Source organism: Limosilactobacillus walteri, from assembly GCF_014830205.1.
Lineage (GTDB): Bacteria > Bacillota > Bacilli > Lactobacillales > Lactobacillaceae > Limosilactobacillus > Limosilactobacillus walteri.
Genome location: NZ_QORN01000005.1, coordinates 1 through 57671, shown reverse-complemented (window position 1 = coordinate 57671; position 57671 = coordinate 1). Strand labels below are relative to the sequence as shown.

The window sequence follows — 57671 nt, the reverse complement described above, 5'->3', positions numbered from 1 at the left end:
GTCTGCTATACTTAAAGTGTATCTTAAAATTCGAATTAGTTAAATCCGAGGAGTTAATTAGATGGCAGATTTAGTATATCGCTCAGTAATGCGTGATATAAAACAAAAAATTTTGGATAATAAATATCCCAAGATGCGCCTCCCTGATGAACGAAGCTTAAGTGATATTTATCAGGTGAGCCGCAGTTCAATTAAACGGGCATTAGGGGTCCTCGCGCAGCAAGGGATTATCTTTAAAAAACGCGGTGCTGGAACTTTTATTAACCCGCTCTACTTAAAAAACCAATCGTTATTTCACTATGAAGGTAGTAATTTGGGGGTTACTGACAGTTTTCAACTTGATGGCAAGAAGCAAAGTATTAAACTGCTAAATTACCAGGTTGTCCCAGCAAATAAAGAGGTTCAAGAAGAATTGTTCCTCAGTGATAATGATTTTGTTTATCAGATTAAACGGTTACGACTAATTGATGACCAGCCCTTTATGATTGAAACTGGCTTTATCCCAATTAAAATTACCCCGACCTTATCACCAGAAGTAGTAAATGGCTCCATTTTTAATTATTTAGAAGATATGATGGGAAAAAGAGTGACAAAATCATTTATGACAATCGGTGTGTCTCCTTCAACTGCAGAAGACCAAGAGTTGCTAAAATTAACAGCAACTGAGCCAGTTGGAACGATTGAAGGAATCTTTTTCTTAGATGATGGAACCCCGTTTGAAGTATCGAATATGCGGATTCACTATAAGTATATGAAATATAGTACCTTTGTTAGTTTAGATCAAGAAAGCTAGTTGGCAATAAAAGTGACCATGGATTAATGGCGCTTTTATTTTTGTTTTGTTGCACCAATTAGCAGATTTGTCTGGTCTTTAATCATGGTCCACAGCAAATGAAATCCATATGCTGATAAGAAAGAAAGGATAATTGTCAATAATACAAGAGAAGGGAAAATGATTGCGAGCGAAAGGTGCAGTCTTAAATGGTTCAATAATTGCCAACACCAGTAGAGCCAAAAAACATGACTGAGGTAAGCACGATAGGCGTAGAGTGCAACCCAGTGAATAAGTGGTAACCATTGATTACGTTTTTTTTGAAAGTTAAGCATCAAGGTAGCGATAAGGCTGATGGTAGCTAGATTATAGAAAATCATTGAGGGCAGGTAATACGGGGCGTTGGTAAGCTTGACCGGTAATCCGTAACTAAAAAAGTTGATTGTAACAATATAAAAGAGGATTAGCCAAAGAATAACTTGCATTAGCCAGTGACGCATTAAAAATGGTGCTAATTGGGATCGAAATTGCCATAGTAAAGTTCCAGCGACTGCATAGATTAAGAAACTAATAAATAGACGGTCAAAATAATAAAATTGTTCTTTTAATGGACCATGAAATATTTGCAAGTCATAGCTATAAAACCAAACACCTTCTAAGAGTAATGTTCCGCAAAATATACTAATAGCCCTGTGAGGATGATGGGCAACTAACCGTGCTAGCCACCAAAAGAGGGGCATTAAAATAATGAATTGGAGCATCATGGTGTTATACCACAAGTGCGGGGCAGCATTGCCGTTAATAAACTGCCAACAGAACCCTTGCCAATTATGGTAATGATAATGCTGCTGCAGTTGCGGGAGAAATAATAGATAAATAAATGTCCACCAAATAGTGGGGATAAATAAAATATGCCAGCGATTATGGATAAAGTGAGGGTATTCTAGGATGCTTGCCTGAGGATGCGTCCGCGTGGTTGAATAAAGAATGCCGAAGATAAAAGCAGGGGCACTGAATTTGACCGTTTCATAAATTCCGCCAAAGAAAAATTGCTGACTAATTGATGGATTCGTGTTCATTACAAAACTGATAACGGATTGAATAATAACGGCAAATACTGCCATCATCTTTTCAAAATCTCCAATATCAGCCCCTGCTAAATTATTAGATTGTTGCAAAATATTCCTCTTTTCGCAAAAAAATTTTAACTTTTTTAAGTATACATCGTTATTATTAGAGGGAGATAGGAAGCAGTAAATAAGCAGGAATTTGCAGTCTTGGTAGATATGAGAAAGTTAAAGAACAGCTTAAGAAGATTAATTTTTTGTAATTGGACCGTATCAATTTGTAAAAAGGTTGACTTTTTGAAAAAACAGTTTATCATTAACATTGTAAATTTAATGATTTACGTTATGTTGTTAGAAAGCACAGGACGTATTGATTTATATAGAAGGAGTGTTTATTAGAATGGCAGTAGATTACGATTCCAAGAAGTACTTGGAAAGTGTTGATGCTTACTGGCGTGCAGCTAACTACCTTTCAGTTGGTACATTGTTCTTAATGGGTGACCCATTATTACGTCAACCATTAAAGGCTGAAGACGTTAAGCCTAAGCCAATTGGTCACTGGGGTACTATTGTTCCTCAAAACTTCATTTACGCACACTTAAACCGTGTTATTAAGAAGTACGACCTTGACATGTTCTACATCGAAGGTTCAGGTCACGGTGGCCAAGTTATGGTTAACAACTCATACTTGGATGGTTCATACACTGAAATTTATCCTGAATACACACAAGACACTAAGGGAATGGCTAAGTTATTCAAGCACTTCTCATTCCCAGGCGGTACTGCATCTCACGCCGCACCTGAAACTCCAGGTTCAATCCACGAAGGTGGGGAACTTGGTTACTCACTTTCACACGGTGTAGGTGCTATCTTAGATAACCCAGATGTTATCGCCGCTGTTGAAATTGGTGATGGTGAAGCTGAAACTGGTCCATTAATGGCATCATGGTTCTCAGACAAGTTCATCAACCCAATCAAGGATGGTGCGGTATTACCAATCATCCAAGTTAACGGATTTAAGATTTCTAACCCTACTATCCTTTCACGGATGAGCGACGAAGAACTTACTAAGTACTTCGAAGGTATGGGTTGGAAGCCATACTTTGTATCAGCTTACAAGGAAGCTGACCGTGATGGTGAATTTGATGGCTACAAGCCACACATGGAAGTTCACGAACAAATGGCTAAGACTATGGATAAGGTTGTTGAAGAAATCAAGGCTATCCAAAAGAACGCTCGTGAAAACAACGATGATTCATTACCACAATGGCCATTAATCATCTTCCGTGCACCTAAGGGTTGGACTGGTCCTACTAAGGATCTTGATGGTAACCCAATCGAAAACTCATTCCGTGCTCACCAAATTCCTATTCCGGTATCACAAGATGACATGGAACACAAGGACTTACTTGTTGATTGGATGAAGTCATACAAGCCAGAAGAATTATTCGACGAAAACGGTCACCCGGTTGCTCTTGTTGAAGAAAACACACCAGAAGGTAACCGTCGTATGGCTATGAATCCTATCACTAACGGTGGTATCGATCCTAAGCCACTTGTATTACCAAATTACCGTGACTTTGCCGTTGACATTCAAACTCCAGGTTCTGTTGTAAAGCAAGACATGCTTGAATGGGGTAAGTACCTCAGCAAGATGGCTGAATTGAACCCAACTAACTTCCGTGGATTCGGTCCTGACGAATCTAAGTCAAACCGTCTTTACGCATTCCTTGACAACCAAAAGCGTCAATGGATGGAAAGCGTTCACGAACCAAACGATGAAAATGTTGCTCCACAAGGTCGGATGATCGATTCACAACTTTCAGAACACCAAGCTGAAGGATTCCTTGAAGGTTACACATTAACTGGTCGTCACGGATTCTTTGCAACTTACGAAGCATTTGGTCGTGTTGTTGATTCAATGCTTACTCAACACATGAAGTGGTTACGTAAGGCTAAGGATCTTTACTGGCGTCACCAATACCCAGCATTGAACTTTGTTGATACTTCAACTGTATTCCAACAAGATCACAACGGTTACACTCACCAAGATCCAGGTCTATTGACTCACTTATTTGAAAAGGAACGTCCAGACCTCGTTAAGGAATACTTACCTGCTGATACTAACTCATTAATGGCTGTATCAAACAAGGCATTCCGTAACCAAGAATGTATCAACCTCTTCGTAACTTCAAAGCACCCTCGTGCACAATGGTTCTCCATTGATGAAGCTACTGAATTAGTTGACAATGGTCTTGGTTACATTGACTGGGCATCTACTGACCAAGGTAGCGAACCGGATGTTGTATTTGCATCAGCTGGTACTGAACCTACTGAAGAAGCTCTTGCTGCTATTGACATTCTTCATGACAACTTCCCTGAATTGAAGATTCGTTACATCAACATCATCGAAATTATGCGTTTGATGAAGACTGACAAGAACCCAGAAGGATTAACTGACGCAGAATTCAACCGTTATTTCACTACGGACAAGCCAGTTATCTTTGCATGGCACGGATTCCGTGACATGATCCAAGCATTGTTCTTCGACCGTGCAAACCGTAATGTTCACATCCACTCATACGAAGAAAATGGTGACATCACCACTCCATTCGATATGCGTGTATTAAACGAACTTGACCGGTTCCACTTAGCTAAGGATGCTATCCAAAACGTACCTGGTTACGAACAAAAGAGTGCTGCATTTGTAGCTAAGATGGACAACATGATTACTAAGCACAACCACTACATCCGTTCAGAAGGTAAGGACTTACCAGAAGTTACTAACTGGACTTGGAAGGGTCTTAAGTAATCAGCTACTGGTTGCTAATTAAACACTTATTAAATATTAAAGAGATCAAGGTTAACTTGGTCTCTTTTTTTATTCTTATTATTTGTAAACTCTTTCATATAAGGATAAACTTTAAATAGAAGGTATTGTTTTTGTCATAAAGGATTGAGGGTGAAGATCATCAGTAAAATACAAACAAGTCCCAAAAAGTTATCTTTTATTTCAATCTACTTTTTAGGCATTAATGGTGTTATTGGTTCCGGAGCTTTCTTGTTACCACAAGTTATTTATAAAGATATGGATTTAGCAAGTGTTCTGGTTTTGCTTTGTGCTGCTATTACAGTTAGTATGGTAGCGTTGTGTTATGCAGATCTTTCTAGTCGGTTTACGGGCTCAGGGGCTGCATGGCTATATTCGTATAATGCATTTGGTCGATTTTGGGGTTATGAACTAGGTATTTTTACATGGTTTCTCGGATGCTGTACGCTTTCGGCGGAAGTTGTTGCATTGTTAACGACTCTTAAAAGTTTTCTGCCAATTTTTAATAATCATTGGGTATATTATGCTTCGGTTTTTGGATTGATATTATTATTTTCAATTATTAATTTCTTTGGGCGTACGATTGTAAAACTTGTTGATAATTTGTCATCGGCTGCAAAGATGATTACTATTATTGTCTTTATTGCCGTGGGGGCATTTTGTATTCATTTGACTAACTTTTCGCCAGTTATTCCGCATGCGGCAATGACTGGTGCGATGCCATTAGCTAAACACTTTGGGGCTGCTTTTAGCGTTGTATTCTATATGTTTACTGGTTTCTCATTTATTCCAATTGCCGCAAAGCAGATGAATAATCCTGAGAAAAATATTCCCCGGGTTTTAATTTCAGTAATGATTAGTGTAACTATTCTTTACTCCTTAATGATGCTTGTTGCCATCGGTATTCTAGGGACAAACATGGTTAAATATAGTACACCAATTGCCAATGCCTTCTACAATGGTGTCGGTCGTTGGGGATATATTTTAGTTATTGCTGGAATGCTTATTAGTATTTTTGGGGTTGCCTTTACAGCATCTTTCAATACGCCATCTCTTATTGCGTCTTTGGCAAGTGAACATGCAATGTTGCCAAAGTGGGTTGGAAAAAAGAATTCTCATGATGCCCCATGGGTTGCGATTATCTTTACTGCTATTATTTCGTTGCTCCTCGTTACACAATCATACCTATTCTTAGTATCTTGTATTGTGCTTGCTTCATTTGTTCAATATGTCCCATCAATTTTGGCCGTAATCAAGTTTAAGCACACTGAAGAATTTCCCAACCATGGCTTTAAATTACCTGGTAAATATATTATTCCTGCTTTAGCATTATTAATTTCTTGTTACATGGTAACAAACTTTACCATTAAAACGATTGCTGTTGGTGTTGTTGTAGCAGTATTAGCTGCTGTTTCTTACTTCTTTATTAAAGAAGACGAGAAACATGAAGCTCGTCATCATGCCGAATTGGAAAAATTAAAACAAAAATAACAAATCACGAAAATATCTTTATAATAGGTACTGAGGTGATTTGATGGAAATAGTAATTAACCGTGACGGACTAAAACTTTATGGCTTGCTTGAAGGAACCGCAAAGCTCAAAAATGAAACTATTGCAATTCTTATGCATGGCTTTAAGGGCAATCTAGGATATGATGATTCTAAAATTCTTTACGCCTTATCACATTATCTAAACCAACAGGGGATTCCAACGCTACGTTTTGATTTTGCCGGGGCAGGTAATAGTGATGGTAAATTTGAGGATATGACCGTTTTTAGTGAAATCCTTGATGGAATGAAAATTATTGATTATGCTCGAAATGTCATTCAAGCAAAGAAAATTTATTTAATTGGCCATTCGCAAGGTGGTGTCGTAGCCTCAATGTTGGCCGGATACTATCGCGATGTAATTACTAAGTTAGTTTTATTGGCACCAGCTGCGACATTAAAAGATGATGCTTTGCATGGTGTTTGTCAGGGAAGCCATTATGATCCTAATCACATCCCTTCAACTGTTGATGTTAATGGCTTTACAGTTGGCGGTGACTACTTCCGAACTGCTCAGTTAATGCCGATATATGAAACGGCACAGCATTATAGTGGACCGACGCTTTTAATCCACGGTGAAAATGACCAAGTAGTTTCACCAGCCGCATCGGAAAAGTACAATGTCATTATGCCTGATAGTGAATTGCATTTAATTCCAGATGAGGGGCATATGTTTAACGGTTCCCATCGGGATGAGATTCTCCAGTTAGTTGCTAGCTTCTTAAAGAATAAGGCCTAGAAGAATTATTTAATGAAATAGCAGTCTGAGAAAAAACTTTTTTTCAGTCACTGCTATTTTGTTATCTATGGTATAATTTAGCGTCAGATTGAATGAGAAAACTTAATAAAGGAGCGAGTGATTAACGATGAACTCAATTAAAGCAGCGTGTAAAACCTACTTGGTAATTGGGTCGCTGATTTTTGGAATGTTATTTGGGGCTGGGAATTTAATCTTTCCCGTGCATTTAGGCCAATTGGCAGGAAGGCAATGGCTTTTAGCAACAGGTGGCTTCCTCTTATCTGGAGTTTTTTTGCCATTATTTGCATTATTAGCTATTAGTATCACACACGCTAATGGTCTATATGAGTTAGCATTACCAAATGGGAAAAAGTTTGCCCTGATTTTCTTAGTCTTAGTACAAATTATTATTGGACCGCTATGTGCAACGCCACGAACGGCAACCGTTCCTTATACCATTGGAATAGCGCCTTATTTAAGTCGGGGGCTGCAAGGATGGGGGTTGTTAGCGTATACGGGTGCTTTTTTTCTGATCGTATATTTTTTTGCGGTACGAGAAGGAAAAATTACTGAGATTATTGGAAAAATCTTAAATCCGATATTCTTAGTTATGCTCTTTGCAATTTTTCTATTAGCCTTTATCCATCCGATGGGAAGCACGACTACGCCGCAACCGACGAACGATTACGTTGCGCATGCCTTTAGTAATGGCTTTATTCAAGGCTATAATACGGTTGACGCCTTGGCAGCCCTTGTTTTTGGGGTAACAATTATTACAGCTGTACGGCAATTGGGTTTTAAGAGCCAGCAATCTGTCTCGCTTGCAACGACAAAGGGCGGGTTAATTGGAATCCTTGGAATTGGGGTTCTCTATATTGGATTAATTTATTTAGGAACCACTAGTCGGCATCAATTTACGATTGCAGCTAACGGGGGGACGACCCTTAACCAAATAGCGCATTATTATATGGGGGACTTTGGGAATGTACTGCTTTTAACGCTAGCAACGATTACTTGTATGACGACGGCAATGGGGTTAGTCGTAGCATTTGCCCAAGATTTTCATTACCGTTTCCCGCAAATATCTTATAAGGCCTTTTTACGAGGGAATTGTTTACTATCTTTCTTGGTTGCTAATATGGGATTAGATCGGATTGTTGCATGGTCTAAACCTATCTTGATGTTTTTATACCCATTGGCGATTGTGTTGATTTTATTGGGAATATTTTCACCCCTATTTAAAGGCGCGACTTTAATTTATCGAATCACAACGGGGATAACAATGATTCCGGCCTTTTTCGACATGGTAAATGCATTTCCGCCTGCCCTTCGTAACACAACTGTTAGTACATCATTAATTCGGTTTGCGGACCGATATTTCCCACTGTATCAACTAGGGTTTAGCTGGCTTGTCTTTACAACTGTTGGACTAATTATCAGCGTTTGTATTTGGTACCCGTTACACCGCAGTCGTGTATAATATTAGTGATGAATGAAATGAGGTGGGAATATGCAACGACAATATTTAAGTATCGATATTGGAGGGACAGAGATAAAGAGTGCGTTAATTGATCACTCTGGTAATATCTTTAAGAAAAAGCATATGCCGACCCCGCGGCAAAAAGAAGAATTTTTGGGATCATTATTTCGAGTCATAAATGAAGTAGTGAATAAAATTACTGCAGTTTGTATTAGTGTTCCAGGAATCGTTAATCCTGCAGTTGGTAATGTTGAATTTACTGGTGCACTTGGTTTTATGGGACACGTTAACCTTGCTGCTTATATAGAGAGTCGCGTTCATTGTCCTGTCTATGTAGGCAATGACGCTAATTGTGCGACCCTTGCTGAGATGTGGTTGGGTAACCTTGATGGCATCCATAATGGGGCTGTGATTACTTTAGGTACCTCCATTGGTGGGGGAATCGTAATTAACGACCACTTGATTCATGGTCCGCATTTTCAAGCGGGTGAACTCAGTGCGATGATAATTGACCATGATGCGCCTAAACTTCATTATTCCACGATGGGTGCAACAACTTCGGCGGTAAAGATGATCGAAACGATTGCTGATACGTGTGACCTAACAAAGAGGACAGATGGACGACGTGTTTTTGAAGAAATAAACCGTCATAATCCAGTCGCGTGGTCGCTTTTTGAAAGTTTTTGTCACCGCATTGCTGTTTTGATTTTAAATGTGCAAACAGTTGTTGATTTAGAACGGGTTCTTATTGGCGGAGGAATCAGTGCTCAACCGATTTTAGTTGAGGAAATCAAGCACCAGTTTAGTCTTTTGCAAGAAGGAGACTACCGCCTTCATGATGATGTCACGATGCCAGAGATTATGGCTGCCAAGTTTGGCAATGAAGCAAACTTACTTGGTGCATTATATGGACTATTACTAACAATTGAATAATAAAAAATCGCAGTTCTAATGGGAAGTTAAACCACGAGAATTGCGATTTTATTTTCTATACGGAAAATGTGCCATTGAGGGAACTTCATCCCATGGCACGGGGAAGCCTGCTCCATGAGCACAAAATACTGAATCCGGCGTATTATCTAAATCAGCTACTGGGTCGTAGTTAGCATTAGTAATAATTTCCGCAGCATTGTGACACGGTTGGTAACCATCAACAACTAGGTCGAGCTGGCCTTGACCATGACTATATGCTCGTACTTCTGCTGCATAGTCTCTCATTGAAGCAACAGGAGCCTTACCAGTAATCACTGCCATTTGGTTACCGTTAGGCTCACTAAGCTTAAATGTCCCATGCATCTGCTGAATATCATTGATTGCCCGGCCGACTTGCTCGTTTGGAATAGCAACGCGGAATGAATACCATGGCTCAAGTAATTGACAACGGCCTCGTTGCTTTAGCTCCATTAGCCCCTGACGGACAGCGCGCCAGCTAGCTTGGCGAAAGTCACCGCCTTCTGTATGTTTGATATGGCCGCGGCCGCCAATAAGAGTAATCGCTATATCAGTTAGTGGTGCTCCGATCAAGACCCCGCGATGATCTTTGGCTTGGAGGCTTGTTAAAATTTGGTGCTGCCAATTACGGTCAAGAATATCAAGACTACAGTCGCTAGTGACTGTAATTCCTGTTCCGCGTTTGCCTGGCTCTAATAATAAATGTGCTTCAGCATAATGACGAAGGGGTTCAAAGTGACCAACTCCTTCAATTGAATCAGTAATTGTTTCTTGATATAAGACGGTACCCTCATTAAAACTAACTTGTAGATTATAGTGTTCTTTAAGTATTTGCTGCAGAATTTGCAGTTGAACTTCTCCCATTATTTGAACATGGATCTCCTTGATATGCGGATGCCAGGATACTTGCAACTGGGGATCTTCGTCTTCGAGCTCTTTTAAGGCTTTAAGGCAAGCATGAAGATCAGCATCAGCAACCTTAACTGCATAATTTAAGACCGGTTTAATTAGTGGGGCAGGCAGGTCTGCGCATGAACCTAGGCCTTGCCCTGGATAGGTAGTGGTAAGGCCGGTAACAGCACCTACTTGTCCGGCAGGGAGCGCTTGACAGGTTGTGAATTTAGCTCCATTGTATATACGAATTTGGTTTACCTTTTCATCATTTAACAAGACGGTTTTCGCTGCTAGCGTACCTCCCGTTGTCCGGATCCAACTGAGCCGGTTTCCTTTATCATCATGGGAAATCTTAAATACACGGGCGGCAAATTCAGAAGAGAATTGCGAAACAGTGCACCACTTTGCAAGACCTGTGAGCAAGTTATTGATCCCGCTTAGTTTAAGAGCTGCTCCTGTAAAGCAGGGAAACACTTTTCGTTGCTTAATCAGGAGTTGAATCGTTTGCTCATCAACTTTACCGGTGTTGAGGTAATTCTCAAGGACAGAGTCGTCTTGCATTGCAATATTTTCTAGCGTTTCGGCAGATAAGTGATCAGCGAATTCAAGGCAACCAGTCGAAAACTCAGCTTGTAGTTGATTAATAACCGCAGATGGATCAGCCCCGACAACATCACTTTTATTAATGAAGATAAAGGTCGGAACAGCGTATCGTTTAAGCAGCCGCCATAGTGTTCGTGTATATCCCTGAATCCCATCAGTTGCAGAAACAACTAAAATAGCATAATCAAGGACTGGCAGGACTTGCTCTGTTTGACTAGCAAAATCAACGTGTCCCGGGGTATCTAAAAGCGTTAGTGTGAGATCGTTATAAACTAGTTTTGCTTGATGAGTAAAAATAGTAATCCCGCGTTGCTTCTCTAAGGCATTGGGGTCAAGAAAAGCATCGCCATTATCAACCCGGCCTAATTTACGAATGGCCCCTGTTTGATACATTAGCGCTTCAGTGAGGGTTGTCTTTCCAGCATCAACGTGGGCAACAATTCCAGTTACGATTTGTTTCACCACTGTCACCTATTTAACATGGTCATTTTTACGAACGACAAGTACGTCACAATGTGCCATCCGACTGACATAATGAGTAACAGAACCAAGGACAAATCGTTCGAGGCCGGAAACGCCGGTCGCACCAAGTACAATTAAGTCGGTATTATGGTCAGATGGGAATTCGTGTGCAATTACTCGTTTGGGATTGCCGAAACGAATGTGAACATTGACATCTTTAACCCCGGCATCAACTGCACGCTGCTTAAGATCGTCTAACCGTTCTTTTGTAGTTTTAACAATATTATAAGTTTCCTCATTACTTAAGGCTGCATTACTATAGCCATCGGTTAATTGGGTGACTTGTACAATCCGTAGAATATCTAAACTAGCATGATTGCGTAATGCCGAATCAATTGCACTCTCTAGAACGTTACTTGTAACTTTTGAACCGTCAACGGCAACTAGAATATGTTGGTATTGGTATTTTTCTGTCATAATACGACACCTCCGAAAGTTTATACCTTTATTATAAAATGTTTTTATCGCAAAAAGCTGTAAAAAAGAAAGTATTTTCTACTTTATCAATAAAATGTTGCAAACGCTTTCTAAAAGACGTAAACTACATTTGGATGAATAAATGACAAAATATTAATTTTAGTCTATTATTGTTGATGTTTTCACAAGAGAGGTGCTGTAATATGCGTTTTGTTTCAATGACTTCCCATAATATTGGGATGAACTTAGCAACCGAACAATATTTGATGAACAATAAAGATTTTGGCAATGAGCCGCTAGTCCTATTCTATTATGAAGAACCATGCATTATTGTTGGACGGAATCAAAATACACTCGAAGAAATCAACCATGATTACGTTAAAGAACATAATATTCGGGTAACCCGTCGTTTATCAGGTGGCGGAGCTGTTTATCAGGATTTGGGAAACTTGTGCTTTAGTTTTGTAGTGCCGAGCGATAGTGAAGAGTTTGGCGACTTCAAATCATTTACCCAGCCAATCGTGGACGTTTTACACCAAATGGGAGCCACGACTGCCGAAGTTAGTGGCCGGAACGATATTTTAGTAGACGGAAAGAAATTCTCGGGGAATGCAATGTACTCGCGGAATGGTAAGACATTCTCCCATGGAACTCTGATGCTTGATGTCGATCTCAGTGTTGTAGCAGATGCTCTTCACGTAGCTAAGGATAAGATCGCTTCTAAGGGAATTAAGTCAGTACGTTCAAGAGTTACTAACCTTCGTCCATATTTAGATGAAAAATATCAAGATATTGATGTTCCAACTTTCCGTGATGAGTTAATCAAAGGTCTTTTTCATGTTGATAATTTAGATAAAATTAAAGATAAGGAATATATCGTCACCCCAGAAGATCAAAAGGAAATCGACAAAATCTACGAACAGTACTATAACAACTGGAACTGGGTTTACGGTAAGTCCCCAGAGTTTACGATTAAGCGTCGTAAGCACTTTGAGATGGGAACAATCGATGCGCGGTTTGACGTTAAAGATGGAATTATTAAGAATGTAAAGTTTTATGGTGACTTTTTCGGCCCGCAAGATATCAATGGATTAGCCCAGCAGTTGCAAGGTGTAAAATATGACCATGATGCTATTGAAGAGGTCCTTAAAGAAGTTGGTACACAACAATATATAACCGGGATTCCGACTGCAGAAATAGCTGACTTATTAGCATAATTGAGCTTTTAAACGGAATTTAGTAGAATTAGGAGTGTGATTAATGTCACATTCCTTTTTAATTAATGAATGTGATAAGGCGCTGTTAGAGCGAATAAATAGGAAAGTTGGCACATTTAATGAAAAATAGGGAAAAAGTTGTTATTGTAACGTCAGTAGCAGCAGTAATAGCATTAATTTTAGATGCGGTTATGTTCGTTCAACATGGACAAAGTTTAACTTCACCGATGGTTTGGCCACGGTTAGTGTTCTTTATTATTTTAGCAGCAGCAGTTAGCGGATTAGCTTTCTTAAAGATGCGGTTTTGTGGCTATGCTACGGTCTTAGTAAACTTATACTATGCAATTGCTAGTTTCGCCGCGTTCCAAATGGTTAGTCCACGGATGAGTGCTTACGGATTGTTTATTCAAGCATTTAGTATTGTGGGGATTTTAGTTGGAGCAGCCGGTGTTTATTACGGGGCCAAGCAGCGAGCTGATTATACTAAAGATAAAATTGAAAAAATGAAGGAGCAATTGAAAAAATGAAAATGTCAGTAGCCGATTATTTGTCGCAATTGACGAGCGATCAGGTTGTGACGGAAGAAGTCGAGAAAACAGCTGCACAAGCACAACAAAAAACGGTTTTAACAACTGCAATAAAATTTATGATTGAACAGTTGGATACTGGTCACCTTGGTCAATATAAGATGACAATTAAAATGAAGAAAGGCGATCCGGTTAACTTTCAATTAGAAACAAACTTAATTAATGTACCAATGGCAGAAGCGGAGCGACTTGATAGTAAATTGCTAGACAGTGAACTGGAATACCCGGTAAATCTCTATCTGGTAATGGAGAGCGAGGACATTAATAAGTCTGGACTACGCATTGATGAATTGGCAAATGAAACTGATCAGGGTGGTAAAGTGACTGAATTAGTTACTAAGGCCCAAGAATGGATGGCCGAACACCTTGCAGATATTGTCGAAGCACGTGCATAATATTTGCATTAAATGGGTTGGTATGATAAATTATAATTTGCGATGAGTCGAGAGGTCTGGTAGCGACCCAAAGAGCTATCATTGACATTTTGACAGTGGAGCACATTAACTCACCGGATTGTGAGGTGCTCGGTTAGTTGCGAAGTGGACATCGTAACTAACCTGAGATAGTATCAATACACCAAAAGAGCGTTATGACATTTAGTGTGTCGTAGCGCTCTTTTTTTACTTCTTTAATTTGTAATAAATTAAAATGAGGAATGGAGAGATGGTGATAATCAAGGTTACACCGAACATGATTAAATGATTGTCGCTAAAGTGATTTATATTTGCGTAGATATAGTAACAAGGAAAGAATTTTTGAATGGTGGTAAATAATTTCGTAAAGCCGTTAGTTAGAGAGAAAGAATTCCAAGGAATTATGAAAAGCATAAGGATAAACATGATTGGTGTTCCCCCTGCATCAACAGTCGGCGTGTCAAAGATTATGCCAATGGTAAAGCCGATGATGCTTAAATAAATACCAAGAATATTAATAAGGAGGATACTGACCAAATTAACTGCCGTAAATGTAATAGCGCGAAGAATTACGGCAAGAAAGATAATAATTGCAGTAATTAAAAAATTGACAATTAGTTGGGTGATTAACTGGGTGAACATATAGCGCCAAATTGAATAGTGGCTGATATGAGTTTGTAGAAGGTAGAATTGTTTACCGCTACTAATTCTTTTGCTAAAAGTAACGATAGAATTGCCAAGGATACCCATTAGAAGAGCAAGTAATAATAAGCCAATTTGATATTTCTCATCATGTGAAACTACTGGAGCAATAACCTTAATCATAAAGAGATACCAGATACCCGGTAATAAAATCGTGAATAATATAAATCGACTGTTACGTAAAACTTGTTTTAGTTGGATTGTTGTAATACTCATATGAAAAACTCCTATTAGTTGACTTGCCGATACCATTGTTCAATGGTTTGATTATGCTGATGAATCTCTTTGACAGATATATCATGACTTATTTGGCCGTCTTTAAGCAGTAATACGCGGGAGAAAAACTTATCAATTTGATTAAAATCGTGGGTGATAACCATGATGCTTCCTGTGACTTGGTCAATGAATTGCCAAAAGTAATCAATTGATTCTAGATCCATCCCGACTGTTGGTTCGTCTAAAATTAACAGTTTTGATTGGCGAAGGGTACTGATAATTAGGGAAAGACGTCGCTTTTGTCCACCGGAGAGTTTTGCAACCAAAGTGTTTTGCTGAGCTTTGAGGTTAAAACGTTCAAGGAGGCGGTTGATTCTTTCTGGATTATGAACCTTATTGATTCGAGTTGCCAAAGCAACTTGCTCTTTGACTTTTAGCGCAGGAATTAATAAGTCATTTTGGGGCATAATATTAAGAAAATCCTTCTTATTGATTTGCCACTCAATAGTGCCGCTAGTTGGTGTAAGAGCATTTTCGATAATCCTGACTAAGGTCGTTTTACCGGCACCGTTACTACCGAGTAGTGCAATTCGTTCATTATTAAAGATACTAAGGCTGACGTCTTTAAGGACAGGAGTATTAAAATTCATTGCGACATGTTTGAGTTGTAAAATAAGGTTATTGTGGTTAGGAATTCCTAAAATTAGGTAATCTAAAGACACTTTAAAAATCCGTGCTAATAAAATAAGTTTATCGATGCTAGGATCGGCATCACCGTTTTCCCATTTGGAAACTGCTTGACGGGAAACATAAAGTCGCCTAGCTAACTCTGTCTGCGATAATTGTTTTTCAGTACGTAGTTTGAGTAATTGTTGGGGAAATGTGTCTTGCATCGTAAGGCTCCTTTGTAAAAATCTATATTTAGAATTTTATTGCTGATATTAAAAAGGTCAATAGAATGCCTAGCAAATAGTGGATGCTCAACTTGCTACTGTTAGTTGCGGTGATATTTCCCGGGAAATAGGGTGTGATATCCTGTAAAGCAAACAAAAAGGGCTCAAGTGTCCGGCCTTTTCGAACGCTAGAGCTCTTGATGTACTGTGCTATAGAGTATTCAACTATATAGGATAGGGGTCTCATATCACAGTTCCTTGATATTTTAATAGTTGCGCATACCGGTATATCGGCGGCTGAGAATAATTACAAGCACGGTGGCCAAAAGTCCGTAAAGAGCACCAACATATCCTAAATTACTCATTGCCGTAAAGGTAACAGCTTGCGAAGCAGTGAATGAACCTAAAGAAATACCAATATTGGCAAAAATGGAATTTAATGAGGAAGCAAGATCAAGTGATTGCGGATACTGCTTTTCAGCAATGTCAAGGAACATTAACTGGGTAGACGAACCATAACAAGAAAATGCCACACAAAGAACGGCGACAATGATAATTGCACCCCACTTGAATGGAAGGGCAGGGCCGAAGATAAGAAATAAAACAGTCATGGCTGCATAGATCCCGCTAAGCCGATGGACGCCACCGCGATCAGCAAGATAGCCACCGAATTTATTACCAATGATGAAGAAAATCCCCATTCCAAATAAGAGCCAGTTCAACCAAGTATTATCAAAGCCCATCTCGTTAGTAATCAATGGACGAATATAAGTGTAGACCGTATAATCAGCCGCACAGACGGCGACAATAAAGCAGACGCCAAGAATAATCCGCGAGTCCTTAAAGAGGACAAATTGTTTACTAAGGGTGCTCTTGAATTGTGGCGTATCTCGGGGAACTAGCCAAATCAAGGCAATAAAGACGATAATCGTAATAACTGAAATCATCCAAAAACTATCATGCCAAGACAGAGTGGTACTAATAACGGTGCCGATTGGAATTCCAATAACCGAAGCAATACTAAAACCAGCAAAGACCCACGAAACTAGACTAGCTCGTTTTTCGCGTGGAGCAACATAGCTGGCCATTACTAAAACCATTGAAATAATTGCTCCGGCAACACTAGCGGTTAAAATTCGTGATAATAGCATTGAAATAAAATTAGATGCCATGGCGGTCCAAGTGTTGCCAATAAAGAAAATAACCATAAGAACTAATAAGACATGATGACGACGCCAGCGACTTGCCATGGAAGTAATAAGTGGTGTGAAAATTGCATAGACTAAAGCGAACACAGTGACAAGCAGTCCTAATCGTCCTAATGAATCATGATAATCATGAGCAACGTCTGGTAAAACGCCGACAATCATATATTCATTACATCCGAGCATAAAGGCAACAAATACAAAAAGAATTGCCTGCAAACGATACTTCATAAAAGACAAAACCTCCTTAATTATGTGAAAAAATCAAACTCATCATATTGTAATCAATTTGGTTCTCGATTGCTAGTAGCAAAACAGCAGAACATTTAACTTGATTAAAACGCTTACTTTGACGAGAATGTAAATGATAATGCTTTTTAGTGAGAGGTGACAAGGAGAATGCTTAATAGTGTTAATGAAATTTTTCATACGTTTGGGGCAAGTGTCGTAGTTCCAATAATTATTTTTGTGATTGCTCTATTACTGCGGGTAAAACCGCGAACAGCAATGATGAGCGCATTTTATGCTGGAGTTGGTCTTACCGGATTTACGTGGATTATCTCTGAGTTTACGCCAGTTATTACTAAAGTTGTCCGTCAAATGGTCAATAATACTGGAATCAAATTACCAGTTGTTGATATTGGGTGGGAAGCGGGCTCATTGGCCGCTTTTGGCTCGACGGTGGGGTTAACCTTTTTTGTTTTTGGTTTGTTAGTTGAGCTGGTGCTTTTTATTTTGGGGATAACTAAAATCTTTCTCCCTTCTAACATTTGGAATAATTTTGGCTATATGATTTGGGGAACATTAGCATTTTATGCTACTCATAATTATTGGTTATCATTAGGCCTTGAATTTTTTATGTTGCTTTATTCCTTGATATTAGCTGAAATTCAGGCTGATCGTTGGTCTAACTACTACGGAATTGAGAATACAACTGTTGATGCTCTTCATAATATTGAGCAAGTTGTGCCTGCTATCTTACTTGATCCGCTCTGGAACTTACTCGGATTTAATAAGGTTAAAATGACGCCGAAAGATTTTAAGAAGAAACTCGGTGTTTTTGGCGAACCGATTACAATGGGGATGCTCTTAGGGCTGATTTTGGGAATTCTCGGTAATTTATCGTCATTAGGGACAATGCGTGCTTGGGGCCAGATTACAAAAGTAGCGGTGCAATTAGCAGCCGTTATGGCGATTTTCCCGTTGATTACCAAGGTCTTTGCACAGGCATTTACGCCGTTATCCGCAGCAATTGATGAGCAGCAAAAGAAAAAGACGCATGCTAAACAAGATAATCGTTATGATAAAAAACGGTGGTTCTTAGCAGTCGATGATGGTGTTGGTTATGGGGAATCTGCAACGTTGATTTCGGGGATTATTCTTATTCCGATTATGGTTTTAATGGCATTTATTTTGCCAGGAAATAAAACATTACCGGTTGTTGATTTGATTGCAATCCCGTATATGGTTGAATCAATCGTTGCGATTACCCGTGGAAATATTCTTAAGGTTGTTGCTACAGGTGTCGTGTGGTTTAGTCTCGGATTATATGCTGCTAGTTGGCTAGGGCCAATTTATACTGGAGCAGTGGCTCATTATGGTGTTGCTATTCCAACAGGGGTCGTAATGGTGACTAGTTTTAACTTAGTTGCCCGGCCGCTAAATGCCCTCGTATTTGCTGCTTTCATTTCCGAAAATCCGCTGTGGATTACATTAGCGATTATTATTTATCTCGTGCTATTATTTGGGTTACGCAAGTATCGTCCACAAATTTGGCAGTACCTCAATAAGATGGCGGCGAAGAATGCGTAGGAGAAGTGCTATAATATAACTTATAAAAAATAAGGAAGGCGCGATGTTATGAAAGCATTAGTTGTAGATACACCGACAGATAGTTCAATTGAGCAGTTAAAAATCAGTGATGTTCCAGTTCCGCAGCCAAACGATGATGAAGTGCTAGTTAAGGTTCATGCGGCAGGACTTAATCCGGTAGATTATAAGATCGTTGAAAGCGGTGTGGATGCGTGGACCTATCCTCATACTTTAGGATTAGATGTTGCTGGCGAAATTGTTAGCCTTGGCAAGAATGTAACTAAGTGGCAGGTGGGAGACCGGGTCTCCGGACATAGTGATTTAACAAAAAATGGCTGTTTTGCTGAGTATGTTGCGGTCCCAACATATGAGCTTGCAGAAATTCCTGCAACAGTTACATACACAACGGCCGCCAGCTTTCTTTGTGGTGCATTGACAGCATACCAAGCGGTTGAACGCAAGGCTAATTTTGCTACTGTACGAACTGTACTTATTCATGCAGGTGCTGGCGGTGTTGGAAGCATCGCAATTCAATTAGCTAAAAGACATGGCTGTAAGGTTTTTACGACCGTCTCCTCTAGTAAAAGGAAATATGTTGAACAATTAGCGCCTGATGTGATTATTGATTATCAAACAGAAAATGTTACTCAACGATTGAAGGAATTAACCAATGGCTTAGGTGTTGACTTAATTATTGATACAGTTGGTAAACGTGAGGCGGAAAAAGATTTGCAACGCTTGGCTTATAATGGCCGTTTAGTGACAATTGTAGATGTGCCATCAATTACTGACATGCCGATGTTTGCTCAAGGATTAGGAATGGATGTAGTCAATCTTGGTGGCGCGCACCTAAGCGGCAACCAATATCAACAAATGGACTTAGGACGGATGAATGCGGAAATGCTTCAGCTTGTTGCTAATGGTGAAGTCAAGGCTTTAGGGATTGATGTGTTGCCATTTGAGCAAATTATTGAAGGGTTAAAGATGGTAAAGAATCATCAAGTTATTGGTAAAGTTGTCGTAAAAATGGATTGAAATAAAACGAGGTTGGAGAACTAATCCGACCTCGTTTTATTTCGCTAAATAAATTTGTTCATCAATCAAATCAAATGAATGTAGATTGGCATTAACCTTTTTTAGGGCATCATCTTGACTAAGATGTGCTTCTTGCCAAAACTTCTTTGAATTAGTGGCGCCATCTTTTTCGCCAATTACTAATAATTGCACATTAGGGTAATTTTCACGCAATAATTGAAGTACTTCCCAATCTGTATTTCCTTTATCAGGAGCCCATGACATAATTACGTACTTCACCTTATTGCCGTATTTTTTGATGGCGGTTAAGGCATCTAATTTTTCAATCGTAGTAACAGGATGTTTGCCAGTTTCGTTTTCGTTAACCCATTCTTGACTATCAGTGGTATAAATTTCTTGAGAGGCGTTATTATTACGGAGCCCCTTTGAAATGTAACCATTACCAGCCATAATTTCAAGAATTGGTGCGCTAGCAAGATAGTCAGATAACGCTTTGGCAAAAGGAGCATTAACGTATGACCACATTCCGTACGTGTCTTCGAGATAATCACGGAAATTGCGTAATGACTGATCGAGCTTAGGTAATGCGTCATTATATTTATTCCATAATTTATCCCCGCGCGGATCGCCTGGTGGGAATTCGGCATTAACTTGTTTAAAAATAGTATCTTGGATGTTATCTGGTAGCAATAAGTGAGGAAGAGGTTGCGGCAAAAGACTGTTTTTTAATAAACGATCACTTTCCAGTACATTATTAATCAGATATTTTATTGGGGGAAAACTATCGAAGAGTTCTCGATATTGGTTTAATTCTTGAATGTAGGCGGGCTCATTTACCGCTTGATGGGCCTTTTTAACCCTTTTTTTGAGTTGTTTTAACTTTTTCGGATTCATTCTGAACTCCTTATTTCAATTTTAAATTTAATTGTTCTTGCTTCCCATAGAAAGTATCAGTATCACGACGGTTATGACGTCCTTTTAGGTAGCCATCAATTAATTGAAAAATTTCGTAGCGGTCATCGCTAGAAAGGACGGTTTGATTAAACGATAGATTTTTACTCGAGAAGAATAATTTTGCAAGGTCAAAATCATCGCGGTCCGTTTTTCCCGTCAAGTAATCGAGACTAACATCAAAGAATTCTGCTAGTTTCCGTGCTTCAACGTATGATGGGGTTCGAATGCCGCGTTCCCAGTTTCCGATTTGTGAAGCAGTATTTGGTTTTTCATTTGGGCCGAGATTTTCATTGAGGTGTGTTGCTAACTCTTTGAGGGTGATTTTTTGTCCCTTTCGAAGAGCTCGCAGACGTTCTGGAAACATTAGCTCACTTCCTCCTTAAATCGTATCACTTTCTATTTTAACATTAGCATGTGGTTTTTGAGTAAAAAGAATATGCAAAGTAACAGAAAGTGTGCTACACTATCCGCATTGACTAAAATATGACATGGGGTTAATTAATTTGAAAACTAAAAGTAAAAAGAGAAGTTGGCATCCCTGGCGGTGGCTAACTGGTATTGTCGTAGTATTAATCATTGCAATCTTTGCAGCGAGTTGTTACTTTTTTTCTGTCGCGATGGTACCGGGACATAAGGACTTCATTAATAATTCAACTAAAATTGCAAAGAGCGACCCGCTCTACAATCAAAAAATGTGGTTTAAACATGTAAAAAAACAGCAATGGACAATGGAATCAGCAACCGATAATTACCGGTTAGTGGCTGATTATATTCCAGCAGCTAAACCAACAACTAAAAACGTGGTTATTGCTCACGGCTTTATGGGTAATAAGGAAAAAATGGGTGAATATGCCGCCCTTTTCCATCAAATGGGGTATAATGTTTTAATGCCAGATGCGCGGGCACACGGTCAAAGTCAAGGGAAGTATATCGGCTATGGCTGGCCTGAACGTTATGATATTCGAAAATGGACTAATAAACTAATCCGTCACAATGGTAATAACAGTCAAATTGTCATTTTTGGAGTAAGCATGGGTGGGGCTACGACAATGATGACTAGTGGAATTAAGCTTCCTTCCCAGGTGAAAGCATTAGTTGAAGACTGCGGGTATACTAGCCTTAATGATGAGTTGAACTACGAGGCTGGTAACTTATACGGCATTCCTAAATTTTTACGGGTACCATTAATTAGTACAATGAGTTTAATTAATCGCACCCAGAATGGCTTTTTCATCCGGGATGCTAGTTCAATCGATATGCTGCATCATAACCATCGACCAACACTGTTTATTCATGGGGCAAATGATAATTTTGTACCGACAAAGATGGTTTACCGTAATTACCAGGCAACTAAAGGAAAGAAAGAATTATGGGTAGTTCCCGGAGCGGGGCATGCAAAGTCTTATGCTACTCACCCGGTTCAATATCAGCGACATTTGGCCGAATTTTTAAACCAGTATATTAAATAGTTGGAGGAGAAATGATGCTTGCAATTATTGTTACAATGTTTGTCGCAATCGAACATATTGGAATAATGGTGCTTGAGATTTTTGGTACACCGGAACAACAGGCAAAGGCATTTGACTTGCCGCTTTCATTTACTAAACAACATGAAGCCCGTGTTTCCTTTGCTAATCAAGGAATTTATAACGGTGCCTTAGGAGTGTCGCTAATTGCAGGATGGATCCTGTTTAGTGGCGCAACGTTAATCTTGGTATGGCAAATGCTGTTAGTTTTTATTATGGTGGTTGCACTGTTTGGCGCCTTGACTGCAACAAAAAAGATTATTTTTATTCAGTTTTTACCAGCACTAATTGCTTTTCTATTAACAATTTTCTAATAAGAAAGGACATCTCAATTGGGAACCATCGTAGTACCCAAGATTGAGGTGTCCTTTTTAGTCTAATGATTGAGTGTAAACTAACTCATCGGTTGATATTTGCTCGTTTAGGGCATTGGCTAACTCTTGTGAAAATTGATCATCTGCTAGTCTCATTTGAACATAGCTGTGTTCTAATTGAAAGGCTTCAATGAGTAATGATGTAACTAAATCGGTATCCATTGAGGTTTCGTGAGAAAAGATACGCTTGCGTTGGAAGTAGGTTCGCATCACCATTGCAACTTCATTAGCATTTTGTGGTGTTTCAACCGAATGCAAAAATTTATCAATATCGCGATTGATAATTGTAAGAATGTCAGCGGTATGAGCACGTTGCTCATCGGTTAGCTGGAAGTGTACTGGATGATCTTCGTGATTACGCCCTTTTTTCTTTAGGAGGCGTTGGCGCATGAACCGCCATTTAATTCGATGCCAAAGAATTACCCAAAATTCAAGAAAACTATGCTTATTAACAAGGAAAGCTGACCGTGTAACGAAACCAACTAAAATTTTTGTTTCACGATCTGAAATTTTGCCTTCTTCGTTAAGGCGATCAAGCGTTGCTAGTTCGACTTGGTGTGCCTTTCCCATCAATTGGGTATAGACATCACGATTAAATTCATGGTATTGAGTCATTTGACTGCTTAACTGGTCAATAACAATAGCTTTTTCTGGCGAGTATTTTTCAGATGAACGTAACTCGTTAATTGCATACTGGACGGTCTTAACCAATTCTTTTTGGAATTCGGCCTTAGAATAACTTTTTGACTTTGGCGGCAACAAGATCGGATAGCCAACCGCTCCGACTGCGATACTAATAAGAATAACAACTGCAGCGATTAAAATCATAGAATTACGAAAAGCAAATTGTTGGTTATTAATTAGTACGGGTAAGGAAAATGCCAAGGCAAGGGTAATCGTTCCATGGATCCCCCCGAGCGCCATTAGCAAACTATCACGATTGAGGTTAGATGAATGGATATTTACTAATTTGAAGCGCACCCATAAAAAGCGTAACGCGGTTGTTATCAGGTAAATAGTTAAGGCAAGAGCAACAATTGCGCCGAGATTTTTCCACGAGGTCCGTCCTAGTACCTGTGGGAGCATTACTCCTAATAGGACAAAGACTAATCCGTTTAACGCGTCGCTGATGATATTCCAAATAGTCGTTGTAGCCATTTGAACCTTTGTTGAGGTAAGGCGCATCCGATCATAAAGAATACTATGAATAACTCCGGCTGCTACAACAGCAAGGATTCCTGAAAAATGAAATTCTTCGGCAAGCCAGTAGATAACGATCGGCGTCATAACATTGATTGGGATAACGATTGAGCCAATATCAACGTGTTTACGCATTAAGCTAATTCTTAAACTAATTAAAAGACTTCCTAAAATCGCACCAAAGATAATGCCACCAAAAAAGACATAGACAAAAATCCAAATTCCATGACCAATTGAAAATTGTCCGGATTTATATGTTTCAAGTGCCAAGTCTAAAAGGACGATTCCTGATGCATCATTAAAAAGCGATTCATACTCTAGTGCCCCATTAACGTTTTCTGGAACCTTCATGTTGGTAGTAATCGATTTAACGGCAACTGCATCTGTCGGTGTCACAATTGCGGCTAGCATAAATGCTAGGGCAAGGGGGAAAGTTTCTGGGAGCGTTGCGTGAAGAAAACCACCTGTAATTAGGACTGTTACCAAAGCAAGTGCCACCGTCATGGATAAGATGGCTTTATAATTGCTGGATAAGTAACGGAAAGATTGATTTTGTCCATCGTTAAACATTAGTGGTGCAATAACGACCATCATAAATAATTCAGGATGCATTGTAAAGTTTGTCGCTTCCGTTGGTAGAGATGCTAAAAGGATCCCTGCAATAATTTGATAGATTGATAGTGGAATTTTAGGGTACACCAAGTGGACAACGTTAGCTGTAACCACTGCGGTTAGGAGTAGGATAATACCTAAAATCATCCCCATTAGATAATCACCTCGCTTAAAATTTTACACAAAACGGGAGTGGGACAGAGCTAGCTTGCTAGTTAGCTTTCCCATTCCCGTCGACGTGTAGCTAGCCTATTTGGAAGGATAGCTAGATTGAAATTCTAATATCAGCGCTTAACAGTCAGGCTGCACTGTGTCATATTGATATGAGAAAGAGGCTGAGTATGTTATTCTCGGCCTCTTAAAATTGTTACTGTTAAATTTATTCTCGTCCAATGAGCATTTTAACAGCCATCGCGATATTGTAAATGAACAGTAAAAGGGCTAATAAAAGAGCAAATGTTAATAGGATACCGAATAATGCACCACCATGAAAATTAGCGGGATTAAACGAAAATACGCTAAAGACTAAGATTGCAGCAATCACGTACAGGAGAGGAAAAATTTGACTCCAAAAAGCGTAACGCGCATTCTTAACAATATTTGGCCGATTACTACTCTTAGCAATAATCCAAACAATTAACGGAAAAATAACTGGCAAGAAAATGATGCTTAGGTATGATAAAGCATTAACGATACGGTCAGTTAAATTATAATCGTTCAATGTATCAGTCCTTTCTTTTCTTCTATTATCGCATGCTCTATTAGGGGAGTGCAATTACAATTATTTGAATGAGGATAATTAAAGTGCTTGTGATTACCCAGTCACGAGCAGTAATCGGAATATTAATGGTCCTAGTTCGTGCCTGTCCTTCAACAAAACCGTGAGACTCCATTGCCTGTGCTAGTTGATCTGACCATTGAAGCGCGACTAAAATTGCCTTGAAGTATAAAGTTGGCGACCACCAATGCAGGGTCACTCCGCGCATTTGGCCAGCTATATAGATTGTTGTAACTGCTTGTTTCATTTTCGGAATTAAATTAAGAGCTGCTAAGACCCCATAGGCATATTTACTAGGTAAATGACAATTTTGTTCTAATGACCGGGCTAGGGCTAGCGGATTAGTAGTAAATGTGAAAATTGTTCCCAAACTGACATACATATATAACCGACTAAATAAAACCAAACCATAAAATAAACTATGACCGGGACTAAAGAGTACGATGGTGGTAAAAATGGCAATTGCTGGAAAAAGCGGAATAAAGATTAGCCAACAAAATTGCTGCCAGCGGAAATGATAATGAATTAACAGGACCAGACATACGGTGATTACGATTATGTTTACCCATAATTTATTAGTAAAGGTTAATTCAAGTGAGAGAAATAAAATAAGAAATAATTTTAAGCTAGGATTCATGAATTACCTCCGCAATACTTAAGTTGCTGATGATTCATTTCTAAGTGGTAGTCGATGAACTCATCCAGACCGTTTAACTGGTGACTTATAATCAGCAGTGTCTGCGGATATATTTTACGACTAGCGGTGATGAGTTTTAGAACCGTTTTAAGCGAGTCTTGGTCTAATCCAGTAAATGGTTCATCAAATAATAGTACCTCTTGTCCCATCATCAGCATCAGCAATATCTGTAGTTTCTTTTTCTGTCCTCCGCTAAGGGAATAGATTACTTGCTCTTCTCGTCCTGCTAAGTCAAGCTCAGCTAAAGCTTGTTGAATTTGGCGGCTAGTAAAATATGGATTGTGACCATTTTTGCGGCTAAGGTTTAATTCTTCGCCAACGGTAACGTTCAAAAATTGATCATTAGCATGTTGAAAAATTAAGCCGAGTTGCTGATAGTATTTCCTGGGTGATATTTTTTGAATATTTTGATTGTTGTATGTTATGGTTCCTTGATATTTAACTAATTTGGCAATTGCCTTTAAGAGGGTTGACTTGCCAATTCCATTCGGCCCGGTTAAAAGAGTTGCTTTATTTTTTAAGAGGGCAAGCGAAGCGGGGGTCAATAAAGTCTTATCACCTTGTTTGAGTGATAACTTAGTAAAATTAATAATTGATAATGATGTTGCTGGTGGTAGCGATGTCTTAATAGAAGAACGATTATCTTGTAAAACCTTACATCTTTGGGAGGCTGATAATGTTGAAATTTGCCGATTCTTTAGCTGCCAGACAAGCGGATTAAGCTTTTGGTAACCGTGAAGATCGTGATCAGTAATAATGATGGTTGTATGGTTTTCTTGATTAATCTTTAGTAACTGTGCAAGGATCAATTGGCGGTTTTCTTCATCGACATTGGCAAATGGTTCATCTAACAAGAGAATAGATGGCTGCATGGCCATGACAACTGATAAAGCAACTCGTTGCTGCTGCCCGCCAGACAGGGTTGAGATTAGCTGGTTAGCTAGTGCCTCAACTTTACCGAATTGTAGGGCATTCTTAACTCGTGAATCAATTTCAGCGGAGGGAACTTGGCAATTTTCAAGGGTAAATTCTAATTCATGACGGGGCGTATCAAGGGCGAACTGCATTAGTGGATCTTGAAACAGCATGCCTATGCGGCCGTTGGTAGATATCGAAACTGTTCCTGTAGTTATTTTGCCCCCATGTTTTGGCAATAGTCCAGCAATCAATTTCAGAAGGGTTGACTTGCCGCTTCCAGAAATACCTGTTAAAAGGTGAATTTTTCCTGACTTAAATTCTGCATTGATATTTTCTAAAATGGGCTGTTTATCAAATGCAAATGAGAGGTTGTTAAATAGTATTTTTTCCATAGGTTTATTGCTTGATTAAGTGGGCGCGTTGTAACATATTGGCAATTAATTTAACGATAATACCAGAAAAGACAAACACTGAAATGAATCTAGCGATTAACATGGTTATAAGCATTTGACCACTAAAGTGACTATAGCCATTTCTAAACCAATCCCAGCCAAAAGTAACAAGGGTTAACGTAAGCGATGAAATTAGAAGGGTCAGCCAGTTATAAGTCCTGTAAAACGTAAAGGTAAAACCAAGTTCTGCCCCGAGGCCTTGAACAGTTCCAGAAATAAGATTGACGGCTCCCCATTGATCACCTAGCAGCATTTCAACGACTGCACCAAAAAATTCACCAAGGAAAGCGGCCCCTGGTATGCGAATGAGAAATCCGGCAAGCGGTCCTGCCATACACCAGATTCCCATGGTAAGGTCATTAGCCATCGGACCGTAGCCAATCGGGGTTAATAAAATTGTCAGACCATTATAAATGAATCCAGCCGCAAAATAAATAACGCCAAAGATAATTCCAATTAGCGCAAGTAGAATAATGTCGCGTAAGTGTAGTTGATGTTTAGCCATAATAAAACTCCTTAATTACTATAAGGGTAAAAAACTCCATGACAAAAACATCATGGAGTCAAAAGTTTAATTAAGTTAATATCACTGAATCTCCCTTCGCTGGTATTAACCAGAGCAGGTTCAATGGGTATTATCTCAGCCGAAAGGCACCCCAGATAGTTATTTTCATCATTATGATAGCGAATATTATTTAAAAATGCAAACATGAAAAGAAATAGTGAAAGGACGAAATAGTCCATGCTCATTTATTATTTTACAAAAAATCTAGTAAAATTTTTACACTCGATTTCAAAAGTGGTTTAAAATAAAAGTTATTAATTAAAGGGATGGTTATAGATAAATGGGTGGAATAACTTTTATTTTATTATTATTTGGGATTGGAATCCTTTCGGGAATTGTTAGTGCTGCTGCCGGATTAGCTTCGTTAGTATCTTACCCCTCGCTCTTGGCACTAGGATTGCCTCCAGTAATGGCCAACGTTACAAGTGCTTTCTCTACAGTTACGGGGAATTACAGTTCCGTTTTTGCATCATTTAAAGAGTTGAAAAATAATCGCCGCCAATTATGGCTAATATTACCATTGGTTTTTGCCGGCTCGATTATCGGTGCTTTTTTGCTCTTTGCAGTTCCCGGTAAATTGTTTGCTGAGTTAGTGCCGCTATGTATTGCCTTAGCGGGAATTATTTTACTTTTTCCCCATCATCCTAAAAAAGCGGCCCCAACAATGGGGGCTAATAGTAAACTTTTTGGTAAGTCACGGATTAGCCAATTTTTCTCAATTATTGGAATTTTTATTGTTGGAATTTACTCAGGCTTTTTTAATGCCGGAGCAGGAGTCTTAATGCTGACTTTGCTCACAGTAATAAATAGTCAAAAGAGTTTTGCCGTTAATAATGCTTTAAAAAATGTTGCAATGACAGTTACGAATACGACTTCCTGGATTGTTTTTGCTATTGAAACGACAATTTATTGGAACTATGTGATTCCGCTAATGATTGGGAATGTAGTTGGCGGCTATGTGGGACCTATTATTGTCCGCCATTTACCTGGTCGCTTAATGCAGGTAATAGTAGGAATTGGGGCGCTAATCTTAGCTGGATCACTTGTAATAAGAAATTTGATGTAGAAAATAAATGAGTCATTAGCATTCGATGAGTTTGAATGTTAATGACTCATTTTAAATTGTTTAATTCTGTAAATATTTAGTTGCATCGGCATCGGAAAGATTGAAATTGCTCATCACTTTTTGCTTAATAACGGCTTCATCAATGCCAAGGTCACGAAGGGTATGGATAAGAGCATAAATTCCTTTAGTCTCACCTTTTTCTATTCCTTCTCGGCGCGCATCCATCAGTTCCAGTTCAAACTTCATAAAGCCCCGTCTCCTCTCTGGATCTTGCTTTACTCTGACAATCTCGTTCTGAATCTTAGTAATGAATTTACTTCTATTGTCTACTTGATTGCGCATTAAAGCAAGAAAGGTTTTTATCGGTTCTTCGTCTTGCGCAAATTCTTTTGCGAGGGCGTTAAAGACTACCACCGTGCGTTGATCACCGAGCTTTAAGGTTGAATCACGGAGGCAAGTATTTTCAAAGGTGTACCGTGCCCAGCCCCGGCCGTAGTAGTCGAAATCACAAAACATAATGACATAGGTTGGGTGATCACTTAGGTCTTGGTAATTTTTCCCGGGTAATAATACGCCATGATCGATCTGTTCTTGATAATACCGTAAACGATAAGGCAGGTTCTGTTTATCTGCTACCTGCATTTCAATGACAATAATATTGCCGTGTTCATCACGGACATAAACATCATATCGAACGCGACGGGCAGCAACTACATTAATGTCCTTTTGTGTCACCAGCTGGATAATCTTCTTGGCCTTTAAGTGCGGCAATGCCCGATTGATCAGTTCCAAACAGATTTCCTTATTTTCCATCACCATCCCAAATAGTGGGTCGCTGGTAATCGTCATCGTTTCCCATTTTGCTAATGCCGTTGCGATATTCTTTGCTAAATTTGTACACATAAGTAATTTCTCCCGTACTTTATTCTTGAGGAAGACCCTCTAAAATATATATACGTAAAAAATTACCCTTTGCACTTTTTAAAATAAAAATCCCCAGAATTCTTCATTATGAACTCTGGAGATAATTTAAATCCGATTATTGAGCAGTATAACCACCGTCAGCAACAAATTCAGATCCGGTGCTAAAACTAGATTCATCGGAAGCTAAGTATAAGGCGAGGTTAGCAATTTCTTCTGGCTGACCAAGCCGGCCCATTGGGTGTAGACTAACTAGGTGGTCATTTGCTTTTGGATCATCCTTGATGAGATTATCAACTAATGGTGTTGAAACATACCCAGGGTGAATTGTGTTAACGCGGATATCATATCCCTTACGAGCACAGTCAAGGGCAGCTGATTTAGTTAAAAGTCGAACACCACCCTTAGACGCGTTATAAGCGAAGAGGTCAGGATCACCAATTAAACCTTCAATTGATGACATGTTGATAATGGAGTTTTTCTCACCATTATTCTTCATAGCTTCAATTCCCAGTTTAGTCCCCCACATTGTTCCTGTAAGGTTAACGTCGATTGTTTTATCCCAGATTTCGGCGTCAGTCTTTTCAATATCAGCGTATTCTGCAATTCCGGCATTGTTTACGACGATATTAAGCTTGCCAAAAACTTGAACGGTTTGACGGATAACACGGTCCCAATCACCCTTGCGAGCAACATCTTGCTGGATAAAAATGGCATTGTCACCTAATTGATCAGCAACTTTCTGACCTTCATCCATTTTGCGGGCAGTTAAAACAACTTTGGCGCCTTCTTCGACAAATTTTTTAGCAACGGCAGCCCCAATACCTTTTGAACCACCAGTAACAATTGCAACTTTATTATCTAAACGACCCATTGATTAGACACTTCCTTAGAAAAATCAAAGTAACCATTTACAAATTTAATTATAACAACTCCCAATAAAAAACGTGAGAATAACGACTTTCTTAAAGCAAATAAAAAGAAAGGGAGCGGGAAATAACCTTCTCGCCAATCGCCCTGTGGTTATTGGCCGTGTTATCTTGTGATGGTTCGTTAAAATAGAAAAAGCTAGGAGAAAAACTTGTTTCTCCCAGCCTCTTCTTACTTTATTAATTTTCTTTGAAAAGGTTAGTCAAATGATCCATGAAGACCTTGAGATAACGTTCTTTGTCAACATTAACAGCAACCTTAACATTAGGGTTATCGTCGTTTAACTTAGCGTTATCACCAATTGTTCGACCATAGTAAGGTCCTTCTTCGTAAACAACTTTCATGAACAGGCTGATTGTTGTAACAAATGATGGATCGATACCAACACCAACGGCTAATGGATCATGCAGAGCACAACCACGCTTATCAATGTCTAAGTTATAGTAAGCGTCAATGTAGAAGTCAGTAATATCAGCGTAAGCCTTACCTGCTTTGGTTCCTAATTCACGCCATTGCTTAGTATCGTCCTTAGTAAGTAATGTTCGTAAAGTAACATCGAGGCCAACCATAGTAAGTGGTAAGTTAGACTTCATTACTTCGTCAGCAGCCTTAGGGTCTTGGTTAATGTTAGCTTCTGCTACAGGAGTAACATTACCTTCAACAGTTAAAGCTCCGCCCATAAAGGTTACGTTACCAATAAGATCAGCAATTTCTGGATCCTTCTTAAGAGCAGCCGCAAGGTTTGTCATTGGACCAGTAGGGATAATAATTAAGTCCTTACCGTACTTGTGGGCAGCTTCAATATAAAAGTCTACACCAGATTGTTCTTCAATTGAACGACTTGGTGCAGGAAGATCAACGTCACCAATACCGTTATCTCCGTGAATGTCCTTTGATACCTGCATTACATCGAAATGGTCACTTGTACATGAATGTGGGAGGCCTTTGAATACGGGGATATCAGTGTGCCCTAATAATTCCAATAACTTAAGGCTGTTTTCCGCACAAACATCTAGTAAGTTGTTACCATATGAGCTAACAATTCCGATTAGATCAACTTCGGGATCAGCGAGCGCGTAAGCAATTGCTAAAGCGTCGTCAACACCAGTATCTAAGTCAAGAATCATTTTACGTTTTGCCATTGTAGTTCCTCCAATTTAAGTAAAATTTACTACCTTTACTTAATATGTTAATTTAATTTGCGACTAATTACAAATAAAATTTGGTACCGCTTACGAATTTTTGGAAAAACTTTGCAATTTTGAAAATGCTATAATAGTTTCACAGATAAAAGTGAAAGGAATAAAAGAAAAATGGCAGATCAAATTTATGATGTGACAATTATTGGTGGGGGACCGGCAGGAATGTTTGCTTCATTTTATTGTGGACTTCACGAATTAAATGCTCAATTAATTGAAAGTTTACCGCAATTAGGGGGCCAGGTTGGCGCGCTTTATCCAGAAAAACAAATTTGGGATATCGCTGGAATGCCGGGAGTTACTGGTCGGAAACTTATTGCTAAACTTACAGAACAGATGGCAATAGCGCCGATTGACCAGTATCTTGGTGAGACAGTTGAAGATGTAATCAAAGAAGATAATGGTACATTTACAATTAAATCTGCTAAGCGAATATCTCACTCTCAAGCAGTTATAATCGCGCTTGGTAATGGGGCTTTTACCCCACGTAAACTTGCTTTAGATGGAGCAGATGCACTTGAGGGGCAACAGCTATCTTACTTTGTTAATCGTAAGGCTGACTATACAGATAAGCGGGTTGCAGTCCTTGGCGGCGGTGATTCAGCAATTGATATTGCCCTTATGCTCGAACCGGTAGCAAAGGAGGTTCACCTTGTCCATCGTCGTGACCAATTCCGCGGCCTTGAACACACAGTAACTCAGCTCAAAAATTCAAGCGTTCAGTTAGATACTCCGTTTTTACCACGTGCATTAAAAGTAGAGGATGATCAAACAGTAACGTTGAACCTTAAGAAGATGAGAAGTGATGATGAGGCACGGTTAAATGTTGACAAACTTGTTGTAAACTATGGCTTTACTTCGAATAATGCTGCTCTGAATCAATGGTCACTGGATCTTGCGGCTGAACGAAACCTAATCAAGGTTGATTCAATGATGGAAACCAGTGTCACGGGGGTATATGCCATTGGGGATGGCGTAACTTATCCAGGTAAAGTAGCATTAATTGCTGCCGGTTTTGGTGAGGCACCAACTGCTGTTACAGCCTTAGCCAAGAAGTTATACCCAGATAAGCGGATGGCAATGCATAGTTCTTCAATGGGGATTAGTAAGTAAAGAAAAAACTCCTAAAATGAAAAGTCTTTAATGCTTTTGACATTAATAAAGCGAAATTTTTTCTCGACCCTTTATTTTTACAAGTGTAACAGAGATAAAAAAGCGAGCGCTAGTGTTCGGACAGTCCGAATATTAGCGCTCTTTTTATGCTCCTCCCCCCAATTTTAGATTTCTAAGAGGTCACTGGGCTTATTCAATGGGAAATCAGCATTTTTGATATTATCTGGATTGGCTGAGGAATATAGTGCCCCAGCAAATTTTATTCCCGCAGCATGGGCGGCTTTTAAATCGTTAATTGTATCGCCAACGTATACTGTTTTTTCGGGAATAGCATTCATGCGTTTCATTGCTGCTAAGATGGGGTCAGGACTGGGCTTATGCTTTTTAGTATCCGCAGATGTGATAGCAACCTTAAATAATTTTGCAAAGTCATACTTCTCGACAAAATATTTTTGATATTCATCTGCTAATTTTGAAGTAGCGATTGCAAGTTGAGTGTCATTGCGTTTAGCAAGTGAGTTGAGCATTTCTGGGATTCCATCGATAACTTTAACTTGGTCAAGTCGTTTGTAGGAGAGTTCAAACCAGTCTTTTTGAACAGCCGGAATCTCATCCTCGCTAATTCCAGCAAGACGAAGAGCATCTTGTCCAGTAATACCAAATAAGTCGTGTTTTGTTTGTTCTATCTTATCGGGAGCCACCGGATGCCCGTGTTTGGCTAACGTATCAATCATCGCTGGCATATACATGTCTAACGTATCAATCAAGGTTCCGTCGATATCGAAAATAAAGTTAGTAATTTTTTGTGGCATTTCTATCCAATCCTTTTATTAAAAATAAGTACAAACACATTGTATAACACTACTTATCAGTACAACATTATAAAAATAAATTATTTTAGAGATTGGTAGCTGATAATTTACCTTTTCGTTCAAAGACGACTACAATATAAATGGAATTATAATTTTATGTGGGGTGATTACTATCGCTAGTCAAAAGTCTATACCTAAAAAATTGTCATTTATGTCGATTTACTTTTTAGGAATTAATGGTGTTATCGGTTCAGGAACATTCTTGCTTCCATCCGTTATTTATCGTGACATGAACCTATCTGCTGTTGCTGTTTTGCTATGTACTGCAATTACCGTTTCGATGATTGCATTGTGTTATGCGGATCTTTCAAGTCGGTTTACGGGATCAGGAGCAGCATGGTTATATTCTTATCATGCATTTGGAAGATTTACTGGATATGAATTAGGCATTTTTACGTGGTTCTTAGGCTGTTGTACGCTTTCTGCTGAAATTGTTGCTCTATTAACAACTCTCAAAAGCTTTCTACCAATTTTTAACAAACCATTCATTTATGGTATTGGGGCATTCGGTTTAATTCTCCTATTTGCACTTATTAACTTTTTTGGCCGAAGCCTTGTAAAGCTAGTTAATAATATTTCAGCGGCTGCAAAGATTTTAACATTAATTATTTTTATTGTAGTCGGGGTTTTCTTTATCCATAAGGCAAACTTTTCACCGATTATTCCACAGGCAGCCTTAAAGGGACCGATGCCGTTTCTTCACCATTTTGGTGCAGCATTTACACCGATTTTTTACTTATTTACTGGTTTTTCTTTTCTGCCAATCGCTGCTAAGCAAATGAATAACCCAGAAAAGAATATTCCACGAGTACTAATTGCAGTAATGGTTAGTGTCACAATTTTGGATGCATTAATGATGATTGTTGCAGTTGGGCTGGCCGGAACAAAATTGGGCGGTTACTCGACGCCATTAGCTAATGCATTAGGCCTTGCAATCGGTAAATGGGGTTATGCCTTTATTATCTTTGGAATGCTTGTAAGTATCTTTGGGGTTGCCTTTTCAGCATCATTTAATACACCGTCGCTAATTGCGTCGATGGCTAACGAACACGGGATGCTCCCCAAATTTATTGGTAAGAAAAATAAGCATGATGCCCCTTGGGTCGGAATTATCCTTACTTCAATTCTTTCGGCATTATTCGCTACTCAAAGTTATCTTTTCCTGGTTAGCTGTACAGTGTTAGCCTCATTTATTCAGTATGTTCCTTCAATTTTAGCAGTTATAAAATTTGAACACAGCAATGAATATCCAACTCATGGCTTCAAATTACCCGGGAAATATTTAATTCCAGTATTGGCACTCTTAGTTTCTTGCTATATGGTAACAAACTTTACGGCGAAGACATTATTAGTGGGAACTGTAATTGCAGTGGCTGCTGCTGGCGCTTACTTCTTTATTAAAACTGATCGCAGCTATGAAGAAAAGCATTCAAAATGGTTGGCTGAATTGCGATTAGAAGATAAAAAATTAAAATAAAAATATAATAATGTCGGCTAAAAAGGGAGCGTGATAGAAGTCATTTACGACTTCATCTTCACGCTCCCTTTTGTGTATGCGCTATAGAGTTTTTACTATATAGGAGACTGATGGGACAGCCCCCCTTAATTTACTATTAACGTCTATTTAGCCGGAATCTAACCATCTTGTCTGATTCAGTACATAAGAAGATCAGACAGGAGAAAATGATAACAGCTAACCATTCCATTAGGCTAATGCTGGTAACGTGGAATGCCATCTGCATAAATGGAACATAGGTGAAGATTAACTGGAAAAGGACCATTAATCCAATTACTCCCCAGGCTTTTTTACCAATATTGCCAATCTCTTTAAGTCCATAATGTTCAGTCCGGATACTAAAGAAGTAGAAAGCTTTGCTTATAACAATCGTATTGACCATCATTGTAGTTGCATTAACTACGTCAGCTCCAGAATTAATAAACCATTCGTAACCAATAAGGGCAAAGATTGCCATCAAAGCAGAGACGTAACCCATTTGAATTAAATCATGTCGGTTCATCAATCTTTGCGTAACTGGTCGTGGTGATCGATCCATAATTCCTTCTTCAGCTTTTTCAAAGACGAATGCAAATTGAATTGTGATTGCGGCAATTAAGTTAATCCATAACAATTGTGCTGGTTGTAGCGGAACTTGTTGTCCAGTAAGAATTGAGAAGGCAACAACTAATCCTTCAGCAAATGATGTTGGTAATAAGAAGAGGATACTCTTTTTGATATTATCATAAATCCGCCGACCTTCTTTGATAACGGCAGCCATAACAGCAAAGTTATCGTTACCGAGGATCATATCGGCCGCATCTTTAGCCACATCAGTCCCTTTGATTCCCATTGAAATCCCGATATCGGCTTTTTTAAGCGCTGGAGCATCATTAACTCCGTCCCCCACCATTGCGGTAATTTTTTGACGATTTTGCAACGCTTCCACAATTTCAAGTTTGTTTTGTGGGGTTGTTCGGGCAAAAACTTGGTTTGATAAAGCAGCTTCTTCCCGTTCAGCGGTAGAAAGTTTATCCCATTGTGCACCAGTAATTGCATGGATTGGGCCATTAGTTAAACCTAATTGTTTTCCGATTGCCCGAGCTGTTTGCGGGTCGTCCCCTGTAATCATTTTGACAGATACGCCCGCACGATTCATTTGCTTTAAGGCAACGATTACTTCTTCACGAGGAGCATCTTGGAGGGCGGCTAACCCAAGCAGGTGAATTCCGTTATAAAGGTGATCGTGTTCAACTTCCATTAAGTTTTCACCATTAACTGGTTGATACCCGACAGCGATTACCCGTTTACCAGCCTTTGACCAATCGTCAACACGTTTTTGCCATTTGGCAGTGTCAAACTGTGGATCTTCTTTAGCTGCCATCTCAAAGAGCTTATCAGGAGAACCTTTAACAAAAATAACTTGTTTATCATTCTCTGGATCGCGCGTTAATTCTGCAATATAACGATAATCAGAGTCAAACGGTAAAAGGTCAATTGCCTTGTACGGAGATTCATACTTTGCACCAAAGGCTTTGTGGTAAAGAGTTAAAAAGGCACCGTCGGTAGGTTCGCCATTGATATGCCAATTACCATCCTCATCAGTCAAAACAGTATCATTAGCTTGATAACCAGCTTCTAAGAATAATTTTAGTTCGTGATTAATGGGAGCCGGTTTTTGGTTTAATAGAATTTGTCCATTAGGCGCATATCCAGTTCCCGTTACCGTATAATGCTGATTACCAACCCAGAGTTCGATTGCAGTCATCTCATTTTTAGTAAGAGTACCAGTTTTATCAGTAGCAATCACATCAACCGATCCAAGAGTTTCAACGGCTGGCATTGATTTAATGATTGTTTTATGTTCTTTTGCCATTTTGCTAATACCAAACGCAAGGATAACAGAAGTAATTGCTGGTAAACCTTCTGGAATAGCCCCTACAAGCATTGCGACAACAGCAAGTGCAAGCGCTGGTAGGGAGTATATTTTGAGGAAGAAACCAACGATAAAAACAATCACAGAAGCGGTAATTGTAATATAAGAAACAATTTTACCAACATGATCGATTTCTTTTGTTAGCGGGGTCTTCTTTGGCTTGATTTGCGCAACTTCTTGCGAAATTTTCCCAATTTCTGTATGTTCCCCAGTTGCAACAACAACCCCAAGTCCGCTTCCGCTAGTTACGGAAGTAGAAGCATAGGCCATATCGACCCGATCGGCTAATGGAACATCTTCGTCAGTAATCGCTTCATCTGTTTTGATTACTGAATTAGTTTCACCAGTTAATGCTGATTCTTCAATCCGTAAGTTGTCAGCAGAGACAATTCGTAAATCTGCTGGGACATTGTCACCTGCTTCTAAGAAGACTACATCTCCACGAACCAAATCGGCAGCATTGATATCTTGACGCTTGCCATCACGGTAGACAGTAGCATGTTGTGCCATCATTTCTTTAATCTTTGCTAATGCATTAGCGGCACTAGATTCTTGGAAATAACCAATTAACGAATTAAGGATTACTACAGCACCAATAACAATCGCATCAGTATAGTGCCCAATCAAAATAGTCAACAGGGTCGCTACTAATAAAATGTAGATAACGATGTTATTAAACTGCCGAAGAAACATTTTCCATTTTGGCGTTGGCTTAACTTCGATTACATTATGCCCGTCCTCCGCTAGTCTTTTCTGGACAGTCGTTTCTTTAAGTCCTTCTGTAAATTCAGTTAATTGATATTCCTTTTTTACCTCATCGGTAGTTAATTGATATTTTTCTTTCATTTTTCCTCTTTGAATAAATATAACTTAGTAAAGTAACTATTCTTAAAGCTCCCGCACTTTAAGAGAAACAACATCAGTGAAGCCATATCAAGTTTTTGCTTTAATCATTCCTTCGCTATTTATCGTATAAATATCGTATCATATCCATTTGATTTTTTAGTGCTAATTAAGATTTTTTTAAAACATGATTCATAGATTATTAATAAATAATTTGAGAGTTTCATAAATACTGCTATTAAAGCAAAAAGTGAGTAGAAAATAACCTTCTCGACAAGGCGGTGGACTAAGCTAGGAAACCCGTCGCGAGCTGATTATCAGCCGTCCTTAGACTCAAGCCTTGGGGTTATTTGTCACGTTATCTTGCCGTGGTTCGTTAAAATGGTAGAGGCTGAGAAAAAACGTTTGTTTCTCTCAGCCTCGCTAATAGCTCATTATTTATTAAAATTATTGTTTTCAACGTCGCGAATAAAATCAGCAAGGTGTTTATAGTAAACGTCAGGGTTATCAACCATATGGTGATGACCACCATTTGGAGTTGTAACTAGTTTAGAGTTAGGAATAAGCTTATTCATCGTTTTAGCAGTATCAACAGGCATTGTCTCGTGTTCACCAAAGGTAATTAAAGTAGGAACTTTAATATTCTTTAATTGATTGCGGAAGTGCCAGTCTTTAAGTTTTCCTGTGATAACAAATTCGTTGTCGCCTTGGAAAACGTTATAGACTGCATCTCCACCGAGGTCTTTAAGATGGTAAAGCTTAGATGGCTGTTTACGATCAACATATTGTTCGTTCATTACTTGAACTAATTCTTGATACTTTGGATTACTGTAGTCGTCGTTATCCTCACATTCTTTCATAAAAGCAACGTCTTCAGTGGAAAGTGTTTGATCACGTAATGCATTAACGTGGTCAACATATTCGTCAATTTCATCAACCATCGATGAAATAATTGCTCCTTTAAGGTGTTGACCGTATTTAACAGCATACTCTTGGACGAGTAATCCTCCCCAGCTTTGTCCGATTAAGTAGAAGTTATCGAGGCCTAACTTTTCTCGTACTTCATCAACTTCATCAAGAAAATATTCATAAGTCAGGTACTTCTTTGCAATTTCAGGATCTGAATAGTCTGGTTGGTCAGAGTAGAGTGAACCAAGTTGATCATACATTGTTACCTGTACATCTAGTCCTTGCTTTTTTAACTGTTCAGCAGCATCTTCCCAATATTCATGATTGCCACCTGGACCACCATGAAGAGCTAACAAATGAATATTGCCGTCACCTTGTGTATTTGTCCAGAGATGATAACCATTATCGAGGGTGATAATTTTAGTTCCTTGTTTCATTCTCAAATCTCTCCTTTAATTGTGCATATTATTCATTCTACCGCAATTATAAGGATTCTGCTAAAACTAGCTTGGTTTCATATGAAACATTTATTGATCATTGTCCAGAGATACACCAGGAATATTAAGGTGACACCCAGCGAGGTCTAGTTGATACTCGATTCGCTCATTGCCACGAAGTGTATATTCATAATCGGTACTATAAATAATTAACCCTAATTGATGACCAGCGACCAGGCGATGGAAAATTGGCTGCAAGTTGAACTTAACCGTAACAAATTGATTAGCAGTTAGGTTATCAACTTGTGCGGGAGTATGACGATTTTGTAAGTTAATATGTCCGCTTGCGATTATCTTATCAGTGGTGGATGACTTTTGAAGCTTGAATTCACGGAGGTCGTCAGTCTTCCAGTGATAGCCAAGTTCAAGGCCGTTACGATTAAAAAGGACAGGAGAAGTTGTTAACCGTTTTCCGTTCCCAAAATCAACAAGGCGGGCACTAATCATGCCATAGTTTTTGGAAGAAGCAACTTTTAACGTTACGGTTGGTGTTCCGCGTAGAATTATGTCAGTTTCAGTTGGAACGCTGACAAAATGCCGACTAAACTGCCCATTATCCTTAATGAGTGCTTTTGCCCATTCATGAGGGTTTTGGCACCACTTTAAATACTTTTCTTCAGGCTGATAATCGCTAAAACTTTGAATACCAAGTCCTTGGATTGCCGTCAAACGTTGGTCATTAAATTGGTACTCGTGCTTTTTTCCTGCTGTCCATTGGCGATAAGTATTCCAAGTTTCGGGATTGCTGTTATCTTGGACAAGGACTTTTGGTAAAGTTGCATCAGCATAATTCTCTTGTCCCCACAGTTTATTAGCGAGCCATAGGTTAACCATGTCAGAGAAATCAAGCGACCGAAAAGCATTGATATAAATATGCTGCCCTTGATGCAAAATAATTTTACTCGTTACAGGCAACTTTTGAAGGCTGTCATATAGGGCCTTAACATTACTAGGACGAACATTGGTATCATTTAAACCGTGAACCATCATTACAGCAGCTTTAATGTTAGCAAAATCATGACGATAATTTCGATTATCCCAAAAGGCGTTATAATTGCCGCTCTTTCTATCCATAGCGGCTTGCATTTTGTTAATGTACTTAGTATTCGTTTTTTCGATTCTTCGGTAGTCAGCAGGCCGCTTAGTTCGGCTGAATGTTTCATCAGCAAGGACATCAGCGTCTTCACCTTGGAAACCGCCTGGAGCACGGACAAGACCATTTTCACGGTAATAATCATACCAACTAGAAATAGCTGCCTCGCTAATAATTGCTTCAAGTCCGGCAACGCCAGTAGTAGCAACGGCGGTAGCAAGGGTTCCCAGATATGATCGGCCAGTCATGGCGACTTTGCCGTTACACCAGTTAGCTTGAATTTCTGTCCCACTGTTACGATCAGTAAATGCATGACGGTCACCGTGAAGCCATTCAACCACCGCTTTCATTGAATTAGTTTGTTCAGGTGAGCCGCAGGTTTGGAGACCATCGGAGTCTTTAGTACCAATCCCAGCAGCATAGACAATTGCGTATCCGCGAACTGCAAGGTAATTATTTAGTGTATAGGCAGGGGTCGTACTAAAAGTCTCTGTTGCATGGTGGGCTTGACCAGTCACTTGTTGATAAGAAAAAGTGGTTGGAAATTTTTCTTCAGCAGGAGCATGATAATTAGTTGATTTGTGGGTCAGTGGAACGTTGACATTGTGGGTTGCCTTTTCTCCCCATTCGTCATTAGTTCCTTGATTATAAGGACTGGCTGTAAATACTGCGGGTACTTTTAATCCATGATTTGATTCAAGCGGCCGCATAATTTCGGCTTTAACTAAGTCTGCTTTACCATCAAAATCTGTATCCATATCTGTTTCAATGTAGACAACTTCGCGGATAAATTTAGCAGGATCAAAACAAGCAAGGGGTTTCCCGTTAAAATATAAGGGCTTTTGTTCAGGCGGTAATTGATAAGTCCATGCCATAAAACCTTTGGCAGTTAAATGATCGATGAGCGATTGCCCGTTTTTTCCATGGGTATTTAATAGGAGGTAAAAGGCGTCGATGACATTAGCAGTTGTCCATTGTTGATGGTATTCGGTTGGGAGACCCGTCTGCTTAACCATTGTTAGGGGATCTGCAATGTCAAAATCAACAGCGGCTTCAAATTCGAGTAATTGTAACGCAACGAGATAAAAGATACTGTTGGTGAGCGGCTCTTGTTTATCAAACCAGTCATCAAGTGCCAGATCGGGAGTAGCTAAAAGGTCATGCAGCCACTGTTTAGTTACAATAGGCTGGTTACTTGCCATATGAATGCGTGCCAATAATGTTTCCCACATTGCGTTGGGCGTTAGTTTGTTTTCCTCGTTTTTTCTTAGTAAGCGGATTGACATTAATTCCTGCCGACGCTGTTGTGGTGTAGTTGTAGTGATACTAAATTGATTAATTTTCATCTGGAACACCTCGCATAGAATTTGATATATTAATTATCGCACTTTTATATTAATTTGCTTAGAATTAACAGTGGTTGCGATTTAGAGCGTATAATTTATACTGATATTTAGTTTAAAAAATCATGATTGGGGAAGAGCCGATGGCAAAGAACATAATGGAATTTCAGCATGTGAGCAAGCAGTATGATGATAATATCGTGTTGCGTGATATTAGCTTTGAAATTGAAGCAGGAAAGTTTTATACCTTATTAGGACCATCAGGATCGGGAAAAACAACTATCCTAAGATTGATTGCTGGGTTTGATCATACTTCTGCTGGTGATATATATTTTGATGGTCAGCGGATCAATGATGTTCCAGCAAATCAGCGACAGGTTAATACTGTTTTTCAAGATTATGCCCTATTTCCGCATATGAATGTTGCTGAAAATGTGGCTTTTGGGCTACAGATAAAAGGCGTAAAGAAAAATGAAATCAAACAACGGGTAAAAGAAGCACTGCATCTGGTTCAACTTGATGGCTACGATAATCGTGAAATTACAGCAATGTCGGGTGGGCAACGACAACGAGTGGCTATTGCCCGGGCAATAGTAAATAAACCTAAGGTATTGCTGCTTGATGAAGCTTTGTCTGCCCTTGATCATAAATTACGGGTTCAAATGCAGACGGAATTGCGACAATTGCAACGACAACTAGGGATCACCTTTATTTTTGTTACTCATGATCAAGAAGAAGCATTGGCAATGAGTGACCAAATTTTAATTATTAATGATGGAAAAATTCAACAGAGCGGGACGCCGGTTGATATCTATGATGAGCCGCTGAACCACTTTGTTGCTGACTTTATCGGGGAAAGCAATATTGTGCCGGGAATTATGAAAAAAGATTACGTTGTTTCAATTAACGGACAAGATTTTGATTGTGTGGATGCAGGGATGAAACCCAATGAAAAAGTTGAAGTAGTAATTCGACCAGAGGACCTCGATATAACTACAGTTGAAAAAGGAAAGCTGATTGGTACAGTTGAAACGCAACTTTTCCGCGGGGTTGATTACCAAATTACAGTAATCGATCAGCGAAATCATAAATGGAAGATTAATTCAATTCATAAAACAAAGGTTGGGGCAAAGGTTGGCATTACTTTTGATCCCGAAGATATCCACGTTATGCGATACAACGAAACCGAAGAAGATTTCGATGCCCGCTTAGATAGTTATGAGGAGGCGGACTAATGCGACAAAAAGCGATGTTTATTGTTCCATATGCTTTGTGGATTATCTTATTTGTTATTGCGCCGTTAGTATTAATTTTATATCAATCATTTTTTAATATTAATGGTCAGGTGACCCTTAATAATTATGCAGAATATCTTACTTCGAGCGTATATCTAAAAATGACCATAAATTCGGTTTGGTATGCTTTTCTAATTACCCTTGTGACCTTAATTATCAGCTACCCAACAGCTTATATCTTGAATGAATTGCCTAATAAGCAGTTTTGGCTGTTGTTAGTTATCTTGCCTACTTGGATTAACCTGTTGCTAAAAACGTATGCTTTTATCGGCCTCTTTAGCCGAACAGGAACAATTAACGAATTTTTACAATTCGTGGGGCTTGGTAGCCACCAGCTATTATTTACGGATGCAAGTTTTATGTTCGTTGCGGCTTATATTGAAATTCCCTTTATGGTATTGCCGATTTTTAATAATTTAGCAGAGATCAACCCATCGTTGATTAATGCAAGTTATGATTTGGGAGCTACTCACTGGCAAACGTTTCGTCGGGTAATTTGGCCATTATCAATGCCGGGAGTAAAAGCAGGAATCCAAGCAGTGTTTATTCCATCGCTTTCACTGTTTATGATTACGCGTTTAATTGGCGGAAACCGAGTTATTACCCTTGGGACAGCGATTGAGGAGCACTTTCTTACGACCCAGAATTGGGGAATGGGTTCGACAATCGGAGTCGTTCTTATTATTGCAATGTTTATTATTATGTTTGTGACTGGCGAAGAAAAGCGGAAAGGGGGACATCGCTAATGAAAAAGCATTATTGGTCATGGGGAAACATTTATCTAGCATTAGTATTTGTGATTTTATATGCGCCAATCCTTTACCTGGTTGTTTTCTCATTTAGTAGCGGTCAGACAATGGAAAAATACCATGGCTTTTCGCTTCAACACTATGCTGATCTGCTTGCTGATAGTCGAATGATTACAATTGTGATTAATACTTTATTAGTAGCTTTTCTTGCATCATTGTTAGCTACAATTATCGGCACGCTTGGGGCGTTAGCAATTAAGGATGCCCGCCGTCCATGGAAGAATAGCCTTCTATCACTAAATAACGTTTTAATGGTTTCGCCAGATGTTATCATCGGAGCAAGTTTCTTAATCTTCTTCACCATGCTTGGTATTCGGTTAGGATTTGTCTCGGTTCTCCTGAGTCATATCGCTTTTTGTATTCCGATTGTAGTTTTAATGGTTTTGCCGAAGTTAAACGAAATGTCACCCACTTTGGTTGATGCAGCGTACGATCTTGGGGCTAGTCGCTGGCAAGTACTTTCCCGGGTAATATTGCCATCAATTGCCCCTGGGATTTTTGCTGGTTATTTTATGGCGTTTACCTATTCGCTTGATGATTTTGCGGTTACTTTTTTTGTAACTGGTAATGGCTTTTCAACGCTCTCTGTAGAAATTTATTCTCGGGCACGGCAAGGAATTAATCTTGAAATTAATGCCCTATCAACACTAATGTTCATTGTGTCGCTGCTGCTAGTAATTGGTTATTATGCTATCAGTAAACGTGGTGGTCGGCGTCCACGAATTGTTGCAATTAAGGAAGGGGATGCACAATGAAAAAATTATTCAGTGCCTTCCTTGCGATTGTTATTATTTGTATCCTATTAGCCCTTGGTGATGTTGCATTTAATCAGCAAAAGACTGGTGGTGGAAAGCAAACATTAACAATTTATAATTGGGGCGATTATATTGACCCCGCACTACTTACAAAATTTGAGCACCAGACTGGTTACCATGTTGATTATGAAACTTTTGACAGTAATGAATCGATGTTAACTAAGATTCGTCAAGGCGGGACTAACTATGATGTAGTTGTTCCAAGTGAGTATACAGTTCAACGAATGAAAAAGGAGCATTTAATTGCCCCCCTTGACCATCATAAGTTACCAAACTTACGCTATATTGATTCCCAATTTCTGAATCAATCATTTGATCCTACAAATCGTTATTCAGTCCCGTATTTCTGGGGGACATTAGGAATTATTTATAATGATCAAAAAGTTCAGGGAAAAGACGTTCAACATTGGGAGCAGCTATGGAATCCGCGTCTTAAAAATAATGTAATGTTAATTGATAGTGCTAGGGATGTTTTTGCCGTGGCATTAATTACCCAACACCAGTCTGTTAACACGACCAACTATCACCGATTGAAGCTTGCACAAGCACACTTAAAACAGCTAACACCTAATGTCAAAGCAATTATTGCTGATGAGATGAAGATGTACATGGAACAAGATGAAGCAGCAGTTGGGGTAACTTATTCTGGGGACGCGCGGGAGATGATGGATATTAATCCACACTTACATTACGTTGTGCCAAGTGAGGGAAGCAATATTTGGTTTGATAATATGGTTATCCCTAAAACGGCCCGGAATAAGGCAGCCGCTTATGAATTTATCAATTTTATGCTTGACCCGCAAAATGCTGCCCAAAATGCTAAGTATGTTGGTTACGCCACCCCGAATAAAGCAGCGAAGAAACAACTTCCTAAAAAAATTACCTCAGACAAAGCGTTTTATCCGCCAGAGGCCACAATGAAGCACTTACAAGTTTATCGTGATCTACCATTGCGTGTCTTAGGGGAGTATAATGATTTGTTTTTAGAATTTAAGATGTTTGCCAAATAAAAGAGTAGGATTTTTAACTTAATGGTTAAAGTCCTATTCTTTTATTTTTGGTTCAAGATGTGATTTACTAAAAGTAAACGGCAAAGAGCAGGAGGTAACTTATGAAAAAGTTTTTGGCAATTAATCATGAGCTTGTCGCTCGTAGTTATATTTTATTTCCCACTTTGCTATTTGCGTTTTCTATCATTGCCCATGCCAATGTAATTATGTTTGTATGGCCGTTTATTTTTGTATACACTGTTGAAAAAGTAATGCCATTTATCCTAGACGGGCGGCTTAATCTTGCGGCTTGGTCGGGAGTAACTAAGTTTTGCTCAATCGTTGCCTTTATTGGTGGTATCTTGGCCTGTATTGGTATTTATTTCCGTATAGAGTGGATTGCTAGTATCGCAGCGATTGCGATTGGCTTTGGTGTTACTGGTTTGAAATTATTGGGAGATCCGAATAAAGAAGTTGCGGGGATTAACTTTAAGCGGGTAAATATGATTGCCGGTTTTAGTGTTATTGCGGGCTTAATTGTTCTTGGCCTGTTGATGATGAAAACATCGTTAGTATATGGTTTTATTTTTTATACTATTATATTAGGGCTAGAGGTTTTATATGCTTATGTCGTTGTTAAAAGGGATAAAACTCCGCTTGACCTTAAATTTTCATTTAACTTAAAAACGGCTTTTCCAGCAATTGCAGTTCTTGTAGTTGTGTTTATCATTAGTTTTTTTAAGAAAACGGGGCGGATTTCTGACTTTAGCTGGGTACTGATTGTTTTAGCTATTCTTGGTATTATTTTAGAACTACGAAATATATTTGGTCAGCCATTTAAGCTTTTTCGGATTTGGCTAGGGGCAATAAAAAACTATGTCATTATTTACACCTTATTGTTTGCCTTTCAACAAAATAAAGTTTACTGGATTTTTGTTGTTTTTATTGAATTAATGGTTAGTGGAATGTTAATTGGTTTTTTCAATAAAAAACTGCAAGAAATTAATTTAACGGTGCGTTATAAGGCCACACTAGGGGTTTTATGCTTAGGTTTATTTTTGACTTATACAGACCGTACCTACTTAATAGGGACGGCGATTACTGTTTTAAGTTCAATGTTACTAGGTAAGTGGGTAAAAGTTCAGGTGCCTGACAAATATAGTAGTATTGATCAAAAGCTATCTGTTTTTGGATCGCTTTGTAATCAGATAGCGCTTTTTGGGATGCTTGAAGTAATTTCCTTTTTCAAACTTGATAATAAAAGCGCGCTTTTAATTCCATATATCGATCACCAGCAAGAACTGCAATATAGTCGGGAAATGTTTTATTTGCGGGTAAGTATGATTATTTTGTTTATTATCACAGGTGTTTTTGTTGTTTTTCATGATCGCAAATATTTACTAGCAAAATAAAGAAAAAGACCAAGCTAAAAGCTTAGTCAGGATTAATTATTTAACGAATCTTGGCGAGGTTTCTGGTGCCCACAAAAGACAGATGATTCCGCCAATTAGTAAGACAATAGTACAAACTAGCATTGCTAAGTTGGAACCACCGAGATGAGTCAAAATTGGCAATAAGAAGGTCCCGCTAGCAGCGCCAAAACGACTAATAGTAATACAAGTCCCGACTCCACTAGCCCGAATTTTAATATCAAATAGTTCCGTGGGGTATGGATAATCTAAAACAAGGCCAGCTGAGAGAATGATCGCGAAAATCGCGAAGATGCTGATCTGAAGAATTGGGGAAAGCCCCTTTCCTAACATTAATATGATTAACGCGCTAGCTGAAAGGAAAAATGTCCCGATCAAAAACATTCGGCGGCTAATAAGCTTAAAGATCCAACTACCGATAATCACACCAATGAAGATACAGCTATTATAGATAATTCCAGAAAGGTTGTCGTTGCCAAGGCTCATGCTCTTTAAGAGGATTGGCAAAAAGATACTAATCCCAAAGAAAGAGAATGCCTGGCAAGCATAGAATAAGCCCCCGACAATGGTTCGTCGCCGATATGGCGGGTTGAACAAGGTTTTGAGGGAAATATCCTTTGGCTTCTTACTACGAATTTGTTTTAGTGAAAGTCCCCATTTTTTACCAAGATGTTTTTGAATTAATTTCTGGGCAGTTTTGTTTTTTCCTTGACTAGCGAGCCAACTTGGGGATGCAGGAATGCGAAAGAAAGATCGATACACTGCTGCAATTAACCCCGGGACAATACTTGACGCAAGAATAACTTGCCAATTATGGGCGCCAAAGCCAGTAATTAGAATCCCGGTAATGTACGAAGCGATAAAACCGATTGTCCAATAGACAATTAGCTGACTTTGTAATCGGCCGCTTTCTTTTGCAGGCAACCATTCTACTAATAAAGCGTTTCCGACAGTATAATCGATTGCAATCATCAAACCGATTAAAATCCGTAGGGTAAAGAGAATAACGAGGTTTGTCGTTAGTAATTGTAAGAGAGAAAATACAGAAAAAAGGTACATATCAAGCATTAACATCTTTCGGCGACCAAATTGGTCAGCAATTTTACCCATTAATGCGCTACCAGCTAACCCGATTAAGCTCCCCGCGCCAATCAAGCCGACCCAAAAGTCGTTGATATCAATATAATTAGTTGCTTGAGAAAGGGCTGTGCCACTGATTCCAAGAGCAAAGCCACAGGCAATTTGCCCAAAAACGAGTGCAAAATAGATCCTAAAATGAATTGATGATAATGGTGCTTTTTTGTAATTTTTCTTTGTATATTCCATAAAAAATAGGCTTATGATAAATGAAAAGTTAGCCTATATATTTGATTCCTCCTTGTGAAAAAATAAAAAGTAAGTAATATTAGCCTAACAAAAATAAATAGTTGCCGCAAATTACTTTGTGAAATAAAAGCTGCGAAGTCCCTTTAAAGAAGAGGCTCCGCAGCTTTATGATTTAATTATTATTTTGCGCTAGCTTACTGTGCCAGTAGCCATATGTGAAGTAAATAATGATTCCGATACCGAACCAAATCGCTGCCCCAATATAAGTTTCCATTTTTAGTTGTGTCATCATTCCAAGGCAGGCCAGTCCAGAAATGATGGGGAGGACTGGATAAAGCGGTACTTTGAATCCGCCACGGTTACCAATGTCTTTTCGTTTGCGAAGTGGAATAATTCCAAATGAAACTAACATGAAAGCAAATAAGGTCCCGATATTTACTAAGCTTGTAAGTTGATCCAGAGAAACTAGTCCACCCATAATGGCAATGATAATGGCAACAATCCATAGCGCAATCTGTGGGGAGTGGCTCTTTTTATCAAGCTTGCCCAGAAATGAAGGAAGTAGACCATCACGACCGATTGCATAGATTAACCGTGAACTTGAGTAGATCATGGAAACCATCATCGTAAACATCCCGATTAGGGCCCCGATTGATAATAATTCAGCAAGCCAATCCTGATTAACCATTTGGAGGGCAAACGCAACCGGATTGGCTACGTCGAGTTTGGTGTACTTGACCATCCCGGTTAACACGACTGCGACCCCGGTATAAAGAACTGTTGCAACAGCCAAGGTACCAATAATTCCTAATGGCATATTACGTTTAGGATTTTTAACTTCAGCTGCTGAACTTGAAACACAGTCGAAACCAAGGTAGGCGAAGAAACCAATTGTAGCGCCGTGGATAACGCCTTTCATGTGGTAGGGAAGGAATGGGTGATAATTTTTAGGTTTAATGAAGAAGAAGCCAACAATAATAAAAATTAAGATAATTGCAATTTTAAGGAAAACAGCAATATTATTGATCCGAATTGAGGACTGCATCCCGTGAGCTAACATGATCGTAATTAATAGGACAATTACAACCGCAACAATATTTACATAAGTTCCATGAGCAGGATCAAACGGGCCAGATAAAGCTTTAGGCAAATGTATGCCAGCACCTTCGAGTAAGGTGTTGAAATAGGCAGCCCATCCAGTAGAAACTGATGCAACGGCTAACATATATTCAAGCACTAACGCCCAGCCAAGCAACCAGCCAAAAAATTCGCCAAACACTACATTTCCATATGAATAAGCACTTCCTGCAACGGGAAGGGCCGAGGCAAATTCAGCGTAACACATTGCAGCTAAAGCACAGACAATCGCTGAAAACAGAAATGACAACGACACTCCTGGTCCAGCTGAATTAGCGGCAATTGTTCCTGGAAGGATAAAAATCCCAGTACCGATAACGGTACCAATCCCAATTGCCATGAGATCACGAGCATTCATTGATTTAACGAAAAGCTTATCTTCACCAAGATAACGATCAAGACTTTCTTTTCGCATAATGTTTAAGCTCATCTTTAAACCACCTTTGCTATAATATAGTGTACGTGCTGCAAAAACACTGCGGCACATTTATAATTAATAATGATACCTGTAATCAATATTAAAAGTCAATTAGAAAATTAAATTACAAAAAGAGGGATAAAAATGGCAATTGAAGTAACTAGTGGTGCAGTTGTATATCGCAATGGGGATAAAGGAATTGAGTATCTTTTACTAGAAAGTCAAAATAAGGGACATTTCTGGGGGTTCCCTAAAGGGCATGTTGAAGGAGAAGAATCTCTAGCAGAAACCGCCATTAGAGAAATAAAAGAAGAAACACAACTCGAATTGCCAATTGACACCAGTTTTAATGTTTATACTGAGTACGATCTCCCTAATGGAAACCGTAAGCAGATGACATTGTATACCGCCGAATTAGATAATCATGAAGATATCCATTTGCAAGTGGCAGAGATTAAAAATTATGGGTGGTTCTCCTATCAGGATGCTCGTCAGCAGTTGACTTATGATAATTTAAGAATGTTGCTTGACCAAGTTAATGACCATTTGACTAAATAGCTATGCAAAAAAATAATTACGTATTTGTAATTACCGGAGCAGCTGGCTCGGGAAAGACTACTGTAGCTAACTATTTGCAAGAACAATATCATATGCATCGTGTAATAACTCATACGACGCGGTTGCCACGACCAGGAGAACGAGATGGTATTGATTACCATTTCGAAACTCCTGAAACGATTAAAAAACTTCACCTTCTTGAACAAGTAACATATGATCAATCGCAATATGGTTCATCGGTGGAAGGACTTGAGGAAGGATGGCATAATGGGCAAAATGATGTCATTGTGTTAGATACGGCTGGGGCGATTACTTATCATCAACAATTAGGTTCTCAAGCAGTGATAATCTTTCTAACTGTTACTCATATGAAGACTTTAGCACGGCGGATGACTCTCCGCGGTGATCAAAACGCGGCAATAAGGTCACGGCTAAAGAGCAAAGAATATCATCGTGATCTTATGCTGCCTCCAATGCTAAAAGGCATCGCGCATGTTGTTGTAAATGATCAGTGGAAAGAAACTAAAAATCAAATTGATGCAATTGTTAAGCAAATAGTATCCGTTTGAATGAAAATTATGGTAAAATATTTGTTCTAATCTGGAGGTGTGGTGGAGAATGCAGGAATTAATCAATCAAGCGCAAGCAATCATCAAGCAGAATCATTTGCGGTGGACTAAGCAGCGAAAGATGATGATTGCCGCAGTGGCTCAACAGCCTGATCGTTATTTTAACATTATTGAGATTGATCAATATCTCCGCAAACAATATCCAGGATTAAGTCATGATACGGTATATCGGAATTTTAAAGAATTTGAAAAGCTGGGAATCGTTGAATTGCGTCAGCATAATGATCAGATGCAAGTCAAGTATTCATGTGATACTGCGCACCACCATCATTTTATTTGTGATATTTGCGGACGGGTTCAAGAGATTCAGATGCCACCGCTTGATATGCAATTTTTTGAAAAACAACTTCCGGGAGCCCAAATTACGGGTCATCGCTTTGAATTACATGGAATCTGTGCAAAATGTCAGGCAAAATCTTTAAAATAAATTCATATTTATCGTGACTATTTTCGTGTATGATATACTCTGGAAAAGGAGAATGAAATATGGGAGCAAAGATACCGCCGCTAGTAACCCCGTTCGCACTTGTTTCTTTAGTTCTTGCGTTAGGAGCCACTAATGTTGTGGTTAATAAGGCAACGCATACTTCGGAAGGTGCCAAGGTGACGTCAGTGTCTAGCAGCCGTCAATTTCAACAATCAGGTGCTGATGAAAGCGACCAATCGAGTCGTGATTCGCAGAGTATGCGTGATGATGATAATGACGCAGATAGTTCATCAGCCACTAAGACTAGCAATAGTAATAATAGTGCTACTGGTGATACTGATAATGACACTGGTACTGATCGGACTACAAGGTCAACGGGCAATACAGATAATAATACAACCACAAATCGGTCAAATAATAACAATAATAATGAAAATACTACTGCTAATCGGAGTAGTACTTCACAATCAACAGGAAATACAACAACTGGTAATAATACAACGTCAACACAAGGAACGACTAATAATACTACTGGAACGACTTCAAATGAATAATAAGGAGGCGGGTTATTAATGTTTAGCTTTCTTGATATGATTAACTCGTCATTGAGTTATTTCAACTTAGATGTTAAATTAAAAAGTCGAATTTATATTATTATTGCAACTTTAGGTGACATTTACTTAGTGTACGTTACATTTCGTTTATTTATGAACCATGTCTGGCTGCGGGCATTACTATACTGTTTAGCAGTAATTGGTTTAACGTACTTTATATATTTAAATTTTGTATTTTACTTTTTAGAAAAAACCTCAAAATTTGATATAATTTCACCACGAGTGGCTAAGATTACGGGGCAAAAGTTTGAAGATGGTAAGGCAAAAGTGCCATTAGACGCACAACAGCGTTTAGCAGCTGAATTAGCTAACCGTTCTAACGGCCTCTTTACAAATGCAGATACTATTCCAGCTGCGGTTGCTATTGATGAACATGAACAGCGTAATTTACACAAAGTAGTTGACCGCTTGTTAATGGAAGGTATTTTTGTTAATGGTTATGATGGCTTAAGTGAAAAAGAGATTGTTGAGCAATATCATGCTACTGACAAGCCCGTAACAGCTCTCAACTCGCAATCTGTACCACCATACTTTGAATTAGTTCATGATGAATTACGTCACCGTCTGGAGGTATATATTGGGATTAACCAGATGGAACGGCGTCCAGTTGGTCACATTACCAAAATTGGTCTTACTGATGTCCATACAGCGCATGATAAATACCAGTTGTATCTTGCCTCAGTTGTGGTCGATGGTGGTCCGAATAAAATAGCTGGGCGTAGCGGTTCAACGATTTTGACGGATGAGGATTATAGTTTACAAGTTCAGGTTGCTTACAAGCAGCGTGAAGAAGCTTAAATAAAAAAGCTAGTTCGGTTATTGAGCTTGAACTAGCTTTTTTATTGATTAATCCTACTTTTCTCTAAATTCTCCATCGACTATGTTATCATTACTACTTTTACTGTTATATTCTGGCATGATTAATGCTGCTAATAAGTAGAAAACGCCAAGTGGGAAGAACCCTGTAAAAACGAAAATCAGCAGACCAATTACCCGTACAAGGGTCTCATCAAGACCAAAGTAATCGGCAATTCCGCCGAATACACCGAGGAATACTTTATTTTTTGATTTTGTTAAATGTTTCTTCGCTTTTGCCATTATAAGAACCTCCTTTTGGATATCTCTTGCTAATACTTATATACCTTAATTGTAAGCAAATACTTATAACGTCGCAAGTAGTGAATAGTCGGTATAACTGGATAAAGATGAGATAATCTTGACCGCATCATTATAAGAGAATAATATAGTATTTCGTCTAGAAAAAATACAATTCAAATCATTTCTTAAGACAAAATCGTTGATTAGTCCTATTTGGAGATAGTTATCTTTAATTAGCCCTGTTGTAGTGATTTGCAACGGGATAGAATAGGCATGTTAAATTTGTATTGTTAGGGAGGGAAAAGTTGTGCGTGTTACAAGAACTATTCGTGATTTTGAAAATGCATTATTGACATTATTAGAAAAAAATTCGTTTGAACATTTGACGGTTGATCAAATTTGTAAAGAAGCATTGTTGCATCGAAGTAGTTTCTATCGCTATTTTAGTGATAAATATGATCTTTTAGAGCAGACGCTAAATGCTCAAATTAATAAGTTGACGGATAATACGGATTCCGAAGATGACATTATTAAGCAATTAATATCATATATTGAACAGCATAAGGAAGTTATTCGTCACTTAGCACCTAATAGTGCGCGTAGCTCTTTATACACAGAAATTCTTACTATTTTAAGTCAAATTCTACTTGAACGTCGAAATATTAAGACGAACGATCCAATTGTGATTGCTCTGCAAAAATCAGATAATCCTGAAATGCTTGCTTACGTTTTAAGTGGTGCGATTATCGGAACTTTCTATTGGTGGCAAGGAAATAATTACGATGTGCCAAAGGAAGATGTTATCAAATTTGCACGAGCTACAGCACGATTATTAATTAATTAGAATAAAATTATGAAAGGATAATTTTGAGGTGAAGTATTAAATGTGGAGCATGATAAAAGACGAATTTCGTCATATTTTGCATAACCGGTTATTACTTCTATCAGTAACGGTTATCTGCTTCATACCTTTCCTATATAGTATTTTCTTCTTAAAATCAGTATGGGACCCGTATGGAAGTACACAGAATTTACCGGTAGCGGTTGTCAATAAGGATGTCCCTGTTGAATATCAAGGCCGGAAAATGGATGTTGGAAAACAAACGGTTGATGAATTAAAGAAAAATCATCAATTAAAATGGGAATTTGTTTCCCCTAAAGAAGCAAAATATGGGATGAGTCATCGCAAATACTATGCGGTAGTTACAATTCCAAAGGATTTTTCAGAAAATGCTACAACTGTTTTACACAAGCATCCAAAACCAATGAAGTTAAAATATGAAACAAATGGATCATTGAACTACATTGGACAAGTTATTACCCAAATGGGCATGACTAAGCTAAACGAAAAGATTCGGGCATCTGTCACTAATGCTTATGCGACAGTAATGTTTAAGCAATTGCATGTTGTTGGTAAGGGGATGACTAAAGCCGCCGATGGTGCTAAGCAAATTGATACGGGGATGGTAACCCTCAGTGATGGGGTAAACCGGTACGTTGCTGGAGTGTCCCAAGTAAATAACGGGGTCCAAACGCTTCGAGTGAGTGTTGCCCCATTGGCAAGCGGTGCTCAACAATTAGCGACAGGTAGTCAAACTTTGGCTAATGGAATTGCTCAGTATACCGGGGGTGTTAATCTCTTGGGTAACGGTGTCGGTCAGTTGATGGCTAACTCTGGTGCCTTAAATTCAGGGGCAGGTCAACTAAGCAGTGGTTTAAACACTTTAATGGCCAATTCTGGTGCGTTAAATTCTGGTGCTAGTCAATTAAACAGTGGCCTTAACGAATTAATGGCTAACTCTGGCGCTTTAAGCACTGGTGCAGGTCAGTTAAGCAGTGGTTTAAATACACTTAAAGGAAACTCATCTAGCCTTCGTAATGGTTCTGGCCAATTAGCATCTGGTGCAAGCCAGTTAAATTCAACAGTTAATAGTCAACTCGGTAATCTTGACTTTAACGGTATTATGGGGGCAATGAACCAAGCGCAAAGCCTTCAACAAGGTTTGGGGCAATTGCAAACAGGTCTTGCTACCGCTAAGAATGCACTTGCTGGTGTCCAGGATAGCGCTGGAAAATTACAACAAGCCTCTGGTTCATTGTCTAACGTTGCTGGTGCAGGCGATCAGCTTAAAGGTGTTGCTACTAATGATGCAGAGATTGCTGGTTTAGCACAACAAATTCTTAAGGATGATAAAGCTAGTGACTCTACTAAGGCAGCGGCCCAACAAATTGCTGGTAAAGCAGGCAGCAACGTTGCAACGATTCAGGGCCTAAGTGGTACACTAGGCCAATTAAACAGTCTTCAGGGCAGTCTTAGCGGAATGCAGCAACAGCTTGGCCAGCTCTCACAAATGTCAACCGTATTAAACAATGCTGATGGTACAATTAAGCAAGCTAATACATTATTAGCAACATTAAATGGCTATAAAGGTACTCTGGCAGCTATGCCAGATGCTGTTAACCAGCTCAAAAATGCTACTAGTCAGATTTCATCGGGTGCAAGTACTCTAAATGCAGGTGTTAACCAATATACTAACGGGGTTGATAGTGCTGCTACTGGTGCTGGGACGCTTAATGCTGGTATTGGTGCTTATACAGCTGGAGTTGCCCAAGCCGGTGCGGGTGCTGGTCAATTAGCTAGTGGTATTGGTCAATATACAGCCGGAGTTGCCCAAGCCGGTGCAGGTGCTAACCAACTTGCCAATGGTATTGGTCAATACACAGCCGGTGTCGGCCAATTAGGTAACGGAATTAGCCAACTCAATGCTAATAGCGGAGCCTTGAATGCTGGTGCTGCGCAGTTAGCGGGCGCACTGGGACAATTAAATGGACAAGTTCCCGCATTAGTTACCGGTGTTAACCAATTGGCAGCCGGAACCCAACAACTTCAAGATAATTCCCCAGCACTTATTTCTGGGATTGCACGCTTGAATGCTGGTGCTTCTCAACTTGCAACTTCGCTTGAAGGTGGCGCTAAGAAAGTTAATGGTATTAAGACTTCGCCACGAACAGCTAAGATGTTTGCAGAACCAACCACGCTTAAACACACCGATTATAGTTATGTGCCAAACTATGGTCATGCCTTGGCTCCATACGTATTGTCAGTTGCCTTGTATGTTGGTGTCCTTGTCTTTAACTTTGTTTACCCAATTCGACGGGTGGCAGAATATGGCAAATCGCCAGCAGCATGGTGGGCAAGTAAGGTTGTTGTTGGATCAGTTGCCGTTACCGCCATGGCCGTTGCTGAAGATGCAATTATGATGGCGTGTGGATTAACCGTTATTCATCCTGCATCATTCTTCATCACAACGATCTGCTTCGGGTTAGCTTCAATGGGAATTGTTATGTTCTTATCGATGCTCTTTGATAACCCAGGACGATTTGTTGCAATGGTTCTCTTGATGCTTCAATTAGGGGGATCAGGTGGTACCTTCCCAATGCAAATCACGATGAAATTCTATAACGTTATTCACTGGTATTTACCAATGACATATTCAATTCTTGGATTGCGTGATTCAATTTCCGGTGGTTTAGGACAGCACTACACAATGTACTGCAATCTTGTCCTTATCGTCATCGCTGTAGTATTCTTCGTTCTTCTCTTATTCGGAATGATTTGGTTGCAGCGACACCACTACGCTGGGCGCTCGGAGTTAGATAATAACCAAGAACTACTTGGTCCTGAAGGTGACTATGATGGTATGCACCTCCAACAAGAACGACCAGACCAACAAAAAAATGGCGAACAATAAGTAAATAAGCTTGTGATAGCGATCATGCTATTACAGGCTTATTTTTTATTAATGTCTTTAGACCTAGTTGAGTGCGTGAGCGAAGCGAATGCACGAAACAAAAAACCACCTGCTATGCGGGTGGGCGATAAAAATTATATAAAAAAGGCCTCTTTTGCCTTAAGATGAAGGTGTTCAA

Annotated in this window: 51 protein-coding genes and 1 riboswitch; of the genes, 28 read left to right on the top strand and 23 right to left on the bottom strand. The window is 39.1% G+C overall.

Annotated features, from left to right (window positions below; genetic code table 11):
* The first annotated feature begins 61 nt into the window (after positions 1-61).
* Positions 62-793, top strand: a complete 732-nt coding sequence (locus DTK66_RS01480) for a GntR family transcriptional regulator (RefSeq protein WP_191667546.1) — start codon at positions 62-64, stop codon at positions 791-793.
* A 35-nt stretch (positions 794-828) separates the two neighbouring features.
* Here the strand turns inward: DTK66_RS01480 and DTK66_RS01475 are convergent, their stop codons facing one another.
* Positions 829-1950 carry an acyltransferase family protein gene (locus tag DTK66_RS01475; protein ID WP_191667545.1) on the bottom strand — a complete coding sequence of 374 codons (1122 nt, stop codon included), beginning with the start codon at positions 1948-1950 and terminating at the stop codon, positions 829-831.
* A 289-nt stretch (positions 1951-2239) separates the two neighbouring features.
* Here DTK66_RS01475 and DTK66_RS01470 point away from each other — a divergent pair, with 289 nt between their 5' ends.
* From DTK66_RS01470 to DTK66_RS01450, 5 genes are all read left to right on the top strand, one after another.
* A complete protein-coding gene (locus DTK66_RS01470; protein ID WP_191667544.1) occupies positions 2240-4651 on the top strand; it encodes a phosphoketolase family protein in 2412 nt (803 codons plus the stop codon).
* A gap of 159 nt (positions 4652-4810) precedes the next feature.
* Complete coding sequence (locus tag DTK66_RS01465) at positions 4811-6160, top strand: APC family permease (protein ID WP_370649458.1); 1350 nt, start codon at positions 4811-4813, stop codon at positions 6158-6160.
* Positions 6161-6203: 43 nt separating this feature from the next.
* Positions 6204-6956 carry an alpha/beta hydrolase gene (locus tag DTK66_RS01460; RefSeq protein WP_191667542.1) on the top strand — a complete coding sequence of 251 codons (753 nt, stop codon included), beginning with the start codon at positions 6204-6206 and terminating at the stop codon, positions 6954-6956.
* Between the two features lie 127 nt (positions 6957-7083).
* The gene (gene brnQ, locus DTK66_RS01455; protein WP_191667541.1) at positions 7084-8436 is read left to right on the top strand and encodes a branched-chain amino acid transport system II carrier protein; all 1353 of its coding nucleotides are present in this window, start codon (positions 7084-7086) and stop codon (positions 8434-8436) included.
* A 30-nt stretch (positions 8437-8466) separates the two neighbouring features.
* On the top strand, positions 8467-9369 hold the full coding sequence (locus DTK66_RS01450) for an ROK family protein (RefSeq protein WP_191667540.1): 903 nt from the start codon (positions 8467-8469) through the stop codon (positions 9367-9369).
* 48 nt (positions 9370-9417) lie between these two features.
* On the opposite strand, the gene DTK66_RS01445 is transcribed toward DTK66_RS01450, so the two are convergent.
* Both DTK66_RS01445 and DTK66_RS01440 read right to left on the bottom strand, forming a co-directional pair.
* Positions 9418-11346 carry a GTP-binding protein gene (locus DTK66_RS01445; RefSeq protein WP_191667539.1) on the bottom strand — a complete coding sequence of 643 codons (1929 nt, stop codon included), beginning with the start codon at positions 11344-11346 and terminating at the stop codon, positions 9418-9420.
* 9 nt (positions 11347-11355) lie between these two features.
* Positions 11356-11823: a universal stress protein gene (locus DTK66_RS01440; protein WP_191667538.1), complete on the bottom strand. Its 468-nt coding sequence runs from the start codon at positions 11821-11823 to the stop codon at positions 11356-11358.
* 203 nt (positions 11824-12026) lie between these two features.
* On the opposite strand from DTK66_RS01440, the gene lplA reads away from it, so the two are divergent.
* The 3 genes from lplA to DTK66_RS01425 all read left to right on the top strand — a co-directional run bounded on the left by lplA (position 12027) and on the right by DTK66_RS01425 (position 14022).
* Positions 12027-13040, top strand: coding sequence for a lipoate--protein ligase (gene lplA / locus DTK66_RS01435; RefSeq protein ID WP_191667537.1), 1014 nt, complete (start codon positions 12027-12029; stop codon positions 13038-13040).
* Between the two features lie 119 nt (positions 13041-13159).
* A complete protein-coding gene (locus tag DTK66_RS01430) occupies positions 13160-13567 on the top strand; it encodes a hypothetical protein (protein WP_153929729.1) in 408 nt (135 codons plus the stop codon).
* Positions 13564-14022, top strand: coding sequence for a hypothetical protein (locus tag DTK66_RS01425; protein WP_153929728.1), 459 nt, complete (start codon positions 13564-13566; stop codon positions 14020-14022). The genes DTK66_RS01430 and DTK66_RS01425 overlap by 4 nt, the downstream gene beginning before the upstream one ends.
* Before the next feature lie 225 nt (positions 14023-14247).
* Here the strand turns inward: DTK66_RS01425 and DTK66_RS01420 are convergent, their stop codons facing one another.
* From DTK66_RS01420 to DTK66_RS01410, 3 genes are all read right to left on the bottom strand, one after another.
* Positions 14248-14958, bottom strand: a complete 711-nt coding sequence (locus DTK66_RS01420) for a lantibiotic ABC transporter permease (protein ID WP_191667536.1) — start codon at positions 14956-14958, stop codon at positions 14248-14250.
* Positions 14959-14972: 14 nt separating this feature from the next.
* Positions 14973-15851: an XRE family transcriptional regulator gene (locus DTK66_RS01415; RefSeq protein WP_191667535.1), complete on the bottom strand. Its 879-nt coding sequence runs from the start codon at positions 15849-15851 to the stop codon at positions 14973-14975.
* A 266-nt stretch (positions 15852-16117) separates the two neighbouring features.
* Positions 16118-17287, bottom strand: a complete 1170-nt coding sequence (locus DTK66_RS01410; protein ID WP_191667534.1) for an MFS transporter — start codon at positions 17285-17287, stop codon at positions 16118-16120.
* A 168-nt stretch (positions 17288-17455) separates the two neighbouring features.
* On the opposite strand from DTK66_RS01410, the gene DTK66_RS01405 reads away from it, so the two are divergent.
* Complete coding sequence (locus DTK66_RS01405; protein ID WP_191667533.1) at positions 17456-18868, top strand: PTS galactitol transporter subunit IIC; 1413 nt, start codon at positions 17456-17458, stop codon at positions 18866-18868.
* A 48-nt stretch (positions 18869-18916) separates the two neighbouring features.
* Positions 18917-19903: a zinc-binding dehydrogenase gene (locus tag DTK66_RS01400; RefSeq protein ID WP_191667532.1), complete on the top strand. Its 987-nt coding sequence runs from the start codon at positions 18917-18919 to the stop codon at positions 19901-19903.
* 36 nt (positions 19904-19939) lie between these two features.
* On the opposite strand, the gene DTK66_RS01395 is transcribed toward DTK66_RS01400, so the two are convergent.
* The gene (locus DTK66_RS01395; RefSeq protein ID WP_153929719.1) at positions 19940-20797 is read right to left on the bottom strand and encodes an SAM-dependent methyltransferase; all 858 of its coding nucleotides are present in this window, start codon (positions 20795-20797) and stop codon (positions 19940-19942) included.
* A gap of 10 nt (positions 20798-20807) precedes the next feature.
* Positions 20808-21221: a helix-turn-helix domain-containing protein gene (locus DTK66_RS01390; RefSeq protein ID WP_153929718.1), complete on the bottom strand. Its 414-nt coding sequence runs from the start codon at positions 21219-21221 to the stop codon at positions 20808-20810.
* A 124-nt stretch (positions 21222-21345) separates the two neighbouring features.
* Here DTK66_RS01390 and DTK66_RS01385 point away from each other — a divergent pair, with 124 nt between their 5' ends.
* Both DTK66_RS01385 and DTK66_RS01380 read left to right on the top strand, forming a co-directional pair.
* Positions 21346-22326, top strand: coding sequence for an alpha/beta hydrolase (locus DTK66_RS01385; protein ID WP_191667531.1), 981 nt, complete (start codon positions 21346-21348; stop codon positions 22324-22326).
* A gap of 14 nt (positions 22327-22340) precedes the next feature.
* Complete coding sequence (locus DTK66_RS01380; RefSeq protein ID WP_191667600.1) at positions 22341-22697, top strand: DUF1304 domain-containing protein; 357 nt, start codon at positions 22341-22343, stop codon at positions 22695-22697.
* 57 nt (positions 22698-22754) lie between these two features.
* On the opposite strand, the gene DTK66_RS01375 is transcribed toward DTK66_RS01380, so the two are convergent.
* The 5 genes from DTK66_RS01375 to DTK66_RS01355 form a co-directional block, all read right to left on the bottom strand.
* Entirely contained in the window at positions 22755-24722 is a 1968-nt protein-coding gene (locus DTK66_RS01375; RefSeq protein ID WP_191667530.1) for a cation:proton antiporter, read from the bottom strand.
* A gap of 226 nt (positions 24723-24948) precedes the next feature.
* Positions 24949-25290, bottom strand: coding sequence for a magnetosome magnetite crystal formation protein family (locus DTK66_RS01370; RefSeq protein WP_153929716.1), 342 nt, complete (start codon positions 25288-25290; stop codon positions 24949-24951).
* Positions 25291-25330: 40 nt separating this feature from the next.
* Positions 25331-25984: an energy-coupling factor transporter transmembrane component T family protein gene (locus tag DTK66_RS01365; RefSeq protein ID WP_153929715.1), complete on the bottom strand. Its 654-nt coding sequence runs from the start codon at positions 25982-25984 to the stop codon at positions 25331-25333.
* A complete protein-coding gene (locus DTK66_RS01360; protein WP_191667529.1) occupies positions 25981-27354 on the bottom strand; it encodes an ATP-binding cassette domain-containing protein in 1374 nt (457 codons plus the stop codon). The genes DTK66_RS01365 and DTK66_RS01360 overlap by 4 nt, the downstream gene beginning before the upstream one ends.
* A 4-nt stretch (positions 27355-27358) precedes the next feature.
* A complete protein-coding gene (locus DTK66_RS01355) occupies positions 27359-27919 on the bottom strand; it encodes an ECF transporter S component (RefSeq protein WP_153929713.1) in 561 nt (186 codons plus the stop codon).
* 74 nt (positions 27920-27993) lie between these two features.
* Positions 27994-28083: riboswitch (TPP riboswitch) on the bottom strand.
* 176 nt (positions 28084-28259) lie between these two features.
* Between DTK66_RS01355 and DTK66_RS01350 the strand changes: the two genes are divergently transcribed.
* Positions 28260-29045 (top strand): sulfite exporter TauE/SafE family protein, encoded by a 786-nt coding sequence (locus DTK66_RS01350; RefSeq protein WP_191667528.1) that lies wholly within the window; start codon positions 28260-28262, stop codon positions 29043-29045.
* 60 nt (positions 29046-29105) lie between these two features.
* Here DTK66_RS01350 and DTK66_RS01345 read toward each other — a convergent pair whose 3' ends face one another.
* From DTK66_RS01345 to DTK66_RS01335, 3 genes are all read right to left on the bottom strand, one after another.
* Entirely contained in the window at positions 29106-29948 is an 843-nt protein-coding gene (locus DTK66_RS01345; RefSeq protein WP_191667527.1) for an Rpn family recombination-promoting nuclease/putative transposase, read from the bottom strand.
* 136 nt (positions 29949-30084) lie between these two features.
* On the bottom strand, positions 30085-30840 hold the full coding sequence (locus tag DTK66_RS01340) for a glucose 1-dehydrogenase (RefSeq protein ID WP_191667526.1): 756 nt from the start codon (positions 30838-30840) through the stop codon (positions 30085-30087).
* Between the two features lie 235 nt (positions 30841-31075).
* Positions 31076-32038: a nucleoside hydrolase gene (locus DTK66_RS01335; RefSeq protein ID WP_191667525.1), complete on the bottom strand. Its 963-nt coding sequence runs from the start codon at positions 32036-32038 to the stop codon at positions 31076-31078.
* Between the two features lie 171 nt (positions 32039-32209).
* Here DTK66_RS01335 and DTK66_RS01330 point away from each other — a divergent pair, with 171 nt between their 5' ends.
* The gene (locus tag DTK66_RS01330) at positions 32210-33208 is read left to right on the top strand and encodes an NAD(P)/FAD-dependent oxidoreductase (protein WP_191667524.1); all 999 of its coding nucleotides are present in this window, start codon (positions 32210-32212) and stop codon (positions 33206-33208) included.
* A gap of 164 nt (positions 33209-33372) precedes the next feature.
* Here DTK66_RS01330 and DTK66_RS01325 read toward each other — a convergent pair whose 3' ends face one another.
* Positions 33373-34020, bottom strand: coding sequence for an HAD family hydrolase (locus tag DTK66_RS01325; RefSeq protein ID WP_153929708.1), 648 nt, complete (start codon positions 34018-34020; stop codon positions 33373-33375).
* 211 nt (positions 34021-34231) lie between these two features.
* Between DTK66_RS01325 and DTK66_RS01320 the strand changes: the two genes are divergently transcribed.
* Positions 34232-35557, top strand: coding sequence for an APC family permease (locus DTK66_RS01320; RefSeq protein ID WP_225208947.1), 1326 nt, complete (start codon positions 34232-34234; stop codon positions 35555-35557).
* Positions 35558-35693: 136 nt separating this feature from the next.
* On the opposite strand, the gene DTK66_RS01315 is transcribed toward DTK66_RS01320, so the two are convergent.
* The 3 genes from DTK66_RS01315 to DTK66_RS01305 all read right to left on the bottom strand — a co-directional run bounded on the left by DTK66_RS01315 (position 35694) and on the right by DTK66_RS01305 (position 42199).
* Complete coding sequence (locus DTK66_RS01315; RefSeq protein WP_191667522.1) at positions 35694-38357, bottom strand: HAD-IC family P-type ATPase; 2664 nt, start codon at positions 38355-38357, stop codon at positions 35694-35696.
* A 431-nt stretch (positions 38358-38788) separates the two neighbouring features.
* The gene (locus DTK66_RS01310; RefSeq protein WP_191667521.1) at positions 38789-39700 is read right to left on the bottom strand and encodes a proline-specific peptidase family protein; all 912 of its coding nucleotides are present in this window, start codon (positions 39698-39700) and stop codon (positions 38789-38791) included.
* A 90-nt stretch (positions 39701-39790) separates the two neighbouring features.
* Positions 39791-42199, bottom strand: coding sequence for a Xaa-Pro dipeptidyl-peptidase (locus DTK66_RS01305; protein WP_191667520.1), 2409 nt, complete (start codon positions 42197-42199; stop codon positions 39791-39793).
* 140 nt (positions 42200-42339) lie between these two features.
* Here DTK66_RS01305 and DTK66_RS01300 point away from each other — a divergent pair, with 140 nt between their 5' ends.
* The 5 genes from DTK66_RS01300 (at position 42340) to DTK66_RS01280 (ending at position 47516) form a co-directional block, all read left to right on the top strand.
* Positions 42340-43431, top strand: a complete 1092-nt coding sequence (locus DTK66_RS01300) for an ABC transporter ATP-binding protein (RefSeq protein WP_153929704.1) — start codon at positions 42340-42342, stop codon at positions 43429-43431.
* Positions 43431-44237, top strand: coding sequence for an ABC transporter permease (locus DTK66_RS01295; RefSeq protein ID WP_191667519.1), 807 nt, complete (start codon positions 43431-43433; stop codon positions 44235-44237). Before DTK66_RS01300 ends, DTK66_RS01295 begins: the two co-directional genes overlap by 1 nt.
* Positions 44237-45055, top strand: a complete 819-nt coding sequence (locus DTK66_RS01290) for an ABC transporter permease (protein WP_191667518.1) — start codon at positions 44237-44239, stop codon at positions 45053-45055. Before DTK66_RS01295 ends, DTK66_RS01290 begins: the two co-directional genes overlap by 1 nt.
* The gene (locus DTK66_RS01285; RefSeq protein WP_153929701.1) at positions 45052-46125 is read left to right on the top strand and encodes an ABC transporter substrate-binding protein; all 1074 of its coding nucleotides are present in this window, start codon (positions 45052-45054) and stop codon (positions 46123-46125) included. The genes DTK66_RS01290 and DTK66_RS01285 overlap by 4 nt, the downstream gene beginning before the upstream one ends.
* Before the next feature lie 101 nt (positions 46126-46226).
* Positions 46227-47516, top strand: coding sequence for a hypothetical protein (locus DTK66_RS01280; RefSeq protein WP_191667517.1), 1290 nt, complete (start codon positions 46227-46229; stop codon positions 47514-47516).
* Between the two features lie 36 nt (positions 47517-47552).
* Here the strand turns inward: DTK66_RS01280 and DTK66_RS01275 are convergent, their stop codons facing one another.
* On the bottom strand, positions 47553-48860 hold the full coding sequence (locus DTK66_RS01275) for an MFS transporter (RefSeq protein ID WP_191667516.1): 1308 nt from the start codon (positions 48858-48860) through the stop codon (positions 47553-47555).
* Between the two features lie 172 nt (positions 48861-49032).
* Complete coding sequence (locus DTK66_RS01270) at positions 49033-50427, bottom strand: amino acid permease (RefSeq protein WP_153929698.1); 1395 nt, start codon at positions 50425-50427, stop codon at positions 49033-49035.
* Between the two features lie 132 nt (positions 50428-50559).
* Between DTK66_RS01270 and DTK66_RS01265 the strand changes: the two genes are divergently transcribed.
* Genes DTK66_RS01265 through DTK66_RS01245 form a run of 5 tightly spaced genes read left to right on the top strand, consistent with a single transcriptional unit; the run spans position 50560 to position 53441 of the window.
* The gene (locus tag DTK66_RS01265) at positions 50560-50973 is read left to right on the top strand and encodes a bis(5'-nucleosyl)-tetraphosphatase (protein ID WP_153929697.1); all 414 of its coding nucleotides are present in this window, start codon (positions 50560-50562) and stop codon (positions 50971-50973) included.
* Between the two features lie 2 nt (positions 50974-50975).
* Positions 50976-51542: a guanylate kinase gene (locus tag DTK66_RS01260; protein WP_153929696.1), complete on the top strand. Its 567-nt coding sequence runs from the start codon at positions 50976-50978 to the stop codon at positions 51540-51542.
* A 49-nt stretch (positions 51543-51591) separates the two neighbouring features.
* Positions 51592-52029, top strand: coding sequence for a Fur family transcriptional regulator (locus DTK66_RS01255; protein ID WP_153929695.1), 438 nt, complete (start codon positions 51592-51594; stop codon positions 52027-52029).
* 59 nt (positions 52030-52088) lie between these two features.
* Positions 52089-52583, top strand: a complete 495-nt coding sequence (locus tag DTK66_RS01250) for a hypothetical protein (protein WP_153929694.1) — start codon at positions 52089-52091, stop codon at positions 52581-52583.
* Positions 52584-52601: 18 nt separating this feature from the next.
* A complete protein-coding gene (locus DTK66_RS01245) occupies positions 52602-53441 on the top strand; it encodes a DUF6681 family protein (RefSeq protein ID WP_153929693.1) in 840 nt (279 codons plus the stop codon).
* Between the two features lie 54 nt (positions 53442-53495).
* Here DTK66_RS01245 and DTK66_RS01240 read toward each other — a convergent pair whose 3' ends face one another.
* Positions 53496-53741 (bottom strand): PspC domain-containing protein, encoded by a 246-nt coding sequence (locus DTK66_RS01240; RefSeq protein WP_153929692.1) that lies wholly within the window; start codon positions 53739-53741, stop codon positions 53496-53498.
* Between the two features lie 307 nt (positions 53742-54048).
* Here DTK66_RS01240 and DTK66_RS01235 point away from each other — a divergent pair, with 307 nt between their 5' ends.
* On the top strand, positions 54049-54585 hold the full coding sequence (locus DTK66_RS01235) for a TetR/AcrR family transcriptional regulator (protein ID WP_191667515.1): 537 nt from the start codon (positions 54049-54051) through the stop codon (positions 54583-54585).
* Between the two features lie 40 nt (positions 54586-54625).
* Entirely contained in the window at positions 54626-57493 is a 2868-nt protein-coding gene (locus DTK66_RS01230; RefSeq protein WP_191667514.1) for a YhgE/Pip domain-containing protein, read from the top strand.
* Positions 57494-57671 lie beyond the last annotated feature (178 nt).

Coding starts and splice junctions, on each gene's coding strand:
- DTK66_RS01360 (WP_191667529.1), bottom strand. CDS start 27,354: ATGGAAAAAATACTATTTAACAACCTCTCATTTGCATTTGATAAACAG.
- DTK66_RS01280 (WP_191667517.1), top strand. CDS start 46,227: ATGAAAAAGTTTTTGGCAATTAATCATGAGCTTGTCGCTCGTAGTTAT.
- DTK66_RS01300 (WP_153929704.1), top strand. CDS start 42,340: ATGGCAAAGAACATAATGGAATTTCAGCATGTGAGCAAGCAGTATGAT.
- DTK66_RS01375 (WP_191667530.1), bottom strand. CDS start 24,722: ATGGGGATGATTTTAGGTATTATCCTACTCCTAACCGCAGTGGTTACA.
- DTK66_RS01285 (WP_153929701.1), top strand. CDS start 45,052: ATGAAAAAATTATTCAGTGCCTTCCTTGCGATTGTTATTATTTGTATC.
- brnQ (WP_191667541.1), top strand. CDS start 7,084: ATGAACTCAATTAAAGCAGCGTGTAAAACCTACTTGGTAATTGGGTCG.
- DTK66_RS01295 (WP_191667519.1), top strand. CDS start 43,431: ATGCGACAAAAAGCGATGTTTATTGTTCCATATGCTTTGTGGATTATC.
- DTK66_RS01420 (WP_191667536.1), bottom strand. CDS start 14,958: ATGAGTATTACAACAATCCAACTAAAACAAGTTTTACGTAACAGTCGA.
- DTK66_RS01260 (WP_153929696.1), top strand. CDS start 50,976: ATGCAAAAAAATAATTACGTATTTGTAATTACCGGAGCAGCTGGCTCG.
- DTK66_RS01265 (WP_153929697.1), top strand. CDS start 50,560: ATGGCAATTGAAGTAACTAGTGGTGCAGTTGTATATCGCAATGGGGAT.
- DTK66_RS01480 (WP_191667546.1), top strand. CDS start 62: ATGGCAGATTTAGTATATCGCTCAGTAATGCGTGATATAAAACAAAAA.
- DTK66_RS01270 (WP_153929698.1), bottom strand. CDS start 50,427: ATGAGCTTAAACATTATGCGAAAAGAAAGTCTTGATCGTTATCTTGGT.
- lplA (WP_191667537.1), top strand. CDS start 12,027: ATGCGTTTTGTTTCAATGACTTCCCATAATATTGGGATGAACTTAGCA.
- DTK66_RS01240 (WP_153929692.1), bottom strand. CDS start 53,741: ATGGCAAAAGCGAAGAAACATTTAACAAAATCAAAAAATAAAGTATTC.
- DTK66_RS01275 (WP_191667516.1), bottom strand. CDS start 48,860: ATGGAATATACAAAGAAAAATTACAAAAAAGCACCATTATCATCAATT.
- DTK66_RS01305 (WP_191667520.1), bottom strand. CDS start 42,199: ATGAAAATTAATCAATTTAGTATCACTACAACTACACCACAACAGCGT.
- DTK66_RS01330 (WP_191667524.1), top strand. CDS start 32,210: ATGGCAGATCAAATTTATGATGTGACAATTATTGGTGGGGGACCGGCA.
- DTK66_RS01325 (WP_153929708.1), bottom strand. CDS start 34,020: ATGCCACAAAAAATTACTAACTTTATTTTCGATATCGACGGAACCTTG.
- DTK66_RS01245 (WP_153929693.1), top strand. CDS start 52,602: ATGTTTAGCTTTCTTGATATGATTAACTCGTCATTGAGTTATTTCAAC.
- DTK66_RS01415 (WP_191667535.1), bottom strand. CDS start 15,851: ATGCAAGACACATTTCCCCAACAATTACTCAAACTACGTACTGAAAAA.
- DTK66_RS01400 (WP_191667532.1), top strand. CDS start 18,917: ATGAAAGCATTAGTTGTAGATACACCGACAGATAGTTCAATTGAGCAG.
- DTK66_RS01385 (WP_191667531.1), top strand. CDS start 21,346: ATGGGGTTAATTAATTTGAAAACTAAAAGTAAAAAGAGAAGTTGGCAT.
- DTK66_RS01345 (WP_191667527.1), bottom strand. CDS start 29,948: ATGTGTACAAATTTAGCAAAGAATATCGCAACGGCATTAGCAAAATGG.
- DTK66_RS01290 (WP_191667518.1), top strand. CDS start 44,237: ATGAAAAAGCATTATTGGTCATGGGGAAACATTTATCTAGCATTAGTA.
- DTK66_RS01320 (WP_225208947.1), top strand. CDS start 34,232: ATGTCGATTTACTTTTTAGGAATTAATGGTGTTATCGGTTCAGGAACA.
- DTK66_RS01310 (WP_191667521.1), bottom strand. CDS start 39,700: ATGAAACAAGGAACTAAAATTATCACCCTCGATAATGGTTATCATCTC.
- DTK66_RS01410 (WP_191667534.1), bottom strand. CDS start 17,287: ATGAAGTATCGTTTGCAGGCAATTCTTTTTGTATTTGTTGCCTTTATG.
- DTK66_RS01335 (WP_191667525.1), bottom strand. CDS start 32,038: ATGGCAAAACGTAAAATGATTCTTGACTTAGATACTGGTGTTGACGAC.
- DTK66_RS01380 (WP_191667600.1), top strand. CDS start 22,341: ATGCTTGCAATTATTGTTACAATGTTTGTCGCAATCGAACATATTGGA.
- DTK66_RS01405 (WP_191667533.1), top strand. CDS start 17,456: ATGCTTAATAGTGTTAATGAAATTTTTCATACGTTTGGGGCAAGTGTC.
- DTK66_RS01425 (WP_153929728.1), top strand. CDS start 13,564: ATGAAAATGTCAGTAGCCGATTATTTGTCGCAATTGACGAGCGATCAG.
- DTK66_RS01390 (WP_153929718.1), bottom strand. CDS start 21,221: ATGTTTCCAGAACGTCTGCGAGCTCTTCGAAAGGGACAAAAAATCACC.
- DTK66_RS01460 (WP_191667542.1), top strand. CDS start 6,204: ATGGAAATAGTAATTAACCGTGACGGACTAAAACTTTATGGCTTGCTT.
- DTK66_RS01355 (WP_153929713.1), bottom strand. CDS start 27,919: ATGGCTAAACATCAACTACACTTACGCGACATTATTCTACTTGCGCTA.
- DTK66_RS01250 (WP_153929694.1), top strand. CDS start 52,089: ATGGGAGCAAAGATACCGCCGCTAGTAACCCCGTTCGCACTTGTTTCT.
- DTK66_RS01470 (WP_191667544.1), top strand. CDS start 2,240: ATGGCAGTAGATTACGATTCCAAGAAGTACTTGGAAAGTGTTGATGCT.
- DTK66_RS01440 (WP_191667538.1), bottom strand. CDS start 11,823: ATGACAGAAAAATACCAATACCAACATATTCTAGTTGCCGTTGACGGT.
- DTK66_RS01340 (WP_191667526.1), bottom strand. CDS start 30,840: ATGGGTCGTTTAGATAATAAAGTTGCAATTGTTACTGGTGGTTCAAAA.
- DTK66_RS01230 (WP_191667514.1), top strand. CDS start 54,626: ATGTGGAGCATGATAAAAGACGAATTTCGTCATATTTTGCATAACCGG.
- DTK66_RS01350 (WP_191667528.1), top strand. CDS start 28,260: ATGGGTGGAATAACTTTTATTTTATTATTATTTGGGATTGGAATCCTT.
- DTK66_RS01315 (WP_191667522.1), bottom strand. CDS start 38,357: ATGAAAGAAAAATATCAATTAACTACCGATGAGGTAAAAAAGGAATAT.
- DTK66_RS01365 (WP_153929715.1), bottom strand. CDS start 25,984: ATGAATCCTAGCTTAAAATTATTTCTTATTTTATTTCTCTCACTTGAA.
- DTK66_RS01450 (WP_191667540.1), top strand. CDS start 8,467: ATGCAACGACAATATTTAAGTATCGATATTGGAGGGACAGAGATAAAG.
- DTK66_RS01395 (WP_153929719.1), bottom strand. CDS start 20,797: ATGAATCCGAAAAAGTTAAAACAACTCAAAAAAAGGGTTAAAAAGGCC.
- DTK66_RS01430 (WP_153929729.1), top strand. CDS start 13,160: ATGAAAAATAGGGAAAAAGTTGTTATTGTAACGTCAGTAGCAGCAGTA.
- DTK66_RS01255 (WP_153929695.1), top strand. CDS start 51,592: ATGCAGGAATTAATCAATCAAGCGCAAGCAATCATCAAGCAGAATCAT.